Source organism: Microbacterium sp. EG9 (genome assembly GCF_059759475.1).
Genome location: NZ_CM186217.1, coordinates 1862094 through 1917406 on the forward strand (window position 1 = coordinate 1862094; position 55313 = coordinate 1917406).

At 71.0% G+C, this 55313-nt stretch carries 55 protein-coding genes and 1 tRNA gene (2 of these 56 cut by a window edge); 30 read left to right on the top strand and 26 right to left on the bottom strand.

The genetic code is table 11. The annotated features are described in order from the left end of the window. Positions 1-394, top strand: partial view of an NYN domain-containing protein gene (locus AC6CQV_RS08780; RefSeq protein WP_101305977.1) — the 3' end only. It extends 500 nt beyond the left edge of the window; 394 of the gene's 894 nt are visible here — the last part of the coding sequence; its start codon lies beyond the left edge, outside the window; it ends in the stop codon at positions 392-394. A gap of 31 nt (positions 395-425) precedes the next feature. On the opposite strand, the gene citH is transcribed toward AC6CQV_RS08780, so the two are convergent. Next, positions 426-1964 carry a citrate transporter CitH gene (citH, locus tag AC6CQV_RS08785; RefSeq protein WP_498259254.1) on the bottom strand — a complete coding sequence of 513 codons (1539 nt, stop codon included), beginning with the start codon at positions 1962-1964 and terminating at the stop codon, positions 426-428. A 139-nt stretch (positions 1965-2103) separates the two neighbouring features. Between citH and AC6CQV_RS08790 the strand changes: the two genes are divergently transcribed. The 5 genes from AC6CQV_RS08790 to AC6CQV_RS08810 all read left to right on the top strand — a co-directional run bounded on the left by AC6CQV_RS08790 (position 2104) and on the right by AC6CQV_RS08810 (position 8540). Then, positions 2104-3774, top strand: a complete 1671-nt coding sequence (locus AC6CQV_RS08790) for a sensor histidine kinase (RefSeq protein WP_498259255.1) — start codon at positions 2104-2106, stop codon at positions 3772-3774. After that, positions 3771-4427: a response regulator gene (locus AC6CQV_RS08795; RefSeq protein ID WP_101305974.1), complete on the top strand. Its 657-nt coding sequence runs from the start codon at positions 3771-3773 to the stop codon at positions 4425-4427. The genes AC6CQV_RS08790 and AC6CQV_RS08795 overlap by 4 nt, the downstream gene beginning before the upstream one ends. A gap of 110 nt (positions 4428-4537) precedes the next feature. Further along, the gene (locus AC6CQV_RS08800) at positions 4538-5920 is read left to right on the top strand and encodes an MFS transporter (protein WP_060959413.1); all 1383 of its coding nucleotides are present in this window, start codon (positions 4538-4540) and stop codon (positions 5918-5920) included. 203 nt (positions 5921-6123) lie between these two features. Continuing rightward, on the top strand, positions 6124-7416 hold the full coding sequence (locus AC6CQV_RS08805; protein WP_205282618.1) for a DUF4921 family protein: 1293 nt from the start codon (positions 6124-6126) through the stop codon (positions 7414-7416). Continuing rightward, on the top strand, positions 7413-8540 hold the full coding sequence (locus AC6CQV_RS08810) for a class I SAM-dependent methyltransferase (RefSeq protein WP_498259256.1): 1128 nt from the start codon (positions 7413-7415) through the stop codon (positions 8538-8540). The genes AC6CQV_RS08805 and AC6CQV_RS08810 overlap by 4 nt, the downstream gene beginning before the upstream one ends. Positions 8541-8570: 30 nt before the next feature. On the opposite strand, the gene AC6CQV_RS08815 is transcribed toward AC6CQV_RS08810, so the two are convergent. The 6 genes from AC6CQV_RS08815 to nrdH form a co-directional block, all read right to left on the bottom strand. Beyond that, a complete protein-coding gene (locus AC6CQV_RS08815) occupies positions 8571-8981 on the bottom strand; it encodes a MarR family winged helix-turn-helix transcriptional regulator (RefSeq protein ID WP_060959411.1) in 411 nt (136 codons plus the stop codon). A gap of 97 nt (positions 8982-9078) precedes the next feature. Then, positions 9079-9546, bottom strand: a complete 468-nt coding sequence (locus AC6CQV_RS08820; RefSeq protein ID WP_498259257.1) for a DUF3817 domain-containing protein — start codon at positions 9544-9546, stop codon at positions 9079-9081. 165 nt (positions 9547-9711) lie between these two features. Further along, positions 9712-10692, bottom strand: coding sequence for a class 1b ribonucleoside-diphosphate reductase subunit beta (gene nrdF / locus AC6CQV_RS08825; protein ID WP_005052315.1), 981 nt, complete (start codon positions 10690-10692; stop codon positions 9712-9714). Positions 10693-10723: 31 nt separating this feature from the next. Next, positions 10724-12880, bottom strand: a complete 2157-nt coding sequence (gene nrdE / locus AC6CQV_RS08830) for a class 1b ribonucleoside-diphosphate reductase subunit alpha (protein WP_498259258.1) — start codon at positions 12878-12880, stop codon at positions 10724-10726. Continuing rightward, positions 12862-13293, bottom strand: coding sequence for a class Ib ribonucleoside-diphosphate reductase assembly flavoprotein NrdI (gene nrdI / locus AC6CQV_RS08835; protein ID WP_060959403.1), 432 nt, complete (start codon positions 13291-13293; stop codon positions 12862-12864). The genes nrdE and nrdI overlap by 19 nt, the downstream gene beginning before the upstream one ends. A 1-nt stretch (position 13294) precedes the next feature. Then, positions 13295-13528: a glutaredoxin-like protein NrdH gene (gene nrdH / locus AC6CQV_RS08840; RefSeq protein WP_005052310.1), complete on the bottom strand. Its 234-nt coding sequence runs from the start codon at positions 13526-13528 to the stop codon at positions 13295-13297. A gap of 403 nt (positions 13529-13931) precedes the next feature. Between nrdH and AC6CQV_RS08845 the strand changes: the two genes are divergently transcribed. Then, entirely contained in the window at positions 13932-15155 is a 1224-nt protein-coding gene (locus AC6CQV_RS08845) for an MFS transporter (protein WP_205282614.1), read from the top strand. A 179-nt stretch (positions 15156-15334) separates the two neighbouring features. Here the strand turns inward: AC6CQV_RS08845 and AC6CQV_RS08850 are convergent, their stop codons facing one another. Beyond that, on the bottom strand, positions 15335-15739 hold the full coding sequence (locus AC6CQV_RS08850; protein ID WP_060959401.1) for a hypothetical protein: 405 nt from the start codon (positions 15737-15739) through the stop codon (positions 15335-15337). 218 nt (positions 15740-15957) lie between these two features. Here AC6CQV_RS08850 and AC6CQV_RS08855 point away from each other — a divergent pair, with 218 nt between their 5' ends. Then, positions 15958-17118: an acyl-CoA dehydrogenase family protein gene (locus AC6CQV_RS08855; RefSeq protein WP_498259259.1), complete on the top strand. Its 1161-nt coding sequence runs from the start codon at positions 15958-15960 to the stop codon at positions 17116-17118. Positions 17119-17298: 180 nt separating this feature from the next. Here AC6CQV_RS08855 and AC6CQV_RS08860 read toward each other — a convergent pair whose 3' ends face one another. Then, on the bottom strand, positions 17299-17571 hold the full coding sequence (locus AC6CQV_RS08860; protein WP_060959399.1) for a metal-sensitive transcriptional regulator: 273 nt from the start codon (positions 17569-17571) through the stop codon (positions 17299-17301). A 34-nt stretch (positions 17572-17605) separates the two neighbouring features. On the opposite strand from AC6CQV_RS08860, the gene AC6CQV_RS08865 reads away from it, so the two are divergent. The 4 genes from AC6CQV_RS08865 (at position 17606) to AC6CQV_RS08880 (ending at position 20669) form a co-directional block, all read left to right on the top strand. Continuing rightward, complete coding sequence (locus tag AC6CQV_RS08865) at positions 17606-18877, top strand: DUF445 domain-containing protein (protein WP_498259260.1); 1272 nt, start codon at positions 17606-17608, stop codon at positions 18875-18877. A 75-nt stretch (positions 18878-18952) separates the two neighbouring features. Next, positions 18953-19297, top strand: coding sequence for a gamma-glutamylcyclotransferase family protein (locus AC6CQV_RS08870; protein ID WP_060959397.1), 345 nt, complete (start codon positions 18953-18955; stop codon positions 19295-19297). After that, positions 19297-20205, top strand: coding sequence for an agmatinase family protein (locus tag AC6CQV_RS08875; RefSeq protein WP_498259261.1), 909 nt, complete (start codon positions 19297-19299; stop codon positions 20203-20205). Before AC6CQV_RS08870 ends, AC6CQV_RS08875 begins: the two co-directional genes overlap by 1 nt. Next, positions 20202-20669 carry a SixA phosphatase family protein gene (locus AC6CQV_RS08880; protein WP_061782155.1) on the top strand — a complete coding sequence of 156 codons (468 nt, stop codon included), beginning with the start codon at positions 20202-20204 and terminating at the stop codon, positions 20667-20669. Before AC6CQV_RS08875 ends, AC6CQV_RS08880 begins: the two co-directional genes overlap by 4 nt. Before the next feature lie 284 nt (positions 20670-20953). On the opposite strand, the gene hutI is transcribed toward AC6CQV_RS08880, so the two are convergent. From hutI to hutH, 3 genes are read right to left on the bottom strand one after another with little or no spacing between them, the layout of a single operon-like run. After that, positions 20954-22162 (bottom strand): imidazolonepropionase, encoded by a 1209-nt coding sequence (gene hutI, locus AC6CQV_RS08885; protein ID WP_498259262.1) that lies wholly within the window; start codon positions 22160-22162, stop codon positions 20954-20956. Further along, entirely contained in the window at positions 22159-23886 is a 1728-nt protein-coding gene (gene hutU, locus AC6CQV_RS08890; RefSeq protein WP_498259263.1) for a urocanate hydratase, read from the bottom strand. Before hutU ends, hutI begins: the two co-directional genes overlap by 4 nt. Positions 23887-23902: 16 nt before the next feature. Then, positions 23903-25507 carry a histidine ammonia-lyase gene (hutH, locus tag AC6CQV_RS08895; RefSeq protein WP_498259264.1) on the bottom strand — a complete coding sequence of 535 codons (1605 nt, stop codon included), beginning with the start codon at positions 25505-25507 and terminating at the stop codon, positions 23903-23905. 91 nt (positions 25508-25598) lie between these two features. Between hutH and AC6CQV_RS08900 the strand changes: the two genes are divergently transcribed. Next, entirely contained in the window at positions 25599-26339 is a 741-nt protein-coding gene (locus AC6CQV_RS08900) for an IclR family transcriptional regulator (RefSeq protein ID WP_223849023.1), read from the top strand. A gap of 29 nt (positions 26340-26368) precedes the next feature. On the opposite strand, the gene AC6CQV_RS08905 is transcribed toward AC6CQV_RS08900, so the two are convergent. Then, positions 26369-27385, bottom strand: a complete 1017-nt coding sequence (locus AC6CQV_RS08905) for a LacI family DNA-binding transcriptional regulator (RefSeq protein WP_240191224.1) — start codon at positions 27383-27385, stop codon at positions 26369-26371. A 168-nt stretch (positions 27386-27553) separates the two neighbouring features. On the opposite strand from AC6CQV_RS08905, the gene AC6CQV_RS08910 reads away from it, so the two are divergent. The 4 genes from AC6CQV_RS08910 to AC6CQV_RS08925 are packed head-to-tail and all read left to right on the top strand — an operon-like array spanning position 27554 to position 32794. Then, on the top strand, positions 27554-28813 hold the full coding sequence (locus AC6CQV_RS08910) for an extracellular solute-binding protein (protein ID WP_498259265.1): 1260 nt from the start codon (positions 27554-27556) through the stop codon (positions 28811-28813). Between the two features lie 2 nt (positions 28814-28815). Continuing rightward, entirely contained in the window at positions 28816-30000 is a 1185-nt protein-coding gene (locus tag AC6CQV_RS08915) for a carbohydrate ABC transporter permease (protein ID WP_498259266.1), read from the top strand. Beyond that, on the top strand, positions 29997-30902 hold the full coding sequence (locus tag AC6CQV_RS08920; protein WP_060960020.1) for a carbohydrate ABC transporter permease: 906 nt from the start codon (positions 29997-29999) through the stop codon (positions 30900-30902). The genes AC6CQV_RS08915 and AC6CQV_RS08920 overlap by 4 nt, the downstream gene beginning before the upstream one ends. Continuing rightward, complete coding sequence (locus tag AC6CQV_RS08925; RefSeq protein WP_498259267.1) at positions 30899-32794, top strand: glycogen debranching N-terminal domain-containing protein; 1896 nt, start codon at positions 30899-30901, stop codon at positions 32792-32794. The genes AC6CQV_RS08920 and AC6CQV_RS08925 overlap by 4 nt, the downstream gene beginning before the upstream one ends. 6 nt (positions 32795-32800) lie before the next feature. On the opposite strand, the gene AC6CQV_RS08930 is transcribed toward AC6CQV_RS08925, so the two are convergent. Both AC6CQV_RS08930 and AC6CQV_RS08935 read right to left on the bottom strand, forming a co-directional pair. Beyond that, positions 32801-33277, bottom strand: coding sequence for a YbaK/EbsC family protein (locus tag AC6CQV_RS08930; protein ID WP_498259268.1), 477 nt, complete (start codon positions 33275-33277; stop codon positions 32801-32803). A gap of 172 nt (positions 33278-33449) precedes the next feature. Further along, positions 33450-34301, bottom strand: coding sequence for an endonuclease domain-containing protein (locus AC6CQV_RS08935; protein WP_498259269.1), 852 nt, complete (start codon positions 34299-34301; stop codon positions 33450-33452). Positions 34302-34659: 358 nt separating this feature from the next. Here AC6CQV_RS08935 and AC6CQV_RS08940 point away from each other — a divergent pair, with 358 nt between their 5' ends. Beyond that, positions 34660-35742 (top strand): Glu/Leu/Phe/Val dehydrogenase family protein, encoded by a 1083-nt coding sequence (locus AC6CQV_RS08940; RefSeq protein WP_498259270.1) that lies wholly within the window; start codon positions 34660-34662, stop codon positions 35740-35742. A gap of 197 nt (positions 35743-35939) precedes the next feature. Further along, entirely contained in the window at positions 35940-37529 is a 1590-nt protein-coding gene (locus AC6CQV_RS08945) for an AMP-binding protein (protein WP_101307188.1), read from the top strand. A gap of 38 nt (positions 37530-37567) precedes the next feature. On the opposite strand, the gene AC6CQV_RS08950 is transcribed toward AC6CQV_RS08945, so the two are convergent. The 4 genes from AC6CQV_RS08950 to AC6CQV_RS08965 form a co-directional block, all read right to left on the bottom strand. Then, positions 37568-37876 carry a DUF6510 family protein gene (locus tag AC6CQV_RS08950; RefSeq protein WP_498259271.1) on the bottom strand — a complete coding sequence of 103 codons (309 nt, stop codon included), beginning with the start codon at positions 37874-37876 and terminating at the stop codon, positions 37568-37570. Continuing rightward, positions 37873-38598, bottom strand: a complete 726-nt coding sequence (locus tag AC6CQV_RS08955; RefSeq protein ID WP_060960025.1) for an FAD-binding oxidoreductase — start codon at positions 38596-38598, stop codon at positions 37873-37875. Before AC6CQV_RS08955 ends, AC6CQV_RS08950 begins: the two co-directional genes overlap by 4 nt. After that, positions 38595-39188 carry a sulfite oxidase-like oxidoreductase gene (locus AC6CQV_RS08960; protein ID WP_060960026.1) on the bottom strand — a complete coding sequence of 198 codons (594 nt, stop codon included), beginning with the start codon at positions 39186-39188 and terminating at the stop codon, positions 38595-38597. Before AC6CQV_RS08960 ends, AC6CQV_RS08955 begins: the two co-directional genes overlap by 4 nt. 181 nt (positions 39189-39369) lie before the next feature. Continuing rightward, a complete protein-coding gene (locus AC6CQV_RS08965) occupies positions 39370-39936 on the bottom strand; it encodes an NADPH-dependent FMN reductase (RefSeq protein ID WP_060960027.1) in 567 nt (188 codons plus the stop codon). A 167-nt stretch (positions 39937-40103) separates the two neighbouring features. Between AC6CQV_RS08965 and AC6CQV_RS08970 the strand changes: the two genes are divergently transcribed. The 6 genes from AC6CQV_RS08970 to AC6CQV_RS08995 all read left to right on the top strand — a co-directional run bounded on the left by AC6CQV_RS08970 (position 40104) and on the right by AC6CQV_RS08995 (position 44399). Beyond that, positions 40104-40436 carry a DUF6907 domain-containing protein gene (locus tag AC6CQV_RS08970; RefSeq protein ID WP_498259272.1) on the top strand — a complete coding sequence of 111 codons (333 nt, stop codon included), beginning with the start codon at positions 40104-40106 and terminating at the stop codon, positions 40434-40436. An 84-nt stretch (positions 40437-40520) separates the two neighbouring features. Further along, on the top strand, positions 40521-40802 hold the full coding sequence (locus AC6CQV_RS08975) for a helix-turn-helix domain-containing protein (protein ID WP_060960029.1): 282 nt from the start codon (positions 40521-40523) through the stop codon (positions 40800-40802). A 40-nt stretch (positions 40803-40842) separates the two neighbouring features. After that, positions 40843-41388, top strand: a complete 546-nt coding sequence (locus AC6CQV_RS08980) for a DEAD/DEAH box helicase family protein (protein WP_498259273.1) — start codon at positions 40843-40845, stop codon at positions 41386-41388. 500 nt (positions 41389-41888) lie between these two features. Next, entirely contained in the window at positions 41889-42242 is a 354-nt protein-coding gene (locus AC6CQV_RS08985) for a histone-like nucleoid-structuring protein Lsr2 (RefSeq protein WP_498259274.1), read from the top strand. A gap of 250 nt (positions 42243-42492) precedes the next feature. Continuing rightward, positions 42493-42933, top strand: coding sequence for a hypothetical protein (locus tag AC6CQV_RS08990; protein WP_498259275.1), 441 nt, complete (start codon positions 42493-42495; stop codon positions 42931-42933). Between the two features lie 353 nt (positions 42934-43286). Further along, a complete protein-coding gene (locus AC6CQV_RS08995; protein WP_498259276.1) occupies positions 43287-44399 on the top strand; it encodes an MFS transporter in 1113 nt (370 codons plus the stop codon). A 262-nt stretch (positions 44400-44661) separates the two neighbouring features. Here the strand turns inward: AC6CQV_RS08995 and AC6CQV_RS09000 are convergent, their stop codons facing one another. Together AC6CQV_RS09000 and AC6CQV_RS09005 are read right to left on the bottom strand one after the other, a co-directional pair. After that, positions 44662-45156, bottom strand: a complete 495-nt coding sequence (locus tag AC6CQV_RS09000) for a hypothetical protein (protein WP_498259277.1) — start codon at positions 45154-45156, stop codon at positions 44662-44664. A 359-nt stretch (positions 45157-45515) separates the two neighbouring features. Further along, a tRNA-Ala gene (locus AC6CQV_RS09005) sits at positions 45516-45591 on the bottom strand. A 60-nt stretch (positions 45592-45651) separates the two neighbouring features. Here AC6CQV_RS09005 and AC6CQV_RS09010 point away from each other — a divergent pair. Continuing rightward, entirely contained in the window at positions 45652-46839 is a 1188-nt protein-coding gene (locus tag AC6CQV_RS09010) for an amidohydrolase family protein (RefSeq protein ID WP_498259278.1), read from the top strand. 29 nt (positions 46840-46868) lie between these two features. On the opposite strand, the gene AC6CQV_RS09015 is transcribed toward AC6CQV_RS09010, so the two are convergent. The 3 genes from AC6CQV_RS09015 to galU form a co-directional block, all read right to left on the bottom strand. Beyond that, positions 46869-47789 (bottom strand): large exoprotein, encoded by a 921-nt coding sequence (locus AC6CQV_RS09015; RefSeq protein ID WP_498259279.1) that lies wholly within the window; start codon positions 47787-47789, stop codon positions 46869-46871. 105 nt (positions 47790-47894) lie between these two features. Beyond that, positions 47895-48524: a GNAT family N-acetyltransferase gene (locus AC6CQV_RS09020; RefSeq protein WP_492492926.1), complete on the bottom strand. Its 630-nt coding sequence runs from the start codon at positions 48522-48524 to the stop codon at positions 47895-47897. Positions 48525-48560: 36 nt separating this feature from the next. Further along, a complete protein-coding gene (gene galU / locus AC6CQV_RS09025) occupies positions 48561-49439 on the bottom strand; it encodes a UTP--glucose-1-phosphate uridylyltransferase GalU (protein ID WP_060960052.1) in 879 nt (292 codons plus the stop codon). A gap of 81 nt (positions 49440-49520) precedes the next feature. On the opposite strand from galU, the gene AC6CQV_RS09030 reads away from it, so the two are divergent. The 3 genes from AC6CQV_RS09030 to mscL are packed head-to-tail and all read left to right on the top strand — an operon-like array spanning position 49521 to position 50849. After that, positions 49521-50117: a 5-formyltetrahydrofolate cyclo-ligase gene (locus AC6CQV_RS09030; protein ID WP_060960053.1), complete on the top strand. Its 597-nt coding sequence runs from the start codon at positions 49521-49523 to the stop codon at positions 50115-50117. A 19-nt stretch (positions 50118-50136) separates the two neighbouring features. Continuing rightward, a complete protein-coding gene (locus AC6CQV_RS09035; protein ID WP_060960054.1) occupies positions 50137-50406 on the top strand; it encodes an FmdB family zinc ribbon protein in 270 nt (89 codons plus the stop codon). 29 nt (positions 50407-50435) lie between these two features. Next, entirely contained in the window at positions 50436-50849 is a 414-nt protein-coding gene (gene mscL / locus AC6CQV_RS09040; protein ID WP_191008273.1) for a large conductance mechanosensitive channel protein MscL, read from the top strand. Positions 50850-50931: 82 nt separating this feature from the next. Here mscL and AC6CQV_RS09045 read toward each other — a convergent pair whose 3' ends face one another. Both AC6CQV_RS09045 and AC6CQV_RS09050 read right to left on the bottom strand, forming a co-directional pair. Beyond that, entirely contained in the window at positions 50932-51123 is a 192-nt protein-coding gene (locus tag AC6CQV_RS09045) for a hypothetical protein (RefSeq protein ID WP_498259280.1), read from the bottom strand. 5 nt (positions 51124-51128) lie between these two features. Next, entirely contained in the window at positions 51129-54821 is a 3693-nt protein-coding gene (locus tag AC6CQV_RS09050) for an AAA family ATPase (RefSeq protein WP_498259281.1), read from the bottom strand. Between the two features lie 222 nt (positions 54822-55043). Here AC6CQV_RS09050 and AC6CQV_RS09055 point away from each other — a divergent pair, with 222 nt between their 5' ends. After that, positions 55044-55313, top strand: partial view of a methylated-DNA--[protein]-cysteine S-methyltransferase gene (locus AC6CQV_RS09055; RefSeq protein WP_498259282.1) — the start only. It continues 288 nt past the right edge of the window; 270 of the gene's 558 nt are visible here — the first part of the coding sequence; the start codon lies at positions 55044-55046; its stop codon lies off the right edge, out of view.

Consider the following 55313-nt stretch of genomic DNA (forward strand, 5'->3'; position numbering starts at 1 on the left):
CGCGAAGTCGCTCGCCGCGGCATGCGACCAGTTCGACGCCTACGACTCGTTGCCCGGCGTCGTTCCGCCGGCGGCGGCCGCCACCGCACAGAAGAAGACGGATGCCGCGGCCACGACGTCTTCCCGCCGCCGCAAGAAGGCGGAGGACCCGACGGCCGAGCTCCTGGGCCGCGCCCTGCGGCTGGAGCAGGAGCGCACCGACGACGAATGGGTGCATCTGTCGGCCGTGAAGAACCTCCTCAAGCGGATGGACCCCTCGTTCAGCGAGAAGGCTCTCGGCCACCGGTCGTTCTCCGACTTCGTCAAGGCGCACCCGACCGTCGCGGACATCGACGAGACCACCAACATCGTCCGCGTGCGCCCGCACACGACCGACGCGGCCGACGAGGGCTGACCCCCGCCGGCCGCGCCGGACGGACGAGCGGTCAGCCGGCGAAGGGGATCGCCCCGACCAGGACGCCGACCGCGAGCATCGCGAGCGAGACGAGCGTCGCCCGCCACAGCACCTTCTTGTGGTGGTCGCCGAGGTTGACGTTCGCGAGGGACACGAGCAGCAGGATCGCCGGCACGAGCGGGCTCTGCAGGTGCACCGGCTGGCCGGTGATCGAGGCCCGCGCCATCTCGACGGGCGCGATCCCGAAGTGCGACGCGCTCTCGGCGAGCACCGGCAGGATGCCGAAGTAGAAGGCGTCGTTCGACATGAAGAACGTGAACGGGATCGACAGCACTCCCGTGATCACGGCGAGGAACGGGCCCAGCTCGGCGGGGATGACCGAGGTGATCCACGAGGCCATCGCGGTCACCATGCCCGTGCCGTTGAGCACGCCCACGAGCACGCCCGCAGCGAGCACCATCGACACCACGCCCACGATCGACGGGGCGTGGGCGACGATCTCGTCGGCCTGGCTCTTCAGCTTCGGAAAGTTCACGATCAGCGCGATCGCCGCTCCCACCATGAAGACGAACGCCAGCGGGAACAGGTCCAGGATCAGCAGCACCATCACCGCGACCGTCAGCACGAGGTTGAACCAGATGAGCCGCGGGCGCAGCGTGGGCCGGTTCGGATCGAGCATCGTGTCGGCCATGGCGGTGTCGGCGGCATCCACGAGGGCGGTCGCCGCGACGGCCTCGCGGGCGCCGCGCACGGTGACGATGTTCCCGGTGCGCAGCGTCGCCGCGGCTCCCGGCTTGGGCTCGGCCCCGCGGAACAGACGCGGCGCGCCGAAGATGCCGTCGCCGCGGGTCGCCTCGATCCGCGTGGTGTCGACCACGCCGGCGAGGCGGCGGCGCTCGCTCAGGCCGAGGAACCACGCGAAGGCGAGCGAGATCACGAGACCCGTCGCGAGCGAGGGCAGCATCGGCACGAAGATGTCGGTGGGCTCCAGCGAGAGAGCGGATGCCGCGCGCACCGTCGGCCCGCCCCACGGCACGATGTTCAGGGTGCCGTTCATCAGCCCCGCCACGCAGGTGAGCACGACCGGGCTCATCCCCAGCCGGAGATAGATCGGCAGCATCGCGGAGGTGGTGATGATGAAGGTCGTCGATCCGTCGCCGTCCAGCGACACGGCCCCGGCGAGCAGCGCCGTGCCGAGCACGACCTTCGCGGGGTCGTCCCCCAGCACCCGCGTGATGACGCGGATGAGGGGGTCGAACAGCCCGACGTCGATCATGATGCCGAAGTACATGATCGCGAACATCAGCAGCGCCGCCGTCGGCGCCATCGATTTGATCGCGTCGATGATCATGTCGCCGAGGCCGAGACCGGCACCGGCGAACAGGCCGAAGATCGTCGGCACCACGATGAGCGCGACCATCGGCGTCAGGCGGCGCGTCATGATCAGCGCCATGAAGGTCAGCACCATCGTGAACCCGAGCACGACGAGCACACCGTCCGAGGGCGTGAACGCCAGATCGTAGCCGTCGTCGGCGGCGGCCGCGACGAGACCGAGGGGAACAGGGGGCATCTCGACTCCTTCGTCAGCGGCCGACGTTCGTCGTCGACCGGATGCCGCGAATCTAGGGACCGCGCCGCGGCGGCGCGCGCTATCTCTCATTCCCGCGACTTCTGCGCGAAGCGCGAGTTCAGCGCATTATGCTCACCAGATGAGATTCGCGACGCGCGCGGCGCTGCTGCTGCTGGCGACGGTGGTCGCCGTCGTCGCGGTGTGCGTCGTGGTCTTCGTGATCCTCGGCGTCCAGCTGCTGCGCGCCGAGGCGGAGACCTCCGCGCTCAACATCGCCCGTACGATCGCCGTCGATCCGCAGGTGCGCGCCGAGGTCGCCGCGATCAGCGCCGATCCGGGCACGCCCGACGGTGCCGAGCTCCGCGACGGAGAGCTGCAGCGCCTGGCCGACGCCGTGACGGCGCGCACCGGGACGCTGTTCGTCGTCATCGCCGACGACCACGGCATCCGTCTCGCCCACCCCGACCCCGACCAGCTGGGCCGGCCGGTCAGCACGGACTACCGTCAGGTGCTCGCCGGCAACGAGGTCGTGACGTGGGAGGAAGGGACCCTCGGCGTCTCGGCGCGCGCGAAGGTGCCGATCCTCCCGCCCGACGGCGAGGGCACCGCCCCCGTCGGCGAAGTGAGCGTCGGATTCGAGCCCTCGAGCGTGTTCGACGACCTCCCGGCGCTGCTGGGCGGCATCGCCGCCGCGGCCGGCGCGGGGATCCTGGTGGCCGCGCTCGCCGGACTGGTGCTGCGACGGCGGTGGGAACGCGTGACGCTGGGCTTGCAGCCGGAGGAACTGGTCGCCCTGGTGCAGAACCAGGCCGCGGTGCTCGACGGTGTGGGCGACGGCGTCGTCGCGCTCGACGGGGAGGGGACGGTGCGCCTGTGCAACGAGACCGCCCGCCGGCTCCTCGATCTCGACGCCCCCGAGGGGCGCACGCTGGAGGAACTCGGGGTCGCACCGGCCATCCTCGTCGCCGTGCGCGAAGGGACCGCGGGCGACGGGATCGTGGTGGGCGATCGGGTGCTCTACGTCGACGCCCAGCCGGTCCGTCGCGAGGGGCGCGACCTCGGGGCCGTCCTGATCGTGCGCGACCGCACCGACATCGTGGCCCTCACGGAGCGGCTCGACACCGTGCGCGCGATGACCGGCGCGCTGCGCGTCCAGCGACACGAGTTCGCCAACCGCCTGCACGTCGCGGCCGGCCTGCTCGACGCGGGGCGCGACCGCGAGGCGCGCGAGTTCCTGGGCGATCAGCTGCAGCGCGGCCCGGTGGACTATCCGGTCGAGAACCTCGATCTGATCGGCGATGCCCTCCTGCATGCGCTCATCGGCGCCCACGCGCTCGAAGCCGGCGAGCGCGGCGTCCGCGTGTCGATCGATCCCGACTCCCTGCTGCTGTCGCCGCTGCGCGACGTCGAGGACGTCGCCGCCGTGCTCGGCAATCTCGTCGACAACGCCGTGCGGGCGGCGGTCGCCGGTCCCGAGCCGCGGGAGGTGCGGATCGGCTGCTTCGGCGACGGCCCGGACCTCGTCCTCACGGTCGCCGACTCGGGCGCGGGCGTCCCCGACGACGCCGACCTCTTCCGTCGCTCCGCACGGCCCGCCTCCGATCTCGACCGCGTGCACGGGCTCGGCGTCGGCCTTCCGCTGTCGCGGGAGCTCGCCCGGCGCCGCGGCGGCGAGGTCTGGCTGATCGATCCCGGCGGACGCGGCCCCGCGGGCTCGGGCACGGGGGCCGTGTTCGGCGCGCGTCTCGTGGACGTGCTGGACACCGGCACCGCCGCGGACCCCACCTCCGGAAAGGACTCCGCCCGATGAGCTCACCCGTCCGCGTCCTCGTGGTCGACGACGACTTCCGGGTCGCCGGCCTGCACCGCGACATCGTCGCGGAGCGTCCCGGCTACACCGCGCTGGAGCCGGTGCGCACCCTCGCCGCGGCGAGCGCCGCCGTGCGGGCCGACCGGCCCGACCTCATGCTCGTCGACGCGTACCTCCCGGACGGCGACGGCATCGGCTTCGTGCAGGCCTGCGGCGTCGACGCCGTCGTCCTGTCCGCCGCCGCGGACGCCGCGACGGTCCGCCGCGCGCTGCGCGCGGGGGCGCTGGGCTACCTCGTCAAGCCGTTCGAGCGCCGCGCGCTGACCGACCTGCTGGATCGCTATCTGCGCTTCCGGAACCTGCTCGACGAGTCGCGCACCGTCTCGCAGGAGGAGATCGACCGCGCGCTGGCGCTCCTGCGCGCCGGCGGCGAGACCCCGTCGGTGTCGCGGTCGGCGACCGAGCAGGTGATCCTCGAGGCGCTCGGCGACGACGAGTCGTCGGCGTCGGAGATCGCCGACCGCGCTGGCGTCTCGCGCGCCACCGCGCAGCGGCATCTGTCGGCGATGGCGGCCCGCGGAGTCGTGGACGTACGCCTGCGCTACGGCACCACCGGACGCCCGGAGCACCGCTACCTGCGCGTGCGTGCGTGAGCGCACAGGAGCTGTGCGGCACTGAACCTTGTACCTGAATCACTTTTCAGGTAGCGTCCACGTCGCGGCATCCCCCCGCCGCACCGCGCTCTACAAGGAGGTATCAGCGCATGGCTTCAGCCACCCCGCCAGACACCACGCAGCCGTCGTCCGGGCTCCGCCGGGTCGTCAGCGCCTCGATGGCCGGCACGATCGTCGAGTGGTACGAGTTCTTCCTCTACGCCACGGCCGCGACGCTCGTGTTCAACCTGATCATGTTCCCCCCGTCGGACGATCCGTACGCGGGCATCATCGCCGCCTTCGTCACGTACGCCGTCGGGTTCGTCGCGCGCCCTCTCGGCGGCATCGTCTTCGGCCACTTCGGCGACAAGTACGGACGCAAGAAGCTGCTGCAGCTCGCGATCATCCTCGTCGGCGTCGCCACCTTCCTGATGGGGTGCCTGCCCACCTTCCAGCAGGTCGGCTACTGGGCTCCGGCGCTGCTCGTGCTGCTGCGCTTCGCCCAGGGCTTCGCCGTCGGCGGAGAGTGGGGCGGCGGTGTGCTCCTCGTGGCCGAGCACTCCCCCGACAAGACCCGCGGCTTCTGGGCCTCGTTCCCCCAGGCGGCCGTCCCCATCGGCAACCTCGTCGCCACGATCGTCCTGCTCGTGCTCAGCCGCACGCTCTCCCCCGAGGCCTTCCTGGCGTGGGGCTGGCGCGTGGGCTTCTGGCTCTCGGTGGTCATCGTCGCGATCGGCTACTACATCCGCACGAAGATCACCGACGCGCCGATCTTCCTCGAGGCGCAGAAGGAGGTCGAGGAGCAGAAGCACGTGCGCTACGGCGTCTTCGAGGTGCTGCGCCGCTACCCGCGCGGCGTGCTGACCGCGATGGGCCTGCGCTTCGCCGAGAACATCATGTACTACCTCGTCGTGACGTTCTCCATCACCTACCTGAAGATCGCGCTCGGCGTCGACACGGCCGAGATCCTCGGGATGCTCGTGATCGCCCACATCGTGCACATGATCGTGATCCCCCTCGTGGGCGGCCTCGCCGACCGGATCGGCCGCAAGCCCGTCTACGCGATCGGCACCGTCGGCGCCGCCGCCTGGGGCTTCATCGCCTTCCCCATGTTCAACACGACGCAGCCGCTCATCATCATCCTGGCGATCTGCCTGGGCCTGGTCATCCACTCGTTCATGTACGCCCCGCAGCCGGCGATCATGTCGGAGATGTTCCCGACCCGCATGCGCTACTCGGGCGTCTCGCTCGGGTACCAGGTCACCTCGATCGTCGCCGGCTCGCTCGCCCCGATCATCGCGACCGCACTCCTGTCGGCCTACGGCACCTACATCCCGGTCGCGCTGTACCTCGCCGTCGCCGCCGCCATCACGCTCGTCGCGGTGGTCTCGATGCGCGAGACGAAGGGCAGCTCGCTCCACGAGCTCGACCGCGTCGACCGCGAGCGCCTGGTGGCCGAGACCGGCACGGTCCGCGTTCAGGCCGGCCGCTGACCGCGGACGGCGAGGGGGCGGATGCCGCGGCCTCCGCCCCCTCGCCGCCCGATCAGTCGCGCGTGGCGAGCAGCGCCCACTCGGCCAGGAGCGGCGGGACGGCGAGCCGCACGAGGCGGGCGGCGTCGCCGTCCCGTCGCGCGAACGTCTTCATCCGGCCAGTACGCCCCGGCGGGTGTCGGCCGCGTCGGTAGGCTGAAGGGATGAGCGACGGTGCGGCACGAGCGATCCGACGCCTCCCCGACGGCACGGTCAAGCAGATCGGCCCGCTGACCGGGACGCGGGTGTGGACGGTCCCGGGCCGGGCGAGCCGCCCTCTGGCGCTCGCCCGCGACGACACCCGCCGGCTCGGCCCGGGCGAGGATCGGCGGCTCTGCGCCTTCTGCGTCGACCGCTACTTCGAGACCACGCCGGAGAAGGCCCGCCTGGTGGGACCGCGCTTCGAGGAGCTGCGACGCGTCCCCGCCTCCGCACTGAACGACACGGTCGCCGAGTTCCGGCGCTTCGCGAACCTCTTCGAGATCGTCTCGGCGGAGTACTGGCGCGAGAACCACGGCTTCCGTCAGCCCGCGCACGTCTTCCGGTGGGCCGAGGAGTACCTGTCCGACCCCGTCGGGCGCGTCCACCTCGAGAAGCTCGCCGAGATCCGCGCGCAGGCCGCGGGCACCGAGACCAGCCTCGAAGAGGCGGCTCTGGATCTGCTCGGCGGCTCCCACGACGTCGTGGTGGCGCGACGCCATGTCGTCGACGGCGCGACCACCGACGCCGAGCTGGCCTCCTCGGGCACCCTCACGCCCGACGAGCACGCCGCGTACGTCGCCTTCACGGTGCGGGCCCTCGCGGAGATCCAGGCCGCGCAGCCGCACGCCGCCTACGTCAGCGTGTTCCAGAACTGGCTGCGCCCCGCCGGTGCCTCCTTCGAGCACCTCCACAAGCAGCTCGTCGCGATCGACGAGCACGGGCCGCAGGTCGACCACGAGCTGCGGCTGCTGTCCCACGATCGCGACCTCTACCAGCACGAGATCGCCGACCTCGCCGTGGCCGAACGCCTCGTCGTCGCCGCGAACGACGGCGCCGTCGCGTTCGCCGGCGTCGGCCACCGCTATCCCGCCTTCGAGATCTTCTCGACCTCCGACGCCAATCTGCCGCAGGACCACACGGATGCCGGCATCCGCGCCGTGTCCGACCTGCTGCACGCTCTGCACGCCGCCACCGGCGTCCACGTCCCGACCAACGAGGAATGGCACTACCGACCGCCGGGTGCACCGTGGCCCATGCCGTGGCGGGTCGTGCTGAAGTGGCGCATCTCGACGCCCGCCGGATTCGAGGGCGGCACGAAGATCTACGTCAACACGATCGATCCGTGGGAGCTGCGCCGCCGCGCGGTCGCGACGCTGCACGGGCTGCGCGACGCGGGCGCCCTGGCCACCGGCATCCGCATCGGCGATGAGTGCACGCCGGACGACGCCGTGCTGCACTATGCGGACCCGGCGTGAGCTTCCCGTTCGAGCGCCTGCGTCGCGCGCCCGACATCGAGGGTGAGGGTCTGGTCGCCGCGGATGCCGCGGACCGGCTCATCCTCGACGAGTCGGCGGCGTTGCGCACCGCGGCGGGGCCGGGTGAGATCGTCGTCATCGGGGACGGCTACGGCGCCCTCGCACTCGGCGCGGCCTTCGCCGGCGCGCGTGACGTGCGGGTGCACCAGGACGCGCTTTCGGGCGAACGCGCGCTCGGCGCGAACGCGCAGACGCTCGGCCTGGACGACCGGGTGTCGTCGGGTGCTCTGGACGCGGCGCTGGTGTCGGGGGCGCGCGTCGTGCTGCTGCGACTGCCGCGCGCGCTCGATGCGCTGCGCGACATCGCCGGGCTGATCGCTGCACACGCGGCATCCGATGTCGTCGTGGTCGCCGGCGGGCGGCTCAAGCACATGACCGTCGCGATGAACGACGTGCTGCGCAGCGCGTTCGACACTCTCGACGTCACGCATGCGCGGCAGAAGTCGCGGGTGCTGATCGCCCGCGACCCGCGCGGCGGCGGCGATCCCGTGCCGGCCGCGGCGCGCATCGACGGGCTGGAGGTGCGGGCGTTCGGCGGCGCGTTCGCCGGCGCGCGACTGGACATCGGCACGCGCGCGCTGCTGGCGGCGCTGGACGCGGCGCCCGCCGCCCCGGCGGGCGGCACCCCCGACGATCCCTGGATCGACCTCGCGTGCGGCACCGGGATCATCGGCGCCTGGCTCGCCCGGCGGCATCCGGCGGCCCACGTGTACGCGAGCGACCCGTCGGCCGTCGCCGTGGCATCCGCCCGGGCGACGGCGGCCGCCAACGGCCTCGCCGACCGCGTGATGGTCGCTCGTGCCGACGGTCTGGAGCAGCGCGCGGACGCGTCCGCGTCGTTCATCGCCCTGAACCCGCCCTTCCATTCCGGCGCCGCGCTGACCGCGGGCATCGCCGAACGCCTGTTCGCCGACGCGGGACGGGTGCTGCGCCCCGGCGGCGAGCTGTGGTGCGTGTGGAACTCGCCCCTGCGATACCGACCCGCACTGGATCGGCTGGTCGGTCCGACCCGTCAGATCGCGCGCGACGCGAAGTTCACGGTGACGGTGTCGACGAGGCGCTGATCCCGCCGGAGCGAGCGACGGGCCGCCCGCTCAGACGATGCCGGCGCGGATGCCGTCCAGCGAGTCGGCGACCTTGGGGAGGCGCTGAGCGAGCACGCCGTCGAGCTCGAACAGGCGCTCCCGGGCGTCCTGCAGGACGCGGGCGCCCTTGGAGGTGACGTGGAGGTCGCTGGCCGCTCCGGCGTGGGCCGTCGCATCCTGGACGAGGCCGTCGTCGACGAGCGTGCGGACGGCGGTGTGCGCCGACTGCACCGTGATGTGAGAGCGGCGGGCGAGCTCGGAGAAGGAGATCCCCGGCTCGGCGTAGATGTGCCCGAGGAGGCCGAACTTGCGGGTGCTGATGCCGAGGTCCTTCAGGATCGCCGCCAGCTGCTCCTCCCACATCGCCGAGACCGCGAGCAGCGCGATGACCGGACTGAAGCGGGGGCTCTCTTGGGTCATGGCCCCATGCTAGCGAGCCACCGGCGTGCCAGAGGGTCGCCGTACCGTGACTGTTCCCGACCGATCCTCGCCGTTCGCGACTCACCCCTCCGGATCGTCAGCCCTTCGCGCCGCCCGGAGGGCCGAGGATCAGGAGCACCGCGAAGATCGCGACGACCGCGACGAGGATGCCGACGAACAGCAGCCAGGGCCGGCGCAGGAACCACGCCAGCGGCGCGTCGTACCAGCGCGCATCGGCCGCGTCAGCGGCCTGCTCGACACGCCAGGCGCCCGCGAGCAGGCCACGACGGTGCACCCACAGCTCCGTCGGGACCGTCGCGTAGGGGATGATCGCGGAGATCAGGGCGACGGCCGTCGGAGCCGCCGGCCAGCGGTTGTTCAGCGCGACGAGCACGACGGTCGCGCCGTAGGAGAGGAACACGAATCCGTGGATGCCGCCGCCGATGGTGACCGCCGGCGCCCAGCCGGTGGTCGCGCGGACGATGAGCCCCGCGATGAGCAGCGTCCACGACACGGCTTCGGCGAACGCGAGCGTGCGGAACAGGGACAGGGGTGTGCGGAGCATTCCTTCAGCATAACTGAAGGAAGGATCGATGCCTGAGCACTCCCTGTGAGGCCCGGCCGGACGCCACCGAGTCGTGACACCGCGCGCGCCCCCTGCCGAGATGCTCAGGGAGCAGGTCGGCAGGGGGCGCGCGCGGGGCTCGGCATCCACCTCACGGTGACGCGATCAGAAGTCCCAGTCGTCGTCCTCGGTCGCGACGGCCTTGCCGATGACGTACGACGAGCCCGACCCGCTGAAGAAGTCGTGGTTCTCGTCGGCGTTCGGCGACAGGGCCGACAGGATGGCGGGGTTCACGTTCGTCAGCTGCGACGGGAACATCGCCTCGTAGCCGAGGTTCATCAGCGCCTTGTTGGCGTTGTAGTGCAGGAACTTCTTGACGTCCTCGGTCAGGCCGATGCCGTCGTAGAGGTCCTGCGTGTACTGCACCTCGTTGTCGTACAGCTCGTACAGCAGCGAGAAGGTGTAGTCCTTGATCTCGTCGCGCTCGGGCTGGGTGAGCTTCTCGAGCCCCTTCTGGAACTTGTAGCCGATGTAATAGCCGTGCACGGCCTCGTCGCGGATGATGAGGCGGATGATGTCGGCGGTGTTCGTCAGCTTCGCCTTGCTCGACCAGTACAGCGGCAGGTAGAAGCCCGAGTAGAACAGGAACGACTCCAGCAGGGTCGAGGCGACCTTGCGCTTGAGCGGCTCGTCACCACGGTAGTAGTCCATGACGATGTGGGCCTTCTTCTGGAGGTTCGGGTTCTCCACCGACCACCGGAACGCGTCGTCGATCTCCGGCGTCGAGCACAGCGTCGAGAAGATCGACGAGTAGCTCTTCGCGTGCACCGACTCCATGAACGCGATGTTGGTGTACACCGCCTCCTCGTGCGGCGTGATCGCGTCGGGGATGAGCGACACGGCGCCGACGGTGCCCTGGATGGTGTCCAGGAGCGTCAGCCCGGTGAACACCCGCATCGTGGTGGTCTGCTCGTCGGGGGTGAGCGTCGCCCACGACTGGATGTCGTTGGACAGCGGCACCTTCTCGGGCAGCCAGAAGTTGTTCACGAGGCGGTTCCAGACCTCGAGGTCCTTGTCGTCCTGGATGCGGTTCCAGTTGATCGCCTGGACGTGATCGATGAGCTTGAGCGGCTCAGAGGGGGTCATGATTTTCCTTCAGCGGTCGTTGAACGCAGCGTCACAGCATGCAGCTGACGCACTCGGACAGGTTCGTGCCCTCGAGTGCCATCTGACGCAGGCGGATGTAGTAGATCGTCTTGATGCCCTTGCGCCACGCGTAGATCTGCGCCTTGTTGATGTCGCGCGTGGTGGCGGTGTCCTTGAAGAACAGCGTCAGCGACAGGCCCTGGTCGACGTGCTGCGTGGCCGCGGCGTACGTGTCGATGACCTTCTCGTAGCCGATCTCGTACGCGTCCTGGTAGTACTCCAGGTTCTCGTTCGTCATGAACGGCGCCGGGTAGTAGACGCGGCCGATCTTGCCTTCCTTGCGGATCTCGATCTTCGACGCGATCGGATGGATCGAGCTCGTCGAGTTGTTGATGTACGAGATCGAGCCGGTCGGCGGCACCGCCTGCAGGTTCTGGTTGTAGATGCCGTGCGCCTGGATCGACGCCTTCAGCTCACGCCAGTCGTCCTGGGTCGGGATGTGGATGTCCGCGAACAGCTCGGCGACCCGATCGGTCTGCGGCACCCACTCCTGCTCGAGGTACTTGTCGAAGAACTCCCCCGACGCGTACGTCGAGTCGGCGAAGCCGTCGAAGGCCGTGCCGCGCTCGATCGCGATGCGGTTCGAGGCGCGCAGGGCGTGGAACAGCACCGTGTAGAAGTAGATGTTCGTGAAGTCGATGCCCTCTTCCGACCCGTAGTGCACGTGCTCGCGCGCGAGGTAGCCGTGGAGGTTCATCTGACCCAGGCCGATCGCGTGCGAGCGGTCGTTGCCGTCCTCGATCGAGCGGACCGAGCGGATGTGGCTCTGGTCGCTGACCGCCGTGAGCGCACGGATCGAGGTCTCGACCGTTCCCGCGAGGTCCTTCCCGTCCATCGCGAGGGCGATGTTCATCGAGCCCAGGTTGCAGGAGATGTCCTTGCCGATCTGGTCGTAGGACAGGTCCTCGTTGTACGAGGTCGGCGTGTTCACCTGCAGGATCTCGCTGCACAGGTTGGACATGTTGATCCGACCCTTGATCGGGTTGGCCTTGTTCACCGTGTCCTCGAACATGATGTACGGGTAGCCCGACTCGAACTGGATCTCGGCGAGGGTCTGGAAGAACTCGCGCGCGTTGATCTTCGTCTTCTTGATGCGCGCGTCGTCGACCATCTCGCGGTACTTCTCGGTGACCGAGATGTCGCCGAACGGCACCCCGTAGACCTTCTCGACGTCGTACGGCGAGAAGAGGTACATGTCCTCGCCGTTGCGGGCGAGTTCGAACGTGATGTCGGGGATCACGACGCCGAGCGAGAGCGTCTTGATGCGGATCTTCTCGTCGGCGTTCTCGCGCTTGGTGTCGAGGAAGCGCAGGATGTCGGGGTGGTGCGCCGAGAGGTAGACGGCGCCGGCGCCCTGACGCGCACCGAGCTGGTTGGCGTAGCTGAAGCTGTCTTCGAGCAGCTTCATCACGGGGATGATGCCGCTGGACTGGTTCTCGATCTGCTTGATCGGCGCGCCCGCCTCGCGGATGTTGCTCAGCAGCAGCGCCACGCCGCCGCCGCGCTTGGACAGCTGCAGTGCGGAGTTGATGCCGCGGGCGATCGACTCCATGTTGTCCTCGATGCGCAGCAGGAAGCAGCTGACGAGCTCGCCGCGCTGGGCCTTGCCGGTGTTGAGGAACGTGGGGGTCGCCGGCTGGAAGCGGCCGGAGATGATCTCGTCGACGAGCTTCTCGGCGAGCTGCTGGTCGCCGTCGGCGAGCCCGAGGGCGGTCATGACGACACGGTCCTCGAAGCGCTCGAGGTAGCGCTTGCCGTCGAAGGTCTTCAGCGTGTAGCTCGTGTAGTACTTGAAGGCGCCGAGGAACGTCTCGAAGCGGAACTTCGCGCCGTACGCCCGGTCGTTCAGGCGCTGGATGAACGCGAACGGGTACTTCTCCAGCACCGCGCCCTCGTAGTACTCCTTCTCGACGAGGTAGTCGAGGCGCTCCTGCAGCGAGTGGAAGAACACGGTGTTCTGGTTGACGTGCTGCAGGAAGTACTCCCGCGCGGCGCGCTTGTCGGCGTCGAACTGGATCTGGCCGTTCTCGCCGTAGAGGTTGAGCATCGCGTTGAGGGCGTGGTAGTCCATCCCCTCGAAGCGCGCGTCGGTCTTGAATGTCGCCGGGCTCACTGCAGCTTCCACCATCGTTCCAATCCGTCGCTCACACGAACGACGTCGTCAGGCGTGCCGAAAAGTTCGAGCCGATACAAGTGCGGCACGGTGCACTTGCGGCTGATGATGTCACCGGCGCGACAGAACGACTCGCCGAAGTTGGTGTTGCCCGCGGAGATCACTCCGCGGATGAGGTGACGATGGTGCTCGACGTTGAGGAACCGGATCACCTGTCTGGGGACGGCCCCCTTCTCCTCGCCACGCCCCTGGCCGCCCCCGTAGGTCGGTGTCACGAGCACGAACGGCTCGTCGACCTCGAGGGGGGCGTCGCCAGGGGTGAGCGGGATGCGGGCGGCCGGCAGGCCGAGCTTCTCGATGAAACGCGCCGTGTTGCCCGACACACTCGAGAAGTAGACGAGCAGCGGGGCGCTCGTCAGCGTCGGCATCTCAGGCCAGACGGCTCGCGAGCTCGTCGATCTTGTCGGGACGGAAGCCCGACCAGTGGTCCTCGTCCGTGACGACGACCGGCGCCTGCAGGTAGCCGAGCGACTTCACGTGCTCGAGGGCCGCCGGGTCTTCGGAGAGGTCGAGGACCTCGTAGTCGATGCCCTTGGAGTCCAGCGCGCGGTAGGTCGCGTTGCACTGCACGCAGGAGGGCTTGGTGTACACCGTGATTGCCATGTCGTTCTTTCTCTCCCTTGATCCCAGCGGATCGATCTCTGCGGTTGTCGTCGTCTTGTCGCCTGTGGTCCCGGCCCTACCCCCGCCGGGAGTCCAATACTACATATGGGTACGGACGTTGGATAGCACCACAAGGGCTAGTAGTTACATCCGTGTAGTTTTGCACCGTTCTCCCCATGTACAACACAGGTTGTCCACCGTTTCATCCACAGGAGGCCGAGCGATCCGGCGTCGGGAAAAAGCCTGAATCACGGGCATTTCCCCCGGGCCGCGCCCGCTCATCCACAGTTCGGACGCTAGCCGCCGCCTCCGACACTCCCGGGCCCGTGGAATGGGGTCGTCGGCGTGTCGCGGCATCCCTCGGGCGTGTCGCGATGTCGCCCCCGACGGGTAGCGTGGAGGGGTGGCGGGATACCGGGAATTGCTGCGCACGCAGGGCGTGGCTCGCATCATCGCGGCTCAGCTGACGGCGCGGTTCCCGAACGGCATGACGAGCCTCGCGATCCTGCTGCACGTCGAGCAGATGACCGGGTCGTACGGAGCCGCCGGTCTCGTGCTGGCGGCGGCATCCGTGGGTCAGGCGACGGCCGGCCCCGTGACGAGCCGGTGGATGGGCCGATGGGGCATGCGCCGGGTGCTCACCCTCACGACGACCGTCTGCGCCGCCGCTCTGCTCGCCCTCGCCCTGATCCCCATGGGCGTCGTGGGTTACATGGTGTTCGGCCTCATCGCGGGCCTGTCCACGCCGCCCGTGCAGTCCGCGGTGCGCACGATCTACCCCAAGCTCGTCAACGCACGGCAGCTGACCGCCCTGTTCTCGCTCGATGCGAGCCTGCAGGAGATCATCTGGATCCTGGCGCCCGTCGTCATCACGGTCGTCGCCACGCAGGTCGGCACGGTGCCGGCGCTCCTGCTCATCGTCACGATCCTCGCTGCCGGCGGCGCGTGGTTCATCCTCTCCCCCGAGGTCGGCCGGGTGCGCATCCCGCGCAGCCGCCGCGCGTTCGGGAAGGTGCTCGGCAAGCCCGTCGTGCTGCTCGCCACCGTCATCGGCTTCCTCCTCATCGGCGCCTGCGCCGCGGTCGAGGCGGCCGTCGTCGCGACATTCGGACACGGCGGCCTCGAAGCCGGTCTCGTGCTCGCCGTCTTCTCCGTCGGCAGCCTCGCCGGCGGCCTGGCGTTCGGCCACATCCCCATGGGGCCGTGGGCGATGGCGCGCCGCATGAGCGTCGTCGCGGTCGGACTCGTCGCGGCGGTCTTCGTCGTGGGCGGCATCGGCGCCTCCACGCCGTGGTGGATCGGGGCGTGCCTCGTGATCGCGGGCGTCGGCATCGCGCCGGCGCTGGCCGTCATGTTCGCGATGACCTCGGCATCCGTGAAGTTCAGCGAGACCGCCGAGGCCTACGGATGGATCGGCACCGGACAGCTCATCGGCGCCGCGCTCGGCTCCGCCATCGCCGGGTTCCTCATCGACGGCACCGGCCATGCCGGGGCGTACGCGGCGGCCGCCGCCTTCGCGATCGTCGGGGCGCTGGTCGCGACCGCCTTCGTCCGCGGCTTCCCCGACCTGCGCGGCCGCGACGCGAGCCCCATCCCCGACACCGAGCCGGTCCCCGTCATCACCTGACGCCCCGCCCTGCTCGCGCGTACGAGGGTGCGGCGCCCCGCGCGTGCGGGGTGCGGGCACACGCCCGAACTGCAAGGGATGCTGCGAGACACGCCGCATCCGTGCGCGCGGAGTCGGCGTGTCGCCCGCGGGGCCTTGCCGTTCGGTCGGCGCGACCCGGGTGCCGAGGCGCCCGCGGCTCAGGCGATGCGTCGGAGGATGTGCAGGAGCGCGAGGGCGTACGCGTCCTCGGGCTGCGGATGCTCGAACACGTGGCGCTCGCCCGCGAACTCGATCTCGACGCGATGGGTGTCGGTCAGCCGCTCCAGGCGGCGGAACGCGCCGCGCAGCAGCTCGCGCAGCTGATCCTCGCGCGGCAGCCACAGCGCGTCGGTCTGCGCGACCGAATCCAGCGCCCACTCCGTCGTCCCGTTGAACGCGAGGATCGCACCCGTCGCGTACTGGCGGGGTTCGATCGTCATCTCACTGACGGTGAACACGTCCGCTTCGAACTCCGGCTCGTCGAGCTGGAAGCGGTCACCGGATGCCGGGCGCCACACGAGCCCCGCATCGCGGAGCGCGACGGCCAACTCGGTCGAGATCATGCCCCCATCCTCCCCCGCCCGCGGCGCGGCCGGGCCATCCCGCGACGCCCCGGCCGCGCCGGGCATCGCGGCACGCCGGACCGAACTCCTCCAATCTCGCACGCCCCGGCCGCCTCACCGGCTCTGAGGCCCCGACCCGGCTCCAGGCGGAGGAGTTCGGGACACGCGACCTCGACGCCGAACGGCCCGACTCCCTCGGCGAGGGGCAGGATGGAAGGGTGAGTGACTTCGATCCGACCCCGTACCTCCCCGACGACCTGCTCGAGCGCATCCGCTCGCGCGCCGCGGCGGTGGATGCCGAGAACCGGTTCCCCGACGAGGACCTCGCCGAGCTGAGGGACGCCGGGTATCTCGCGATCCTCGTCCCGACGGCGCTCGGCGGCGCGGGACTGGGCCTCGCCGAAGCGGCGGTGCTGCAGCAGCGACTCGCGAGCGCCGCGCCGGCCACCGCGCTCGCGATCAACATGCACCTCGTGTGGACGGGCGTGGCGAAGGTCATGTCCGATCGCGGCATCGACGACCTGCGGTTCGTGCAGACCGGCGCGGTCGCCGGCGAGGTCTTCGCCTTCGGTATCAGCGAGGCGGGCAACGACCTCGTGCTCTTCGGCAGCGACACCGCCGCCGTCCCCGGACCCGACGGTTCTTATACGTTCACGGGGACGAAGATCTTCACCTCGCTCGGCCCGGTCTGGACCCAGCTGGGACTGCACGGACTCGACACGACCGACCCGGCGAACCCGAAGATGGTCTACGCCTTCGTCCCCCGCACCGACGCCGTCGACACCCGCGACGACTGGGACACCCTCGGCATGCGCGGCACCCAGTCGCGGACGACGGTGCTGAGCGGCGTCGTCGCCCCCGCCGACCGGGTCGTGCGCCGTGTCGACCCGGGCCCGAACCCCGATCCCATCGTGTTCGGCATCTTCAGCGTGTTCGAGGTGCTCCTGGCATCCGTCTATACCGGCGTCGCGCGTCGGGCGCTCGATCTGGCCGTCACCGCCGCCAAGACGCGGAGCTCGAAGAAGACCGGCCGTCCCTACAGCGACGACCCCGACATCCGGTGGCGGATCGCCGAGATGGCGCTCGCCTACGACGGCCTGCTCCCCCAGGTCGCGGCGATCGCGCACGACGTCGACGCGCTCGTCGACCACGGCGGACTCTGGTTCCCGAAGCTCTCGGGCCTGAAGCATCGGGCGGTGGTGGCCGCCAAGCAGATCGTCGACGAGGCGATGCTCGTCGCGGGCGGCTCGTCCTACTTCACCCGCAACGAGCTCAGCCGCCTGTACCGCGACGTGCTGGCCGGCATGTTCCACCCGTCCGACCCCGAGTCGGCGCACGCGACCGTCTCCGCGGCCTGGCTCGGTCCGGTCGGCGCCTAGCCTCCCCGACCGCGCGCGCCGCCGCATCCACCCCGCCGCGCCCACCCCGCCGCGCCCCGACCGAACTGCAAGGGATGCCGCGCGACGCGCCGTGGGCGGCGCGCCGGACCCCGCGTGTCACACCAACGGCCTTGCAGTTACGGCGCCCGGCCCGGCCCGACAGCCCCGCCGACGACGCGGTCAGCGGGTCTCGAGGTCGTACGCCTTGAGCAGTTCGGCGACGGCGAGGTCGCGCTGATCGCCGCCCTCGGCGAACATGTGGGCGACGTGCGTGCGCAGGTGGTTCTCGATCAGGAGCTTGTCGAGCGAGGCCAGCGCCTTCTGGATCGCCCGGGACTGGGCGATGATGTCCATGCAATACTCCTCGCCCTCGATCATCCGCGCGAGCCCGCGCACCTGTCCTTCGAGGATGCTGGTGCGGTGCAGGGCGCGCTTCTGGATGTCTTCGATCACGCGGCCAGGATACGCCGCGTGCGAGACTACGGGGATGGCGCCCACTCCCACGCAGCTGCTCAGCCCGGCCGATCAGGAGCGCCGGCGAGCTCTGCGGGTGATGAAGGGCGTCGCACTGGGCGCGCTCGTGCTGATGGCGGTCGTGTTCGTCGTCGCCTTCATCCTCCAGGAACGCTATCCCTGGCTGGAATACGTCCGCGCGGCGGCGGAGGGCGGCATGGTCGGCGCCCTGGCGGACTGGTTCGCGGTGACGGCGCTGTTCCGCCACCCGCTCGGCATCCCCATTCCGCACACCGCGATCATCCCGCGGCGCAAGGACGAGATCGGCCGCACCCTCGGAGAGTTCGTCGAGACCAACTTCCTCGAGGCCGAGGTCGTGCGATCGAAGCTCGAGTCGACCCCCATCGCCCGCACCGCCGGCACGTGGCTGAGCGAGCCCGCCCACGCCGAGACGGTGGCGGGCGAGGCGTCGGCGGTGGCCTCCGGCATCCTGCGCGCCCTCAGCGACGACGAGGTGCAGGACCTCATCAGCGACCTGGCGCGCGAGCACCTGCTGAGCCCCGAATGGGGTCCGACCGTCGGCGCGTGGCTCGGGCGGGTCGTCGCGGCCGACGCGCATCGCGGCGCCGTCGACCTCGGCGTCGACAGCATCGCGGCGTGGCTGCGGGCGAACCACGAGGCCTTCAGCGGGCTCGTCTCCCGGCGCCTCCCCTCGTGGGTGCCGTCGGTGGCCATGCGCCTCGTCGACGACACCGTCTACAACGAGGCGGTCAAGTTCGTCGCGGCCATCCAGGCCGACCCCGATCACCCGGCGCGGCGCGCCGTCGACGGCTACCTGACCCGTCTCGCCGAGAACCTGCAGAGCGATCCGACGACCATCGCACGCCTCGAAGACGCGAAGACCGCGGTGTTCGACAGCCCGCGCGTGCGCGAGCTCGCCGCCGACGCATGGAACACCGCGAAGACGGGACTGCTCGCGGCGCTGGCCGACCCCGAGAGCGGTCTGCGCCGGCGCGTGACGGCGGCGCTGGTCGAGATCGGCGAGCGTCTGGCCACGGATGCCGCGCTGCAGCACCGTGTCGACGACCGGATCGCGGACGCGGCCGTCTTCGTCGTCGACCGCTACCGCCACGACATCGCCTCGATCATCACCGACACCGTCGAGAAGTGGGATCCGGCCGAGACGACCGAGAAGATCGAGCTGATGGTCGGCCGCGACCTGCAGTACATCCGTCTCAACGGCACGATCGTCGGCGCCCTGGCCGGCCTCGCGATCTTCGCGGTCGCCCACGCGCTGCTCGGCTGAGCACCCCTTTTCGACGGCGCCGACGTCGGCGGTGCCATCTGGATGCGGGCACCCGGCGCGCAGTAGCCTGACGGCATGGACGATCCGGCCGACGATCTTCTCTTCACCTACGGCACCCTGCAGTACGCCGAGGTGCAGCTGGACACGTTCGGACGCCTCATCGCCGGCGAGCCCGACGTGCTCCCCGGCTACACGATCGACTACGTCGAGATCGAAGACCAGCGCGTGGTCGACCTCTCCGGAGCCTCCGTGCATCCCGTGCTCCGCGAGACGGGCAACGCCGTCGACAAGGTCGTCGGACGGGTGCTGCACCTCACGGCCGACGAGATCGACGCCGCCGACGAGTACGAGGTGTCGCTGTACCGCCGCGTCCGGGTGAGGCTCGGCAGCGGCCGGACCGCGTGGGTGTACGTCGGCTGATGGCGCTCTCCCACGATCCGCTCTGGCCTCGCGCGGGCGACTGGCCCGCGATCAGCGACCTCGCCGCCGGTGATCGCCTCGACGCCGCGCTGCTCGGCGCCCCCGCCTTCCGCACCTCGCTGTCGCCCACCGGGGCGCACGCGACGCCCGCGGCCGTGCGTGACGCGCTCCGCCGCTTCAGCCCGACGCTCATGGGTCCCCCGCCCGTCGACCTCGCCGATGCGCTCCGGCTCGCCGACGCGGGCGACGTCGCCGACCCCGACGGTCCCGACGGAGAGGCACTGCTGCGTGCGCGCGTCGGCGAGCTGCGGGAGCGCAGCGAGCTGGTGATCGCGATCGGCGGCGACAACTCGATCACCTACGCGGCGGCCCAGGGCGCGGATGCCGCCGGTCTCATCACCCTCGACGCCCATTTCGACCTGCGCGACGGCGCGTCCAACGGCTCTCCCGTGCGGCGGCTGGTCGACGACGGGCTCGATCCGCGCCGCGTCGTCCAGGTCGGCATCGCCGACTTCGCCAACTCCGCCGCCTACGCCCGGCGCGCCGCCGACCTCGGCATCCGGGTGATCACCCTCGACGAGGTGCGGCGCCGCGGGATCGACGACGTGGTGGCGGAGGCGCGCGAGATAGCGGGACGCGGGGGCGGCGGCATCCACCTCGATGTCGACGTCGACGTGTGCGACCGCGCGGTGGCGCCCGGGTGCCCGGCCTCCGTGCCTGGCGGGCTGCAGGCGTGGGAGCTGCGGGCGCTCGTGCGCGGGATCGCCGCCGCCCCCGCGGTGCGCAGCGCCGATATCGTCGAAGTGGATGCCACGGCCGACGCCCCCGACGGGCGTACGGTGCGGCTGGCCGCCCTGTGCGTGCTGGAACTGCTGACGGGCCTCCACACACGAAAGGTGTCTGCATGACGACGCTCGTCCTCGTCCGCCACGCGAAGAGCGACTGGGGAGATCCCGGCCTCGACGACCACGACCGCCCCCTCAACGCCCGCGGCCTGCGCGATGCGCCCGCCCTGGCGGCGCGGCTGGCCGGCACCGGCATCCGGCTCGAGGCCATCCTGTCGTCGACGGCGCTGCGTGCCCGCACGACGGCATCCTTCTTCGCCGAAGCGTTCGGCCTCGACGCGGAGCTGGACGGCGACCTGTACGGGGCTGCGGCGGCCACGCTCCTGCGGGCGGCCGCCGACCGCGGCGTTCCGGCCGTCATGGTCGTCGCGCACGACCCGGGGATGACCGCGCTCGCGGAGCGGCTCTCCGGCGGCGGGATCGGTCATATGCCGACCTGCGCCGTCGCGACGTTCGTGTGGGCCACCGACGACTGGGATGTCGCGACGGCGACGGATCCGGAGCAGTGGAGCTTCGACCGCCCCTGACGCCGCGGGGCGCAGGGCGTTTCGACTCGCGGCGCAGCCGCTCGCTCAACGACCAGGGGGGCGAGACGGGGCGCAGGGCGTTTCGACTCGCGGCGACGCCGCTCGCTCAACGACCGGGGCGAGACGGGGCAGGGCGTTTCGACTCGCGGCGGCGCCGCTCGCTCAACGACCGGGAGCGAGACGGCGCGGGGCGTTTCGACTCGCGGCGGCGCCGCTCGCTCAACGACCGGAAGTGAGGTGGGACCCGGACGTTGAGCGAGGCGCGCAGCGCCGAGTCGAAACGCCTAAACGATCAGCTCCCCGCCGCGGTAGACGGCGCGCACGAGCGGCACCCCCGGGCGGTACGCGAGGTGGGTCCGCGTCGGCGCGTGCAGCATCACCAGGTCGGCCCGCGTCCCGAGGGCCAGGGTGCCGACGTCATCGCGGTCGAGGGCCCGGGCACCGCCCGCCGTCGCCGCCCATACGGCCTCGGCGACCGTCATCCCCATCTCGCGCACGGCCAGCGCGATCATGAGCGGCATCGAGCTCGTGAAGCTCGTGCCCGGGTTGCAGTCACTCGCGAGCGCGACGGTGACTCCCGCATCGATGAGCCGGCGCGCATCGGGGTACGGATGCCGGGTCGAGAACTCCACACCGGGCAGCAGGGTCGTGACGACCCCGGTCTCGGCCAGCCGGGCGACGTCGTCGGGGTGGAGGTAGGTCGCGTGGTCGAGCGAGAACACGCCCAGCTCCGCCGCGATCCGCGCCCCCGGACCGTGTCCGAGCTGGTTGCCGTGCAGCCGGGTGCCGAGACCCGCGGCCGCGCCGTCGCGCAGGATGCGGCGGGTCTCTTCCGCGGTGAACGCGCCGCGCTCGCAGAACACGTCGATCCACCGGACGTACGGGCCTACGGCGGCGAGCATCGGTCCGCAGACGAGGTCGACGTACGCCGCGCGGTCGTCGACGAACTCGGCCGGCACGACATGCGCGCCGAGAAAGGTGACCTCGTCCGTCACCTCCCGGGCCAGGCGAGCGAGCCGCGCCTCGCCCTCCACCGTGAGGTCGTAGCCCGTCTTCACCTCGAACGTGGTCGTCCCCTGCGCGTACAGCTCCGCCGCGAGGCCGGCCAGTCGCGCCCGCAGCTCGTCGTCGGATGCCGCCCGGGTCGCCGCCACCGTCCGTCGTATGCCACCTGCGGCATAAGGTTGTCCGGACATCCGTGCCTCGAACTCGTCCGCCCGGTCGCCGGCGAACACGAGGTGCGTGTGGCTGTCGACGAAGCCCGGGAGGATCGCGCGGCCGCCGGCGTCCACGACCTCGACCTCCGGCGTCGCCCCTGTCTGCGGCGCATCGAGACGCGGCTCTTCGGTGCCGCGGCCGACCCAGGCGACGCGCCCGTCGACGACGGCGAGGGCGGCGCCGCGGATCAGTCCCGTGGGGTCGTGGGGGTCGTCGCCGAGCCCGGCGACGTTCGTCGTCAGCTCGCCGATGCCGGTGATCAGCAGCGTGCTCACGGGGCGGCATCCCCGAGCATCGGAACGATCAGCCCCCGCTCGCGGGCGACCTCCCGCGCCCGGTCGTAGCCGGCGTCGACGTGGCGCATGACACCGGTGCCGGGATCGTTCGTCAGCACCCGCGCGAGCTTCTCCGCCGCCAGGGCGGTACCGTCGGCGACCGTGACCTGGCCGGCGTGGATCGAGCGGCCGATGCCGACACCGCCGCCGTGGTGGATCGACACCCACGACGCCCCCGACGCCGTGTTCAGCAGCGCGTTCAGCAGCGGCCAGTCGGCGATCGCGTCGGAGCCGTCGGCCATCGCCTCCGTCTCGCGGTACGGGGAGGCCACCGAGCCGGCGTCGAGGTGATCGCGGCCGATCACGATCGGGCCGGCGAGCTCACCCGAGGCGACCATCTCGTTGAACCTCAGTCCGGCGAGGTGGCGCTCCTGGTAGCCGAGCCAGCAGATCCGGGCGGGAAGCCCCTCGAAGTGCACGGTCTGGCCCGCCTTGTCCAGCCAGCGGCGCAGCGCCGCGTCCTGCGGGAACAGCTCCGCGACCGCGCGGTCGGTCTTGGCGATGTCCTCCGGATCGCCCGACAGCGCCACCCAGCGGAACGGTCCCCGACCCTCCGCGAACAGCGGGCGGATGTAGGCGGGCACGAAACCGGGGAAGGCGAAGGCCCGGTCGTAGCCGCCCAGCTCGGCCTCCCGGCGGATCGAGTTGCCGTAGTCGAACACGGCGGCCCCGGCATCCTGGAACCCGACCATCGCCGCCACCTGCGCAGCCATCGCGGCGCGGGCGCGCACGGTGAAGCCCTCGGGGTCGGATGCCGCGGCGTCCTTCCAGGCGGCCACGCTCACCCCGATCGGCAGGTAGGCGAGCGGGTCGTGGGCGCTGGTCTGGTCGGTGACGATGTCGATCGGCGCGCCGCCCGCGTGGCGGCGTCGCAGGAGCTCCGGGAAGACTTCGGCGGCGTTGCCGACGAGACCGACCGAGAGCGCCTGCCCCGCCGTGCGGGCCGCGACGACGCGCGCCAGGGCCGCGTCGAGGTCGTCGGTGTACTCGTCGAGGTAGCCGTGTGCGACCCGGCGCTCCAGCCGCGACGCGTCGACGTCGACGATCAGCACCGCTCCCCCGTTGAGGGTCACCGCGAGGGGCTGCGCCCCGCCCATGCCGCCGGCACCGCCCGTGAGGGTCAGGGTGCCGGCGAGGGAATCTCGCCCCAGCGAGCGGGCCACCGCGGCGAACGTCTCGTACGTGCCCTGCAGGATTCCCTGGGTGCCGATGTAGATCCACGATCCGGCGGTCATCTGCCCGTACATCGTGAGCCCGAGCTCCTCGAGCCGGCGGAACTCGGGCCACGTCGCCCAGTCGCCGACGAGGTTCGAGTTCGCGATGAGCACGCGCGGTGCCCACTCGTGCGTGCGGAAGACGCCGACCGGCTTCCCCGACTGCACGAGCAGCGTCTCGTCGGGCTCCAGCTCGTCGAGGGTGCGGACGATCGCGTCGTAGGCTTCCCACGACCGGGCGGCGCGCCCCGTGCCGCCGTAGACGACCAGGTCCTCCGGATGCTCCGCGACCTCGGGGTCGAGGTTGTTCATGAGCATCCGCTTCGCGGCCTCCGCTCCCCAGCTCTTCGCCGTGCGCTGCGCTCCGCGCGGGGCACGGATCGGGCCGCGCGGCGAGGCTGCCGCGCCGGTGTCGGCGGCGGAGTCGGGGGTCTCGGCATGGGATGTCATCGTGGATCTCCTTCGATCAGGCCGGGTGGGCGGAAGTGGCGAACGCGGCCGCGGCGACCTCGCCGGAGAGCACGAGTGCCGTCGCGGTCTCGAGGTCGGGGCTGACGAACCGGTCGGGTCCGGGGCCGGCGACACCCGCCGCGCGCACCCGGTCGCGCACCGCGGCGGTCGCCGGCCCCGGGCGCAGCGGGGCGCGCAGGTCGAGGGCGCGGCATCCGGTGACGAGCTCGATCGCGAGCACCCGCGCGAGCCCGTCGATCCCCCGGCGGAGCTTGCGGGCCGCCGACCACCCCATCGACACGTGGTCCTCCTGCATCGCCGACGAGGGGATCGAGTCGACGGATGCCGGGACGGCCAGGCGCTTGAGCTCCGAGACGATGCCCGCCGCGGCGTACTGGGCGATCATGAGGCCGGAGTCGACGCCCACCTCGTCGGCGAGGAACGGGGGCAGGCCGTGGCTGCGCGTGCGGTCGAGAGCGCGGTCGGTGCGCCGCTCGGCGATGGAGGCGAGGTCGGCGACGGCGATCGCGAGGAAGTCGAGCACGTACGCCACCGGCGCACCGTGGAAGTTCCCGTTCGACTCGACGCGGCCGTCGGACGTGACGACGGGGTTGTCGATCGCCGAGGCGAGCTCGCGGGCGGCGATCGCCCGCGCGTGCTCGACGGTGTCGCGGGCCGCACCGTGCACCTGCGGTGAGCACCGGAGGGAGTAGGCGTCCTGTACCCGGGTGCAGACGGCGGGGTCGCGGTGGCTCGCGACGATCGGCGAGTCGGCGAGGAGCGCGCGGAGATTGGCGGCGGAGGCCGCCTGCCCGTGCTGCGGACGCAACGCCATGAGGTCGGCGGCGAAGACGGCGTCGGTGCCGAGCTGGCTCTCGATCGAGATCGCCGCGGTGACATCGGCCACCGCGAGCAGGTTGTCGAGATCGGCGAGCGCGAGCGCGAGCATCCCCAGCATCCCGTCGGTGCCGTTGATGAGCGCGAGTCCTTCCTTCTCCTCGAGCACGAGCGGGGCGATGCCCGCGGCGTCCAGGGCGTCGGATGCCGGGACGAGGGCGCCCGCGGCATCGCGCACCTCGCCTTCGCCCAGGGCGGCGAGGGCGATGTGCGACAGCGGGGCGAGGTCGCCGGAGCAGCCGAGCGAGCCGTACTCGCGCACCACGGGGGCGATGCCGGCGTTCAGCATCGCGACGTAGGTGTCCACGACGACCTCGCGCACGCCGGTGTGTCCGGTCGCGAGGGTCTGCAGCCGCAGGAGCTGCAACGCGCGGACGACCTCGCGCTCCACCTCGGCGCCGGTGCCGGCGGCGTGGGAGCGGATGAGGCCGGCCTGCAGCTGACGACGCCGCTCGGGCGCGATGAACGTCGTGGCCAGCGCGCCGAACCCGGTCGAGATGCCGTAGTGCGGCTCGGGGTCGCCCGCCAGCCGCTCGACGAGCCGGCGCGCGTCGCGGATGCGCGCGGCGGCGGCGGGCGCGAGCTCGACGCGTGCGCCGTGGCGCGCCACGGCGACCACCTCGGACACCTGCAGGGGGCGCTGCCCGACGACGACGGAGCCCGCCTCGGCCGGGCCGTCGTGGGGGCGGAGGGGCAGGGCGGTCGCGTCGGGCGGTGTCGTCATGCCCCGATTCCATCGCGGTGACGGCGCGCCGACCAGGGGGCTGTGGCAATCTGTGTCTGTGATCCCAGACATATCGGTGAGCGCGCCGCAGGTGCCGGCCGCCGATCAGACGTTGCGCATCCTGTCGTACCTCGGGCGCCAGCGCGGACCGGTGGCGGCGCGGACGATCGCCGAGACGCTCGGCATCGCACGCTCGAGCGTCTACCACCTGCTCGCGGCGATGGCCGAGCACGGCTTCGTCGTGCACCTTCCCGACGAGCGGCGCTGGGGCCTGGGCACGGCCGCGTTCGAGCTGGCCGGCGGCTACGCGCGCCAACAGCCGCTCGCCCGGCTCGGCCGTCCGCTGGTCGCCGCCCTGGCCGACCGCTGGGGCGAGAGCGCCCATCTCGCCGTCATGACGGGACGCGACGTGCTGTACATCGTGGAGGAGCGCGCGCCGCGACGGCCGGCGCTCATCACCGATGTCGGGGTGCGTCTTCCGGCCCACCTGACCGCGACGGGACGCGCGATGCTCGCCGCTCTCCCCCGCGAGCAGGTGCGAGCCCTCTACCCGGATGCCGCGGCTTTCGCCGACCGCACCGGGCGCGGCCCGCGCCGGCCCGGCGAGCTGCGCGACGTGCTGCGGCGGACGCGCCGGCAGGGGTTCGCCGACGAGGACGGCGAGGTGACGCTCGGCTTCCGCTCCGTCGCGGTCGCCGTGCACGATCACGCCGAGTGGCCCGTCGCCGCGATCGCGATCACGTGGCCCGCCGATTCGGCACACGACGCGGCATCCCTCGCTCCCGCCGTGGCCGTCGCGGCGGGCGAGCTGCGGCGCCGCCTCTACGGCTGAGCGCGGCGCGCGGGATCGCGGGGCGGGCCTCAGCGCACGACGAGGCGCGGCTCGACCAGCACGTGCGCGCGGCCCGGCTCGGCGTCGCGCGGGTCGATCGAGGACGCACCGCCCAGGAGCAGGTCGAGCGCACCGACCGCGACCTCTTCGGGCAGCTGCTCGACGCTCGACAGCCCGAGGGCCTCGACCGCGGGGGTGTTGTCGAAGCCGATGATCGGCAGCCGCGGGCGCCCGGCGGCGACGGCGGCCAGGTGCGCGCCGACGGCGAGCGAGTCGCTGACGCAGACGAGCGCGTCGATGTCGTCGCGGGCGACGACCGGGGCGGCGATGTCGCGCGCCCGCGCGACGTTCTCCTCGCTGGTCAGGCGTACGGGCGCCCAGGTGCTGCCCGCGTCGGCGGCGGCGAGGGCGCGGCGCCAGCCGCTCTCCCGATCGTCGCCCGTCGCCGACCCGGCCGGCCAGCCGAAGAACGCGACCCGCGCCCCCGCCGTCGCGAGGGCGTGCGTCGTGGCCTGGGCGGTGCCGGCGGCCCCGTCGACGTCCACCCAGTGATGCGTCGGCGCGCCGACGTCGTCGCGCCCCCAGGGCCTGCCGAAGGAGACGAACGGCACGCCGCGGGCGAGGAGCCACTCGGCGCGCGGATCGCCGGGGAAGGTGCCCGTGATCACGACCGCGTCGATCTCGCCGCCCTCCCGCAGATCGCCCATGCGGCGGATCTCCTCGTCGGGCGTCCGGGCGGCGTAGAGCATGACGCGGAGCCCGCGCTCGCCCGCCTGCTCGGTGAGCGCGTGCACGAAGCGGTCGAGCACCACGCCGGAGATGCCGCCCGCGTAGGGGTCGAGGTGGATGCCGATCGTCGAACTGCGTCGGGTGCGCAGCCGGCGCGCCGAGGCGTGGGGGGCGTAGTTCAGTCGCGAGATGGCATCGGTGACGCGCGCCCGCGTCTCCTCCCGCACGATCTGGGGCGAGTTGATGACGTTGCTGACGGTCTGTCGCGAGACGCCGGCGGCGCGCGCGACGTCCTCGATCGTCGCCGATCTGTTCACGCGGACCTCCCTTGACGCTCTCGGCATCCTCGTCTATCTTTTCAAGCATCCCACAATTTGAACGATCAAATGATCGATCCAACGGCGGACCGTTTCGACGTTCCGACACCGGGATGGCACCATGAGGCCGCGCCGGCAGGCGCAGGCCACGCGATCGAAGGAGATGCGATGAAGCGACAGACAGCACGGACGCTGCTCGCGGCGGGAGGCCTGGCCGTTGCCACGAGCCTGCTGCTGACCGGCTGCGGCCAGGGATTCAGCGGCTCGGGATCGGCCGGCTCGGCGAGCGCGGGCGACCTGACCTCGTCCGACAAGCCCTTGACCATCATGATCGGCTCGTCCGGCGACGCCGAGACCACGGCGGTGCAGGATGCCGTGGCCGCCTGGTCGTCGTCGTCCGGCGTGTCCGCGTCGGTGGTGGCCGCCACCGACCTCGCCCAGCAGCTGTCCCAGGGCTTCGCCGCCGGCTCGCCGCCGGACCTCTTCTACCTCAGCACCGACCAGCTCGCGGGCTTCGCGAGCAACGGGTCGCTCAAGGCCTACGGCGACCAGCTGAGCAACAAGGACGACTTCTACCCGTCGCTCGTGAAGAACTTCACCGTCGACGACACGTTCTACTGCGCCCCCAAGGACTTCTCCACGCTACAGCTCGTCATCAACGAGAACCTGTGGACGCAGGCGGGACTGACCGACGCCGACATCCCGACCACGTGGGACCAGCTCGCAGAGGTCGCCGCGAAGCTCACGAACGGCACCACGAAGGGACTCGTCTTCGGCGGCGAGTACGCCCGCCTCGGCGCCTTCATGGCCCAGGCCGGCGGACGGCTCGTCTCGGAGGACGGCACGACCGCCGAGGCGAACAGCGACGCCAACGTGGCCGCGCTCACCTACGTGCAGCAGCACCTGCAGGACGGCACCTTCGCGTACGCCTCCGACGTGGGCGCGGGCTGGGGCGGTGAGGCGTTCGGCAAGCAGCTGGGCGCCATGACGATCGAGGGCAACTGGATCACCGGTGCCCTCGGCGACTACCCCGACGTGAAGGCCAAGGTCGTGGAGCTGCCCGCCGGCAGCGCCGGCAAGGGCACCCTGCAGTTCACCAACTGCTGGGGCATGGCCGCCGACAGCCCCAACCAGAAGGCCGCGCTCGACCTCGTCGAGTACCTGACGAGCGCCGAGCAGCAGCTCGCGTTCTCGAAGGCGTTCGGCCCGATGCCGTCGGTGCAGTCCGCCGCCGAGACCTGGAAGAGCGACAACCCCTCGCTCGTCGCGTTCCTCGACGGCGCCGACTATGCGCAGGGCGTTCCCACCAACAAGGGCGCCGCCGACGTCATCAAGGACTTCAACGCGCAGCTCGAGTCGCTGAAGACGGGCGACCCGAAGAAGATCCTCGACTCGGTGCAGTCCAACCTCGAGGCCGTCGTCGGCTGATCATGTCCGCCGCTCCCGTCGCTCCGGTCGCGACGCCCCCGCGTCCGGTCTCGCCCCGGCATCCGCGCTCGCGCGGAATCCGCCGCGGCGAGGCCGGCGCGGGCTGGCTGTTCGTGTCGCCCGTCATCCTGATCCTCGGCGTCTTCCTGCTCGTCCCCGTGCTGATGGCGCTCTGGGTCAGCTTCTCGGACTGGTCGGGACGCGGCAGCCCCCTCTCCCCCTCGGTCGGCTTCGTCGGCCTGGACAACTACGCCGCCATCACCACCGGCGGCGGGCTCGCCGAACGCGACTTCGGCACGGCGCTGCGCAACAACGCGTGGTACGTGCTGCTCGTCGTCCCGCTCCAGACCGTGCTGTCGCTCTTCCTGGCCGTTCTGGTCAGCCGCCGGATCCTGCGCGGTCGCGGCTTCTTCCGCACCGCGTTCTACTTCCCGTCGGTGACGAGCTCGGTCGCCATCACCGTGCTGTGGCTGTTCCTCTTCTCGTTCGCGGGTCCCGTCAACCAGATCCTGTCGGCGATCGGGCTCGCCGCCCCCAACTGGTTCAACGACCCGCGCGGCATCGTCCACGTCGCCCTCGGCGCGCTGGGCGTGTCGAACGGACCCGACGCGCTCACCGGCAGCGGCCTCCTCGGCGTCTCGTGGTGGGACTGGCTGTCCGGCCCGTCCGTCGCGATGTCCGCGTTCGTCCTCATGGCGGTGTTCACGACCAGCGGCACCTTCATGCTGCTGTTCATCGCGGCGCTGCAGAACATCGGATTCGAGCTCACCGAGGCCGGCATGATGGACGGCGCGAACGGCTGGCAGCGCTTCTGGCACATCACGCTCCCGCAGCTGCGCCCGACGCTGTTCACCGTGATCACGCTCGGCCTGATCGGATGCTGGCAGGTGTTCGACCAGATCTACACCGGAACCCAGGGCGGCCCCGCCAAGACGACCGTGACGCCCGCCTACCTCTCGTACACCTCGGCCTTCCAGAACCAGGACTGGGGCGTGGGCGCCGCGATCGCGTTCATCCTCTTCCTGATCATCATCGCCTTCACGCTCCTCCAGCGCTGGGTGCTGCGGGACCGGCCCGTCTCGAAGCGGCGCATCCGCGCCTACCAGTCGCGCGCAGCCTCGGCATCCGGTGCGGCCTCGGCCTCGTCCTCATCCTCATCCTCATCCTCGAAGGAGGCCCGATCATGACCACCACGCTGACCACCGTGGAGGTGCAGGCCGCGGCATCCGCACCGCCGCCGCGCCGACGCCGACGGCTGACGCCGCGCAGCGTGACGGGGCAGGTGCTGCTCTACGGCATGCTCGCCGCGCTGGCGATCGTGTACATCTACCCGTTCCTCGTGCAGGTCGCCACCTCGTTCAAGACCGAGCCGGATGCCGCGGCGGACCCGATCTCGCTCATCCCCGCCACCTTCTCGACGGCGGCGTACGAGCGGCTGTTCCTGCACAGCGACTTCCCGCTCTGGTTCGCGAACTCGGCCGTGGTCACCGTCTGCGTGACGGTCGGGCGCGTGTTCTTCGTCTCGCTGGCGGGCTACGCACTGGCCCGCCTGCGCTTCCGGGGACGCGGGGTCGTGTTCGCGCTCGTCGTGGCCGTGATGGCGGTGCCGACGGTCGTGCTCCTCATCCCCAAGTTCCTCGTGCTCAACCAGCTCGGCCTCTACGACTCGTACGCGGGCATGATCCTGCCGCTGCTCGTCGACGCGGCAGGCGTGTTCATCATGAAGAACTTCTTCGAGTCGATCCCCGACTCGGTCGAGGAGCAGGCGCGCATCGACGGCGCCGGCACCTTCCGCGTGTTCTGGTCGATCGTGCTCCCGATGGCACGACCCGCCCTGATCACGATCGTGATCCTGTCGTTCCAGGGATCGTGGAACGAGCTGAGCCACTTCATCGTGTCGACCCAGTCGCCCGAGCTGACCACGCTGACCAAGGGCGTCGCCTCGCTCGCGTCGGGCCAGCTCAGTCAGGGCACGCAGTACCCCCTCAAACTCGCGGCCGCGGCGATCATGACGATCCCCGTCGCCGTGATCTTCTTCCTCTTCCAGAAGAAGATCATGAACACCAGCGAAGGAGCAGTGAAGGGATGACGGCCGGCTTGCAGCCATTCCTCTCCGACCGGATCGTGGCGCTGACGGCGCCCACGCAGGCCTGGTCGGGCCGTGACGGCGACATGGGATCCGCCGTCATCGACGGGATCTACCACGGCGACACGCGTTTCGTCCGGACGCTCCGCGTCGACTACGCCGCCGCGGACGGGACCTATCTCGCCCCGGAGCACGTCGCGACCGACATCGTCGGCGCCGGGCACGTCCGCATCGACGCGCTCCTCCGCGGCGTCGACGACCCCAGCCCCGACCCGAAGGTGCGCCTCGTGCGCGAGCGTCGGGTGGCCGACGGCACGATGTCCGAGACGCTGACCGTGCGCACCCACCTCGAGAAGCCCGTGCGCGTCCGCCTGCGCGTGCGCATCCGTATCGACATCGGCGCGCTGCAGGAGGTCAAGGCGGGCACGCCGACGGGCGATCCCGGCGACCCCACCGTCACCGAGGCCGGTGTCACCGCCCGGCGGGGCGGAGCGACGCTCGAGATCGACGCTCCGGAGGCGGCGATCGACCTCGCCGACGGCGGAGAGATCACGCTGGTCTGGGACCTCGACGGCGATGGACGCGACGCGGCGAGCGTGTCGTGGACCGCGCGCCTCGACGACCGCTCACTCGTGGTCCGCGGCGCCCGGACTCCCGCGCCGTGGCCGCGTCCGATGGCCCCCGAGGGAGCCGACCCCCGGCTCCAGCGCTGGCTCGACCGCGCACTCGACGATCTCCGTGCCCTCCGCCTCGCGCTCCCCGACGCCCCCGACGACGAGTTCTTCGCGGCCGGCGCACCCTGGTTCTTCACCCTGTTCGGCCGGGACTCGCTGTGGGCGGCGCGCCTCATGCTGCCCGTGGATGCGACCGTCGCGGCCTCCACGCTGCGCGTCCTGGCGCGACTGCAGGGCACGCGGGACGACCCCGCCACCGCGCAGCAGCCCGGGAAGATCATGCACGAGCTGCGCGCGTCCACGCTGTCGATGCCCGGGGAGGGCATCGTGCTGCCGCCGCTGTACTACGGCACCGTCGACGCGACGGCGCTCTGGGTCACTCTCCTGGCCGATGCGGCCGAGCAGCTGCCGGCCGCCGAGGTCGAGAGCCTGCTGCCCGCCCTGGAGAGCGCGCTCGGCTGGATCGTCGCGTCCGCGGAGCGATCGGGCTTCCTCGAATACGTCGACGAGACGGGCCACGGACTGTCGAACCAGGGCTGGAAGGATTCCGGCGACTCCATCCAGTGGCAGGACGGCACGCTCGCGAACGGCCCGATCGCGCTGTGCGAGGTGCAGGGCTACGCCTACGAGGCGGCGCTCGGCGGGGCCGCACTCCTCGACCGGTTCGGGCGTCCGGGCGGCGGGGAGCTGCGGGACTGGGCCGCGGGGCTCAAGCGCCGCTTCGCCGCACGCTTCTGGGTGACGACGCCGTCCGGACGCTTCCCCGCGATCGCCCTCGACCGCGACGGCCGACCGGTCGACACGCTGACCTCGAACATCGGCCACCTCCTCGGCACCGGCATCCTCGACCCCGACGAGGAGAAGGCCGTCGCCGACCTGCTCGTCGACCCGCGGATGTCGTCCGGTTTCGGCATCCGCACGCTGTCGACCGATGCCGGCGGCTACTGGCCGCTCAGCTATCACGGCGGAAGCGTGTGGATCCACGACACGGCGATCGTCGCGCGCGGCATGGCGCGCGCGGGTCTGCACGGCCACGCGCGCCGGGTCGTGGCCGAGATGCTCGCCGGCGCGGAGGCCTTCTCCTACCGCGTGCCCGAGCTGTATGCCGGCGACGGGGCGGACGAGGTGTCGGCGCCCGCACCGTACCCTGCCGCGTGCCGCCCGCAGGCATGGACGGCGGCGGCGGCCGTCACGGCGTGGGAGGTGCTCCGCGCGGACTGAGCGCGCTCAGTCGACGGCGCTGACCGTGCCACCGGTGAGGCGGACGAGCTCGTCGAAGGTCAGGGGGAAGACGGTGTGGGGCGTTCCGCCCGCGGCCCAGATCTCGTCGAAGGCGGCGAGCGCCTCGTCGACGACGGTGGGCAGCGGCGCGGGGTGGCCGGTCGGCGCGACGCCGCCGATGGCCTGGCCCGTGGCCGCGCGCACCTGCTCCGGCGTCGCTCGCACGATGCCCCGGCGCCCGAGGCGCGCCGCGAGCGCCGCGGTGTCGACGCGGTGGGCGCCGCTGGTCATCACCAGGAGCGGCTCGCCGTCGGACCAGAACACCAGGCTGTTGGCGATGGCTCCGACCTCGATGCCGAGGGCGGCGGCGGCGAGCGCGGCGGTGGACGCGGCATCCGGGAGCGTGATGATCTCGCCCGAGACGCCGGCGGCGCGGAGGGCGTCGTGGACGATGCGGCTGCGCGGTGAGAGGTTCTCCGTCATGGCACGAGCGTAGCGGCGGCGGGCCGGCGGTCGCCGCCCACTGCCGTCGGCCGGGCGTGACGAGCGTCGGAGTTCTGCGCGGCCGGTCGCGCGACGACGGGGGCGCGCCGCCGCTCGCCCGGCTTCTCCGACGATCGTCACCGCCGCGATCACCCGCGCACCGTCGCCCGCCTCATCCGTGCCGGCGCGCGGCGCGCGTCGAGCCGCGGAGCCCCCGCACCGCCGCCAGCACGCGGTCGCGGTGCCAGAAGATGTCCTCGGCGATCGGCCGGTAGGTGACGTACCCGAGGGCCGCGGCGGCCTGATCCCGGCGGCGGTCCTCCTTCTGCTGCGCCCAGCTCGCGTGGTGCGCCTCGCTGTCGCACTCGACGATCAGCCAGCCGTCGACGAGCAGATCGACCCGCCCGACGCCGTCGATCTGAACCTGGCATTCGACGCGGCACCCCATCTTGCGCAGCAGGATGCGCACGATGCTCTCGCTGCCCGCCTCCGCCGATCGGTCGACAAACGCCCGGAGCGCGCGGTAGCGACGGGGCAGCATCCGGAAGATCTCGGCCAGGTCCTCCTCGTCGATGAGACGGCGATGAAGCGCCGAGTCCAGCGAGGCGATCGTCTCCATCGGTCCCTGGCACCGCGCGGCCGCCGCCAGGGCCTCCACGAGAGGCGCATTCGCCGTGCGCCGCAGACCGTCGCCCGACCAGTGCACGCGCGCACTGGGGTGCACCGGCCGGCGCCGTCCCCGCCGCGGATGCACGCGGACGTGCAGCCCGCCGGTGGCGAGCACGAAGACCCCGCGGCGGGCGAGCTCGGACAGGCAGGTCAGCTGACCGCCGACCTCGGCGGCGGCACGCGTCTGCGCGTCGACCTCCCCGGGCAGGTACGCGTCCCTCCGGGCGCGGCAGAGCGACCCCGCGGCGACGGCCTGCTCGATCCGGCGCCACGTCCACCCCTCCGCGTACAGCTCGGCCCGCGACACCACGGGCCACGACACCGGACCCGCGCCCGCGTTCGCCTCTTCTTCCATCCGCCGATCGTGGCGGCTCGCCGTCGTGGGGTGGACCGCGGGCGGCGGAGCCCGTGGAGAGCCCGACTCAGGACCGCTCTGGGGAGGAGCCCTCGCCGTCGCGGGTCGGATCGTCCGCCCGTCCGCCCGTGACGAACGCCGGATTCTCGGACCGCGAGCCCGGCTGCCACGCCCTGGCGCGGCCCACCGCCGCGCGGATCCGACGTACGTCACGGCGCGGGCCGCGCCCTCCGGCACGCGGCCGCGGCGGCCCGCGACCGCACGGAACGGCGCGGCTCGGGGCACAATAGGAGACGGATGCCGTAACGCCGCGGCATCCGCAGAGCACAGCCCACAAGGCCAGCCGAAAGAGGATGCGATGACGCACACCCTGCCCCTGCCCGACTTCTCCCACGAGCGCGTGGAGGTGACGACGGGCCCGCGCAGCGGTCTGGTCATCACCGTCGCGCTGCACTCCTCGGTCCTCGGTTCCGCCCTCGGCGGGGCCCGGATGTGGACCTACCCCCACTGGAGCGACGCCGTCGGCGACGCCCTCCGCCTCTCCGCCGCGATGACGCTCAAGAACGCGGCGGCGGGCTTGGATGCCGGGGGCGGGAAGTCCGTGATCTGCGTGCCGCCCGGCACGGTGCTCGATGCGGGTCGCCGCCGCGCCGCCTACCTCGACCTCGGCGACGCCGTCGAGCGCTTCGACGGCCGCTACCGCACCGCGGAGGATGTCGGTTCGACGACCGACGACATGCTGGTCGTCAGCGAACGCACCTCCCACGTCGTCGGATTGCCCGACGCGGTGGGCGGCTCCGGCGAGCCGGCCGGTCCGACGAGCCTGGGCGTCTACGAATCGCTGCGCGCCACCCTCGAACAGGTCGCGGGCTCCCCCGATGTCGCCGGACGCCGCATCACCGTCTCCGGGCTCGGGCAGGTCGGCAGCCGTCTGGCCGTGCGCCTGAGCGCCGAGGGCGCGCAGCTCACGGTGACCGACGTCAACCCCGCCAAACGCGACCTGGCGACCGAGCTGGGCGCCCGCTGGGTCGAGCCCGGTACGGAGCACCTCATCGAGGCCGACGTCTTCGTCCCCGCCGGCATCGGCGGCCTCCTCGACGACGAGGTCATCGATCGGCTGTCGGCCCGCGCCGTCTGCGGCCCGGCGAACAACCCCCTCGCGGATCGCTCCGGGGCGGATCGACTGGCCGCTCGCGGCATCCTCTACGCTCCCGACTTCGTCGTCAACGCGGGCGGCGTCGTCTATCTCGACCTGGAGGCCAAGCGGCTCGGCTCCCGCGCCGAGATCATGGACCGGGTGAGCGCCATCGGCGACACCGTGCGGGCGATCTTCGCGGATGCCGCGGCGCGCGGCATCACGCCGCTGGATGCCGCGGAGGAGCGGGCCGCGGAGCGTCTCGCCGCCGGCCGCAACGCCCAGCGCGCGGACGTCTTCGCCTGACGGCCGCCGTCCGGGCGCCGCTCCGCACGAGGGGCACCCGGGCACCCCTGTCACCCGGGCACGCCTGCCACGCGGACACGACTGGCACGCGGTCTCTTCCTCCGAGAGACCGCGTGTCGGATCCGCCCCCTCCAGTGGCATGATGGACGCACCCGGCAGCGTCGCCGGGGATCGCCGTGCCGTCGAAGGAGACCGCCGTGTTCACCAGCCCCTTTCCCGACGTCGAGATCCCGGACGTCAGCATCTACGACGACCTGTTCGCCGGACTCACCGACGAGGATGCCGCGCGCATCGCGCTGATCGATCCCGCCGGCGGGGCCGAGACGACGTACGGCGCCCTCAAGGCGCAGGTGGACGCCTTCGCCGGCGCGCTGGCGGCGCGCGGCGTGGACGCCTCCACGGTCGTGGGGCTGCTCTGCCCGAACGTCCCGGCGTTCGCGACGGTCTTCCACGGCGCTCTCCGCGCCGGCGCGACCGTGACGACGATCAACTCGCTGTACACGGCCGGCGAGATCGAGAAGCAGCTGCGCGACGCGGGCGCGACGTGGCTGTTCACGGTCTCCCCGCTGCTGCCTGCGGCGCAGCAGGCCGCGGAGGCCACCGGCATCCCCGTCGAGCGCGTCGTGGTGCTGGACGGCGCCGAGGGCCACCCCGACCTTCGCCAGCTGCTGGGCGAGGGACGTCCGGCGCCGCAGATCGAGATCGACCCGGCGACGCACGTCGCGGTCCTCCCCTACTCGTCGGGAACCACCGGCATCCCCAAAGGGGTGATGCTCAGCCACCGCAACCTCGTCGCGAACGTCGCGCAATGCCGCATCAACATCGATCTGAAGAACACCGACCGCGTGCTCGCGGTGCTGCCGTTCTTCCACATCTACGGCATGACGGTGCTGTTGAACCTCGCGCTGAAGCAGCGCGCGACGCTGGTCACCATGCCGCGGTTCGACCTCGTGCAGTTCCTCACCAACATCCAGACCTACGGCTGCACCTACCTCTACATCGCCCCGCCGATCGCGGTCGCGCTGGCCAAACACCCGATCGTCGACGAGTTCGACATCTCGACGGTGCACACGGTGTTCTCCGGCGCGGCTCCGCTCGACGGCGAGACGGCCGAGATCGCGGGGCGCCGCCTCCACGCGCGCATGATGCAGGGCTACGGCATGAGCGAGCTGAGCCCGGTCTCACACGCGATGCCGTACACGCGCGACGACATCCCGGTGAGCTCGGTGGGCACGATCCTGCCCAACATCGTGTGCAAGCTGGTCGACACCGAGACCGGCGAGGAGATCACGGCGATCGAGGAGGACGGGCGCACGCGTCCGGGCGAGCTGTGGGTGAAGGGGCCCAACGTGATGCTCGGCTACCTCAACCAGCCCCAGGCCACGGCGGAGACGCTCGACGCCGAGGGCTTCCTGCACACGGGCGATGTCGCGGTCTACCACGAAGGCGGCTACTTCTCGATCGTCGACCGGGTGAAGGAGCTGATCAAGTACAAGGGCTATCAGATCGCCCCCGCCGAGCTGGAGGCGCTGCTGCTGGGGCACCCGAAGATCATGGATGCCGCGGTCATCGGAGTGCTCGACGACGACAAGCAGGAGATCCCGAAGGCGTTCATCGTCTCGGCGCCCGACTCCGGACTGACGGCGGAGGAGGTCATGGCCTTCGTCGCGGAGAACGTCGCACCGCACAAGAAGGTCCGCCGCGTGGAGTTCGTGGAGGCGATCCCGAAGTCGACGTCGGGCAAGATCCTGCGCAAAGACCTGCGCTCGCGCGAGCGGGCGGCCTGAGCCGCACCGGATGCCGCGCCGCGCCCGTGACGGCGCGGCTACGCCGACGGTGCCGTCCGGATCGCGGCGAGCGCCGCGAGGCGGATCTGGACGGCGCCGCCGGCCGTCGAGACCGACATCAGGGTGTGCGTGCAGCCGCGGCAGCGCACGATCGCGACCTCCGCGTCGCGCTCCACCCGGGCCTGCGCCAACGGACGCGCGTCTGCGCAGTGTCCGCACTCGAGGGTGAGCACCGTGGCGTCGTCGGCGAAGACGGCCGAGAGCACGCCCGCGAGCGCGTTGCCGTCGACCATCGTGGCGGTCCGGTGGGCGTCCCTCGACGTGGCGTCGTGGTCGTGCGTGGTCATGCTGCGCCTCCGAATCGCTCGGTCCGCACGCGTTGCGGAGCGTGCCCGATCTGCACGAGGGCGTCTGCGACCGTCTCGACGAAGGCGGTCGGGCCGCAGACGTAGACCAGTGGGCGCTGCTCCGGCGGCACGCACCGTTGCGCGAGCTCGTCGAGGCGGACCCTTCCGGCGGGCCGGGGCCAGCCGTCGGGCGTCGCACGGGTGTAAACCCAGTCGATCGCGAGGAGAGGGCCGCTCAACCGCAGGAGATCGTCGGCGTACATCGCGTCGGCCGGGCTCCTCGTCGAGTAGAGCAGTCGGAACGGTGCCTCGTTCGCGGATGCCGCGTGCGCGCGCACCATCGCCAGTAGGGGGACGATGCCGGATCCTCCCGCGATGAGCTGCACGGGTGCGGGCTCGTCGCCGCGCCAGACGAAGTAGGCGCCGAGCGGCCCCTTGACCTCCAGGAAATCGCCGGGGCGTATGTCGCGGACCAGGTACGGCGAGACCTCGCCGTCGACGATCTCGTCGACCGCGAGCTCCACCGTGGTGCCGGTCCCGACGCTCGCCACGGAGTAGGAGCGCTCCGCCTGGTACCCGTCTTCGGCGGTCAGCCGCACGTCCAGGTGCTGGCCGGCGAGGTTCCCGGGCCATCCGGGCACGTCGAGCAGGAGCGAACGCGAATGCGCGGTGAGCGGGGCGACCGCGGCGACGTGTGCGGCGAGCCAGCCGGGGGCGCTCACCAGTACCGTTCCTCCCGCCAGGGGTCGCCGTGGAGGTTGTAGCCGTTCTGCTCCCAGAATCCGGGATCGTCGTGCTCCTGGAGGACGAGTCCGCGCACCCATTTCGCGCTCTTCCAGAAGTAGAGGTGCGGCACGAGCAGCCGGGCCGGCCCGCCGTGCTCGGGGGCGAGCTGCTCGCCCTCGAACTCGACGGCGACCCACGCCTTTCCTCCGCGAAGCTCGTCGAGCGGCACGTTCGTGGTGTAGCCGCCGTAGGAGTGGGCCATCGCCGAGGGTGCTGTCGTCTCGATGCCGGAGAGGAGGGTGTCGAGCGAGACGCCGCGCCAGTGGGTGCCGAGCTTGGACCAGCGGGTGACGCAGTGGATGTCGGTGCGGATGTCCTCCACCGGCAGCGCCATCAACTCCTGCCACGACCACGACGTCCGCTCCCCGGACTCGGTCACGATGCTGAACTCCCACTCCTGGGTGCTCACCCGCGGCGTCGGGCCCGCCGAGAGCACGGGGAAATCGTCGGTCAGGTACTGCCCGGGTGGAAGCTGCGGCTCCGATGCGCGACGGCGTGCCCCGAAGCCTCTGCTGAACTCTGCCATGATGACCTCCCGGGGGCAATCTACTCCGGCGGCGGCGCCCACGGCATCGACATCTGTCGTCGATCCGCCGCTGCGCGGCCGCGGGCGGGACGGCGCGTGTCGACGGCGCGAGACGGCGAACGGCGCCCGCCGGGTGGGCGGGCGCCGTTCGTCACGTCGCGCGGTGGGCGCGACCGTCAGATCACTCGACGGGGCTGAGCGACTTCGCGATGTGCGTGTGCACGGCCTTCAGCCACGACACGAGGAACTCGGCGGTCGACTCGTCGGTGACCTCGCCCTCGTCGGTGATCAGGCCGTCGCGCAGGTGGATGTACGCCTCGGGCTGCGACAGCTCGGGCGAGGCGAGGAACGAGAGGATCGAGCGCAGGTGCTGCTGCGCGACGGCGGTGCCGATCGCCCCGATCGAGGCGCCGATGACGGCGGACGGCTTGCCGGCGAAGCTGTTCTGGCCCCACGGGCGGCTGGCCGTGTCGAGCGCGTTCTTCAGGACACCGGGCACCGAGCGGTTGTACTCGGGCGTCACGATGATGACGGCGTCCGAACCCTCGATCGACGTCTTGAACTCCGCGGCCGCGGCGGGGATGGCCGCGTCGTTGTCCGCCGAGTAGAACGGCAGGCCCGCGATGGGAAGCTCCGTGAGCGACAGGCCGGCCTGGGGGGCGAGGCGCACGAGCGCGTTCGCGAGGCGGCGGTTGATCGAGGTCGACGAGATGCTGCCGATGATGATGCCGACGTTGTAGGTGGTCATGGCGAGAGTGCCCTTCCGGATTGAATTCAACTGAATGAATCCTATCGACTCTTGCCGCATGCGGACGCCACGGCGGTGCCGTCGGGACGAGCGCGACCCCGCATGTCGGAGGCATGTCGTTCAATGGACCCGACGGCCTGTGCCCTGCCGGAACCGAAAGGGGCGCCATGACGACCGAGCGACCGGAGCCGACCGCGGAGGCCTGCCCGCCGTGGTGCGTGGAAGACCACGCCCTCCACGACCTGCCCGACGACCGTCGACACCAGTCGGAGCCGCGGTGGATGCCGGTGACGACCCTCCGGCGCCGCTTCCTCCCCGGAGGTGAGCTGCGGCGGGATGCGATCTCCGAGGAGGCCTGCGTCCTCGCGGTGCGCTACCTGGCAGACCGCGAGACCTGGGTCGCGATCGCCACCGAGACGCGCCAGATCGAGCTCACCCCGGAGAGCGCTGCACGGCTTCACGCGGAGCTCGGCGCCCTCTTGGCGCGACTGGCGCCCTGACGACGGAAGGCGCCCTAGGGTATCCCAGAATTTCACCGATTTAAATTGGTTCACACCAACTCTTATCCCTTCCACGCTTGAGGAATGAGTTCCGGCCTCGCCTCGTCCCCCGAGTGGGCGACGTTCGCGCGAGACCTGGGAATGCAGTTGCGTCGCCTCCGCGCCCTCCGAGGACTGACGCAGGATCAGATGGCCGAACGCGCCGAGATCTCCCTCTACGCCTACCAGCAGTACGAGCGCGGGAGCACGACGAAGGGCGGGCCTGCGACGAATCCTCGACTGGCGACGATCGTGGCTCTCTGCCATGCGCTCGAGGTCGACATGCAGGAACTGCTCCCGCCGCTGCCCGCGCAGCCCACTCGCTAGCGCCCGCCCCGGGGCTGCGGCGACGCGGTACTCTGCCCCCGTGCGAATCGTCGTCTCTGGGACCCATGCCAGCGGCAAGAGCACGGTGATCTCGGATTTCGCGCGGCGGCATCCGGAGTTCACGGTCCTCCCCGATCCGTTCGAGCTGATCGACGAGATGAGCGACACGCCCTCGGCCGCCTCCTTCGCCGCACAGCTGCGTGTCGCGGCCGACCGGCTGACGGACCGGCCGCACCGGGGACCGCTCATCGCCGAGCGCGGACCGCTCGACTTCCTCGCCTACCTGCTGGCCCTCGCCGAGATCGGTGAAGCGCGGATCGACCGCGGGACGCTCGAGAGGGCGACGCAGCTCACGTCGGAGGCGCTCGAGACCGTCGACCTGGTCGCCGTGATCCCGCTGGCCGCGAGCGCTCCGATCCACGTCGGGCCCGACGAGCACCTCGAGCTGCGCCAGGTCACGGACGACATCCTGATGGAGCTCATCGACGATCCCGACCTCGTGGGCGACCGCCTTCGCATCACCGAGCTGTCCGGCACGCCCGCCGCGCGCCTCGCGGCCCTGGAGTCCGCCGCCGCCATCCGCTGAGCGGCGGGACAGCGCCGCCCAGGGAAGATGAGGCCTGGGTGGTGGGTCCGCGAGCGGCGCCCACCCCGAGTGCGACGCACGGGGCTGTGCCCGGCGACGGTTCGGGCGACGCATCCCCCAGGATTCGTCGGCACCCAGGCTGCGGCAGGCAGGCTCAACCACCGCCGCAGTGTTCGAGCAAAACAGACCGACGGTCGGGATGCGAGGCGCACAGCCGATTCGGGGCCGGATTTACGCGCTTCCACCTAGTGCGGCGCCCGAAAGGAAAGAAAGCAAGGCCCATCCAATGGGGCTCGCCCCGCGGTGTCTGCACGTGGCATTCACCCGACCGCGATGTCACCGCGCACCGAATCGGGAACGCTCGCCGCGGCGCCGGGAAAAAGTTGTCAAGGGGCAGGGGAATGAACCACTTTCACTCAAATGAGTGAGTAGGCTTTTCCGCAGACGGGTCGATAACCCGACTGCCCAGCGCCCCATACAACCTGAGAGAAGCCCCACTCATGGCACAGAAAGTCATCGTCGAGCTCGTCGACGACCTCGATGGCACCCCGATCGCACACGGTAAGGGCGGCAGCGTGAGCTTCGCGCTCGGCAAGAAGTCCTACGAGATCGACCTTTCCGACGAGAATCTCGCGAAGCTCGAGGACGCACTCGCGCCTTTCATCAGCGCTGCACGCGCATCCTCGCCCGCGACGAACGGCGGCGCACGTCGAACCGGCGCCCGCTTATCGCGAAAGGCCTCCGGCAAGGACCTCGGCGTCGTTCGTGAATGGGCGCGTGCCAATGGTCACACCGTCAGCGAGCGCGGACGCGTTCCCGCCGCCGTGCTCGAGGCGTACACCGCGGCGCACTGATCGGATTCACGCGCACGACACCGTGGGCACCGCTGGGAACGATCGTTCTCATCGGTGCCCACAGTCGTTCCTCGCCGAACGGGACGATATCCGCCAGGATTCTCCTCACGACGCGGAGACGCGAGAACGGAGTGAGCCGTTGAGCTCTGAGCACGCCACACCGCACCGCGCGCGAGACGGGAGCCGGGCGCAGGAGACCGGTCGTGGCTCGTCGACGACAACGCAGCGGGGTGCCTCCCGGCGTGGAGTCGTGTGGATCGCTTGGGCTGTCGCCGCGATCGCCGGAGCGGCGGGAACCCTCGCCACACTGCCTGACTGTGCATTCTCGGCCGAACTCGCGGCATCCATGGCACGACCGGCGACGATTCTGGCGTGGGTGATGCTATTCACTGCCTCGTTCGGCTCCACCGGCCTGATCGCGCATCTCCTCGGTCGCCCCCACCGCGGGGGCGCGCCGCGGACGATCCTCGTGTGCGTGCTCGCAGCCGGGTGCGGCGCCTCGGCGATTGTCATCCCTGCGGGCGTGCTGGGGTTCGCGATCTCGGAGCATTCCCCGAGCTGTGCACTCAGTCCCACGCCCGTGGCGCTTGTGGTCTTCTTCCTCGCCGGCGTTCTGCTGCTTGTCGCGGCACTCGTGTGGCTCGTCGTGGCTTTCCTCGCCCGCGCATTCCATTCGCCGGCATCGCTCTAGAACAGAGGCATCGCGTGACCCCGGGCGACGGGTCATCACCCGGCCGGCGTTCCGCAGCCCTTCAGCATCATCACATCGTCCTCTCACCGGAGAGGACGACGTGCTCGAAATGCTCGACCAGAGTGTGGGATTTCGGCGGGGACGTTGACGCCGTATTCGGGCGGCAATAGCCTGCCTCCCACGGCACACCGGCGACACGGGCGAGGAACTCGAGAATTGACGGCAATCGCCACAAATGTCAGGCACTCGGGTCGGAGGAGCCCGTGATTTCCGACGTCACACGATTTCGCGCGGGGCGGGTCTTCACCTCCGCTAGTGGGGCCGCGACCGAGGTCCTCGCGCCTCTCATCCTCGTGTCGACACTCGGCGGGACGCCTGCCCACGTCGCGGCCCTGTTGGCCGTGATGCTCGCGACGAGCATGCTTCTACGGATTCCGCTCGCGGTCTGGGCCGACCGCAGCCGCAGACACGTGAGGCTGATGATCCTGACCGCGACACTGTCAGGACTGTGGTCGACGGTGGTACCGATCATGTGGTCGGTCGGAGCACTGTCCCCCGTCACCCTGATCGCCTGGCTCGCGGTGAACGTCCTGCTTCTCACTGCGCTGTCGGTTCTGGGTCACGGTGTCTTGAACCACCTGACCGAACCCGAAGACCGCGTGCGACAAGTCGGCCTGTTGAGCTCGGCGACCAGTACCGGCGAAATCGTCGGCCAGTCGGGAGCCCCCCTTCTCATCGCCTTCATGCCGGCACCCCTTGCGCTGTTGATCGACACCGTGGCCTCGTGGATCGCAGCATTGTCGTGGACGAGGATCCCCGATGTCGACGCGGATCCGGCGGAGGAGCCGCGGCCCTCTCTGAGGCTCATCGCCCGGCAGTTGTCGCGCAACCCGACGCTGTGGATCGCCGCCGCGGCCGGCCTGTTCTCCTCGCTCACCGCCCCCTTGAGCGTCTACTACTTCGTGAACACGCTGGGCGTAGACCCTCCGCTGCTCGGTCTTGTCGTGGCGACGGGCGCACTGGGCGGCATCACAGGGGGCGTCGCGCTCGGTCGCCTCTACGCCCGCTGGAGCACGGCGACGGTCGTCGTGATCGGACTCCTGACGATGGGACTCGCCACCATCGGTGTGGCCCTCGCTCCTGCGAACAGTCCGTGGACATACGTCGCACTGGTGGCGATCGAGTTCTCGACCGCCTTCGGCGGAACGCTCGTGATGGCCACCCTCTACGGCGAGCTGCAATCGGGAGCGGGAAGCCACGACGTCGCACGCACGATGTCGTCGGCCAGTTTCCTCGTCGAAGGGAGCGGCCTCGCAGGCCTCGGCGCTGGAGCACTGCTCGCTGCATGGCTCCCGATCCCCGCGGCGTACGCGATCGCGGGCGCACTGACCGTGATGCTGGTCCTCCCCGCCGTGACGGGGCAACGGCGCGTCTCGCGCGAGGACACGCCGCGATCGTCACGATGACCGAAAGCGAAGAGGCGACGCGTGCCCCGAAAGGGATGCGTCGCCTCGACTGGTCTTACGAGGTCACTTGTTCTCGAGCGACCGATATGGTGGCCCCACGTGAAGCACTCGCGAGTAGTATGCCACCCCTGTTAGCCCCGCAAGGAGCACTCCGTAGCGGCAAGATCGCCGAAGTGCTCAGATACTCCCATCCTTCACATCCTCGACGTCGCGGGGGTGATTAGCCCTGCCTCCGGTCGCAGCCGCAGCCGCCGCATTGCGTTCACGAGAGGAACAGGGCCGCCACGAAGATCGCGACCACGATCGTGATTGATATGCCGTATTCGAGAACGACGAGGCCACGCGAACGCCACCGCTCCGAGTGATCGGTTCTCACCGTCGCTGACGGATGCTCGTTCTTGGCTGCCGCTGGGAATCTACGGTCGATACGTCGTTTTCCGATGACCAAGCGGATCATCGCCACAAGAAACAACGTGCCCCCAAGTAGTGAGCACGCGAGCGATGCCGGGCTGAGCGTAAGCCCCGACGCACATGATGAGTACCAGCTCATCGCAGTAACTACTGCCGCGACCACTAAGGAGATGGCCAGCGTGGGGCCCGCCCAGTACGCCACCTGCCGAGCGTATGTCGCTCGCCATCCCCCATCCTCCGCGTTGACCTTTTTCACGTAGTCGACCCCCCATCGTGAAGCGACAATGGCGATTCCTGCCAGGCCAATCGCTAGAGCGGCCGACAGGAACTGAGGAATACAGCTCACGTGTGGAATCCGATCTCTGAATAAGGTCAAACAATCTCAAAGTCACGCCTAGTAAAAGTTGATCATAGCGGCGCAACCCAATCCGAATCCGTTTGTCACGCCGAAGCCGTGAGTCGTCTCAGGCGTGAAGCCGGGTGCAGGAGAGTCGTAAGAACCGCTGGATAACCGACTGCACGAGACGCGCAGGAACGCATCATCCGAGCCATGTCTGCTGTCAGCGGCCGACTGGATGCGCTCCAAGCCGAGTTTCAGGCACTTGAGCAGAACCACTGCGAAAACCAAGAGCGGCGCATCTCCTCGGGGAGACACGCCGCTATCAACTGGCTCTTACGAGGTCACTTGTTCCAAAGCGACCGATGTGGTGGACCTAAGGAGATTCGAACTCCTGACCTCCTCGATGCGAACGAGGCGCGCTACCAACTGCGCCATAGGCCCATGAACAGGATCTAGGTTATCACGCGTCTCGGGTGCTCGATGCACGGGCAGGATGGAGTGATGAGTTCCGCCCCCGACTCCCCCGCGATCGTCCGCAACGTCCGGCTCTCGACATCCGCCTCGTCCGAGGCCGTCGACATCTCGATCGAAAAGGGCGTCATCTCCGCGGTCACGCCGGCGCGGGCGGATGCGACGGAAGGCTACGACGGGCGCGGCCTGCTGGCACTGCCGGGGCTCGTCAACGCGCACGCGCACATCGACAAGTCGTGGTGGGGACTGCCCTGGCAGTCGTACGGCGGCGAGGGGACGACCGAGGGACGGATCCGTCACGAACGCGCGCACCGCGACGAGATCGGGATGCCGTCGGCCCGCATCACGGGCAACGTGCTCGAGCAGCTCGTCGCGCACAGCACCACCGCGATCCGCACACATGTCGACGTCGACCTGGGACTGGATCTGCGCGGGATCGACGCCGTCCGTGAAGCCGTGGCCGCCTACGGCGACGCGCTCACCGTGCAGATCGTCGCCTTCCCGCAGGACGGCGTGCTCCGCCGCCCGGGCGTGCTGGCGCTGCTCGATCGGGCGGCCCGCGACGGCGTCGAGCACATCGGCGGCCTCGACCCCGCGACGATCGACCGTGACCCTGTCGGGCAGGTCGACGCCCTGCTCGCGCTGTCGGCGGAGCACGGGGTGGCACTCGACATCCACCTGCACGACCCCGCCGAGCTCGGCGCGTTCCAGATCGAGCTGATCCTCGACGGCGTGGAGCGATACGGGCTCCAGCAGCGCGTCAACATCGCCCACGGGTTCGCGGTCGCGCAGCTGGATCCGAGTCGTCGGCGCGACCTGCTCGCCCGCATGGGGGCGCTCGGCGTGACGATGACGACGGTCGCGCCGCTGCGGCTCCCCCAGCTTCCGCTTCACGAGCTCGACGCTGCCGGGGTCGCGTTCGGTTTCGGCACCGACGGCATCCGCGACCTGTGGAGCCCCTACGGCACGGGCGACCTGCTCGGCATCGCCTGGCAGTACGCGCGGGCGTCGAGCATCGTCCGCGACGACGACCTCCGGCGCGTCGTGGAGATCGCGACGGGCGGCTCTGCACCCTTCGTGGGGTTGCCGGTGAACCGTCTCGAGGTCGGGGATCGCGCCGACATCGTCCTCGTGGATGCCGAGAACAGCATGGACGCCCTCGTGCGCACTCCGCGCCGCGAGGCGGTCATCGGCAACGGGCGGCTGCTGGTCGGCTGATCGCCGCCGTCACCGGCTCCGGTGACGGGTCACTGACCGGAAGCGCGGCGTTCCAGCAGACGGCGCACGTGGGCTTCGATCGCGGCGTCGCCGGCGGCGGCTCCGCCCACCAGCTCCTCCTCGCGCGCGGCCTGCCGCTGCGGCAGCGCGACCGGGCGCTGGCTCTCGGCACGCTGACGCATCGCCTCTTCGAGCGCGCCGCGACGCAGCGCCTCGCGGGCGTCGACCTCGTCGAGCACCGCGGCGGCGCGCGAGCCGGCGGAGGCCGTGAGCGGACGGGGCAGTTCGCGGGGCACCCAGGACGCCCGCTCGGAGCCGACGGCCAGATCCTGCACCTCGCGTGCGACACGCGCGACCGGGACGACGGTCTCGCGCACGACGGCCCGACGCCGCACCCGCGACATCCGCTGCAGCAGCACGAGACAGGTGACCAGGAGAGCGCCGGCGGCCCACAGGATCAGCGGGGAGCCCGTCGTGGCGAGCCGGACACCGCCCCATGCACCCAGGGCCAGCGCGACGATCGCGGTGGCACTGATGACGAGGCGGGCCCGTCGACGGGCCTGCGCGCGACGGATCTCGGGCCGTGCCCGCTCACGGGCGGCGGCGAGCGCGGCGGCCTCACGGGCCGCGGCGGCCTCGGCGCGGGCCTGGAGCTTGGTGACCTCGAGCTCGGCGCGCACGCGGGCCAGCTCGGCCTGCTCGCGTTCGGCCTGCGCCTGACGCGCCAACCGCTGCTGGGCCATCGCCGTACGCGCGTTCAGTTCGAGGCGGACCTCTTCGGGCGTCTCGCTCGTCTCGGCGAGGATGCGCAGGGCCTGGTTGAGGCGCACGGCGTTGCGCTCCGCGGCGTTGAACTGATGACGGCCGTGCCACGACGGCAGCAGGTAGATCATCCACAGTGCGACGGCGACGAGGACGACCACCCCACCGCCGAGAACCTGACCACCCATGGTGACCACGGTAAGGGCGACGGGCACCGGTGCCGCGACATCCGACCGCGTGTCTGACCTTCATGTGGAACCTGAGGGTTTTCGACGCCGCGGCGAGAGGTCGATTCAGCCCGTCGGACGATCCGTCGCAGGGATGGTGGCGGCATCCTGGGGCGCGCGCCCCTGCAGCCAGCGCTGGAGCACGCCGTCGGGAACCTCTTCGCGTACGAGGGCGAACGCGTAGTGATCGCGCCAGTCGCCGGCGATGTGGATGAAGCGCCGCCGCAGCCCCTCGTAGCGGAAACCGAGCTTCTCGACGACCCGCAGGCTCGCCCGGTTCTCCGGACGGATGCAGATCTCCATGCGATGCAGACCGAGCTCGCGGAAGCAGACGTCCGTCGCCAGCGCGACGGCGGTCGGCGTGATGCCGCGCCCGGCGAACCGCTCGCTCACCCAGTAGCCGATCGTCGCCGACGAGAGCGAGCCGCGGGCGATCCCCCACACGTTCAGCTGACCGGCGATCTCACCGTCGTACTCCATGACGAAGGGCACGCCGCCGCCGTCGCGGTACTGCTGCAGCAGCCGCCGGATGCCCAGACGCATGTCGAACGAGACGGGGCCGTCGGGGCTCGTGGCCTCCCACGGCCGCAGCCAGGCGCGGTTGCCGAGCAGTTCCGACTGCAGGACGCGGGCATCGCGCTGCTTGATGAGTCGGATCGAGATCGGACCGTGCTCGCGCGGTGCCGTCAACTCCACCGGCTCCCCCTCGTGTGCGCCGCGTCGGGAGCAGCGCTAGAGCTTCTCCGCAAAGTCCTTCAACCAAGGTCGCAGTTCGGGGCCGAGATCGTCGCGATCGGCCGCCAGCTGGACGATGGCCTTGATGTAGTCCACCCTATCGCCGGTGTCGTAGCGACGACCGCGGAAGATCACTCCCAACACGCCGTCGGTGACCGCCAGCTCCTGCAGCGCGTCGGTGAGCTGGATCTCGCCGCCCTTGCCCGGCTCGGTGCGCTCGAGGATGTCGAAGACGCCCGGGGTGAGCACGTAGCGGCCGATCACGGCGAAGTGGGACGGGGCGTCCTCCTTCTTCGGCTTCTCGACGAGTCCCGTCACCCGCACGACCCCCGGGTCGTCGGTGGGCTCGACCGCGGCTGCGCCGTACATGTGGATGTGGTCGGGGTCGACCTCCATGAGCGCGATGACGGTGAGCCCGGATGCCGCGTTCACCGAGATCATCGTGGAGAGCAGTTCGTCGCGCTCATCGATGAGGTCGTCGCCGAGCATCACCGCGAACGTCGCCTCTCCGACGTGATGACGCGCGCGGAGCACGGCGTGGCCCAGCCCCTTCGGCTCGCCCTGGCGGACGAAGTGGATGTCGGCGAGCTCGGTGGACTGCTGGACGGCGCGAAGCTTCTCGTGGGCGCCCTTGGTCAGCAGGTTGGACTCGAGCTCGGGGACGGAGTCGAAGTGGTTGGAGATGTTGTTCTTGTTGCGCCCGAGGATGATGAGCACGTCGTCGATGCCCGCCTTCACCGCTTCCTCGACCACGTACTGGATCGCCGGCTTGTCGACGACGGGCAGCATCTCCTTCGGCATCGCCTTGGTGGCGGGAAGGAATCTCGTGCCCAGTCCTGCGGCGGGGATGACGGCCTTGATGGCGGGGGAAGACATGGCGACACCCTATCGGGGCCCGCTGACGCTTCCGTGCCGTCTGCGGGGCGCCCCGCTCGCCGCGCCGCCTACAATCGGACCATGACCGACGGGATCGACGACGCCAAGCGCGCACTGCGCGCCGACCTGCGCGAGCGTCGTCAGCAGCGGTCGGAGGCGATGCGGACCGCCGACGCGTCCGGGGTCAAGCAGCAGCTGGACGCCCTCGTCGACCGCCTCGGGGCCCGCTCGATCTCGTGCTTCCTCTCCGCTCCCACCGAGCCCGGCACGCACGAGTTCGTCGCGGATGCCGTGGCGCGCGGCATCCGCGTGCTGCTGCCCGTCACGCGCGCCGACGGGCTCCTCGACTGGGTCGTGGCCGAGCCGGGCGCCGACATCGCGGAAGGTCTGTTCGGCATGCCCGAGCCCGTCGGCGAGGTGCTCAGCCCCCTCGCCGTCAACGACGTCGACCTGCTGATCATCCCCGCCGCCGCGGTCGATCGCACGGGGATGCGACTCGGGTGGGGACGCGGCTACTTCGACAAGACCCTCGGGTCGATGGAGCACTGCCCTCCCGTCTACGCGGTCGTCTTCGACGCCGAGATCCTCGACGAGGTGCCGCGCGATCTCCACGATCAGCCGGTCACCGGCGTCGTCACCCCCACCCGCACCGTCGCGCTCGCGGCACCGCGACGCTGAGCCGTTCCCCGGAGGACACATGCCCACCTACGCCTATGCCTGCACCCAGTGCGGCCACCGTTTCGATGCCGTCCAGTCCTTCGCCGACGCGGCGCTCACGGTCTGCCCGGAATGCGGCGGTGCGCTGCGCAAGCAGTACGGCTCGGTCGGCGTGACCTTCAACGGGTCGGGCTTCTACCGCACCGACTCGCGTGCGTCCACCTCCGGCGCGGCACCTGGCGCCGGCGGATCGACTTCGACATCATCGAAGTCCGAGGCGAAGTCCTCGCCCGCACCGTCGGGGTCGTGACCGGCGGGAGCCGGAGAATCGGAGGAACCGTGATCAAGGGCTTCAAGGACTTCATCATGCGCGGCAACGTCATCGACCTCGCCGTCGCCGTCGTCATCGGCGCGGCCTTCACCGCGCTCGTCAATGCGGTGGTGGAAGCCATCATCAACCCCCTGATCGCGCTCTTCTGGAAGGCGGATGCCAACGGCAACATCGGCATCCCCGTCAACGGGCTCTACGGCGAGGTGATCTTCCCGATCGGCACCCTCATCTCGGCGGTCATCAGCTTCCTCGCCGTCGCCGTCGTCGTCTACTTCGCCTTCGTGGTGCCGATGAACCACTTCAAGGAGCGGCAGGCCGCCAAGGCCGGCGTCGCGGAGGAGCCGGAGTCGAAGCTGCCCACCGAGCAGGAGCTCCTGATCCAGATCCGCGACCTCCTGGAGAAGAACGCCGCACAGCGCTGACGCGCCCGTCCCACCCCCGGTCGTCGAGCGAGCACCCGTCGCACCCCCGGTCGTTGAGCGAGCGCAGCGAGTCGAAACGCCCTCAGTAGTGCGGCGGGACGTCCCGCCGCATCCGATCGTCGTTCGGCCCCGACGCACCGCCGCCCGCCGGCTGCGGGGCGTCGGGCGCTTGCGCGGGCAGCTCCGGGGACGGGTCGGTGCCGGGTGCCGGCGTGAGCCGCGCGCGCCGCGAGCCGGGCACGCGTTCGACGCGCTGACGATCGACGTCCGACATCGCCGTCAGCGCAGGTCGAGCGGCTGGGTCGCCGTCTCGGCTTTCGGCGTCTCGGGCGACGCGCCCAGGATCGCCGCGATCCGTGCGGCCACGCCGGCGGGATCACTGTAGAGGTCGAACGCGTGCACGCGGACGTAGTGCCAGCCGAGCCGCCGCAGCACCTGGGGCCGCAGCCGCAGGCTCTCGCGCAGGGTCTCGCCGATGCTGTCGGAATCGCTCTCCACGACGACGGCCTTGCCGCGGTGCTGCGCGACGAGCGGCAGCAGTCCGCGGTAGTCGACGTCGACGGCGATGCCCAGGGCGCGAAGCTCACCGGCCAACGTCAGCGTGAGGGGGTCGGCGAGGTCTTCCAGACGCGACTCCCGCGCCCGTGCCGCGATGCCGCCGAGGATCGACATCAGCATCGCCGCGCCGGACTCCAGCCGTCCCTCGTCGAACGCCGACGGACGGATCGAGGAGACGATCACCATCGAGCGGCGCGCCCGTGTCATGCCGACGGTGAGCAGACGCTCTCCGTCCGCCCCGGAGAGGTCGCCGAAGTCGCTGAGGACGCGCCCGTGCTTGGTCAGTCCGAAGCCGAGGGAGAACACGACACGGTCGCGGCTCTCGGCGACCGATTCCTCCAGGCCCAGCACGGCGAACGGCTCGGCCGTGTCACGGCCGACGAACTCGGCGACATCCGAGCGACCCGCGAACGCCGCGGCGACGGCCGCGCGCACACGCTCGGCGTGGCGCACCGACGCGGTGACGACCATGAGCGTCTCGGTGGGCCGGTTGACCGCATGCTCGACGACGAGGGTGACGACCCGGGCGACCTCGGCGTCGGGGCTCTCGACGGCGCCCGTGATCGGATCGGGGGTGCCGGTGCCGCCCTCGACGTAGTCGACGCTGAGGCTTCCGCGTCCCAGGTACGAGCCCGCCCAGGGGAACGAGACGAGCCGGCCCCCGTAGAACGCGCCGTTGACGAGCTCTGCCAGGTCTTCGCCGCCCGCGCGGTAGCTGCGCGTGAGGGTCTCGACCGGCACGAGCTCGGACAGCCGCTCGAAGACGCTCACGTGGTCGAACGGCACCTCGGGCTCGTCGTCGGGCGTCGGGTGGCCCGCCCCGACCCGGAACGGCGTCGGGCGCTGGGTGACCGGGTCGCCGAACACGACGACCTGACGCGCACGCCGCAGCGCCGGGGCCGCCTCGGCCAGGCACAGGGCCGCGGCATCCGCGATGACGACCACGTCGAACAGGGGCGTCTCGGGGATCGCCGGCACCTCGTACGGGGATGCGAGCCAGACCGGCGCCAGCGTGCGCACGAGAGCCGGCGCCGCGGCGACGAGCTCCGCCGCGGTCGCTCCCGGGCCGCGCAGCACCTGCTTGAGCGCCGCGGCCTCGCCGGCCTCGTCGACGACCGCGATCTTCCAGGTGGTCGCCAGCTCTGCCGCCAGCAGCGGTCCGGCCGAGGCGGCGTGCGCCTCGTCGACGAGACGGTAGTCGCGCTCCAAACGGTCGACGACCGAGGTGTTGGCGCCGAGCAGTGCGCGATCCGAGCGCAGCATCGCCTCCAGCGCCGACTGCCACCAGGCGAACTCGAACTCCGCGGCGACGTGCTCTTCCGGCACGTGGCGCACCGACAGCTCGGTGAGGAGGTCTTCCAGCCCCATCTCGGCCAGCTCACCGCGCAGCGTCGCGCGCTCGACCAGATTGTCGAACACGTCGGAGCGGGCGGCGAGACCGGCGAGGGTCCGCAGGAGGTACGGGATGGGAAGCGACGACAGCGGCTCGGTGCGCCCGAGGGCGCGGTCGAGCGCGGCGAGGTCGGCCGACACCCGCTGCCACGCCATCGCGACGTCATCCAGCCCCAGGGGGATCTCGGGCATGACACCCGGGTCGACGAGCTGCTGCCACTGCGTGCGCTGCTGCTGCACCCGCACGAGCGACTCGTGCATGTCGGTGATGTGCATGCCGGGTCGCACGTACTCGCGGGAGAGGTTCTTCAACCGGCGGCGCTGCGGCGAGGTCATGGCTGGCGCGTCACGACGCGGGGCGTGCGCCTGGATGAGCTCTCCGAGCGGCCGTTCGAACACCGTCATGCTGAAACGGTCGAGAGACGCGCGGATGCCCTGCAGCAACTGGACGTAGCTGCCCAGTTCGGCGAGCGTCGAGAACGGACGCATGCGCGTCTGGGCGATGAGCTCGTAGCCGCGCTCGAGCATCGCCGGCACGTCGCTGCGGTGGAGGCGTCCGGCGAGCGCGTGGGCGTCGCGGGCCTCCTGGGTGGACGCGAACGCGACCCCGTACCACGGCGAGTCGTCGGGGCCGAAGCGGAACTCGCCGAGGCGGGCGGCGGTCGCCAGCTCCTGCGCGGCTTCGGCGCGGCGGGTGCCGAGCGACTGCAGCGTGGCGAGGTCGAAACGGGTGGATGCCGACGGCTGCGGCGTCATCGCCGCGATCGTGGTCAGGGTGCGCAGCGCCTCGAGCGGCGAGACCTCGACCCGCGGATGCCGTTGCGTGAGGGCGTCGCGATAGTCACGCAGCACGGTGCGCAGCCGCACGAGGGCGTCGTCGACGTCGGCCACCTTGGGCTGTTCGGCCTTCTCGTTGCGGGTGATCGCGCGGATCAGGTCGCGGTGCAGGTGGCGGGGTGAGACGGCGAGCCCGGGAAGCCCGATGCCGCCGAGGCGGTGCCGCACGCCCTCGAGCGTGGAACGCCGTGCGCTGACCACCAGCACGCGCTTTCCCGCGCGGACGAGCTCGCCGACGGCGTTGATGACGGTCTGGGTGCCGCCCGTGCCGGGCAGGGTGTGGACGGCGAGCGACTGGCCCGCGACGATGCGCGCCAGTACGGCCTCCTGCTCCGCGTCGGCGTCGAGGAGCAGGCGGTCGGCGGCGGGCGGACGCTCGTCGGAGCTCACGCTCGGCGGCGGGGTCCGCACGATCGTGAGATCCTCCCGATCGGACTCGTGGCCGGCCAGGGCGTTCAGGATCGGGTGGTCGAGGGTCTCGGCGTCGCGGCCCATCGGGGAGGAGACGTCGGCGAAGGTCGAGACCACCAGACGCGGCTGCACCGTGAACGTGTCGACGTGGGCGGTGAGCGCCCGCAGGTGGTCGATCACCGGCTGCGGCTTGAAGACGCCCGCGTCGTAGGCGAGTTCCGCGAGCGCGCGACCGTCGATGACGATGCCGAAATGCGTGCGTGCCGCGACGACGAGCTCGGGGTTGATCGTGAAGGCGCCGTGCAGTTTGAGGTCGAAGTCGGCATGGTGCCGGCGGATGGCGAGGGGGCGCAGCAGCACGGGCGCCGCATAGGCGACGCCGCCGATCCGCCAGGCCGCGACGCCGACGGCGAGGTGGACCGTGTCCAGTCCGCGCGTCGTGCGCAGCTCGACGTCCTTGGCGGCGATGCGCTCGGCGGCCAGGCGTGCGGTGCGCAGCGCGACCTCGTCGCGGAAGAGGTTGGACAGCAGCGTGGAGCGGCCGGTGATGAACTGCGGCAGGCTCCCGGGATGCGCTTTCGTGATGTCGATGCCGGCGTCACCGGCATCCGTGTAGTGCAGGAGCGTCGAGCGCCCGCCCAGCCAGCCCGACTCCTCGCGCAGCCGTGCGCGTTCGCCGGCCGCGACGTGCGCGACGACGACGCCCGGCTCCGACAGGTCGAGGTCGGCGGGGGTCACGGCGTACCCGTGGTCGGCGTCGTCCACGCCTCGCACGGCGCCATCGTCTGCTCTCCACACACTCGACACCTTAAAGTCCCGATCACGGCGTTCCCGGTTGGCGCGGCGGGTTTTGCCGGTATTGGGGCGGATGTGGCGGATGAGAATGCCGGATGCGGGCGGACCATCGCCTCCTCCCCACACCCGGAGACCTCCGGAGTGTCCACCGCCGACGGGGGAAGGGGCTCTCGCGTCCGCGGCCGACGCCATCATGGACGCATGACCTCGACTCCCGCATTCTCGGTGCACCCGACACCGATCGGCGAGGCCCTCATCGTCGTCGCCGATGGGGGCCTCGCCTTCCTCGACGTCCTCGAGGGGTCGCCCGGCCAGCTCGAACGACATCTGGAGGAGATCAGCGCCCGGCTCGGTGCCGTTCCGGTACCGGACGACGGCCCCGCCGCGGACGTCGTCGACCAGCTCGACGAGTACTTCGCCGGCCACCGGCGCACGTTCGCACTGCCGATCGACCTCGGCACCGTCGACGGC

Excerpts from the sequence above, each read along its gene's own strand:
- citH (WP_498259254.1), bottom strand. The coding sequence starts at position 1,964 with ATGCCCCCTGTTCCCCTCGGTCTCGTCGCGGCCGCCGCCGACGACGGC.
- AC6CQV_RS08790 (WP_498259255.1), top strand. The coding sequence starts at position 2,104 with ATGAGATTCGCGACGCGCGCGGCGCTGCTGCTGCTGGCGACGGTGGTC.
- AC6CQV_RS08795 (WP_101305974.1), top strand. The coding sequence starts at position 3,771 with ATGAGCTCACCCGTCCGCGTCCTCGTGGTCGACGACGACTTCCGGGTC.
- AC6CQV_RS08800 (WP_060959413.1), top strand. The coding sequence starts at position 4,538 with ATGGCTTCAGCCACCCCGCCAGACACCACGCAGCCGTCGTCCGGGCTC.
- AC6CQV_RS08805 (WP_205282618.1), top strand. The coding sequence starts at position 6,124 with ATGAGCGACGGTGCGGCACGAGCGATCCGACGCCTCCCCGACGGCACG.
- AC6CQV_RS08815 (WP_060959411.1), bottom strand. The coding sequence starts at position 8,981 with ATGACCCAAGAGAGCCCCCGCTTCAGTCCGGTCATCGCGCTGCTCGCG.
- AC6CQV_RS08820 (WP_498259257.1), bottom strand. The coding sequence starts at position 9,546 with ATGCTCCGCACACCCCTGTCCCTGTTCCGCACGCTCGCGTTCGCCGAA.
- nrdF (WP_005052315.1), bottom strand. The coding sequence starts at position 10,692 with ATGACCCCCTCTGAGCCGCTCAAGCTCATCGATCACGTCCAGGCGATC.
- nrdE (WP_498259258.1), bottom strand. The coding sequence starts at position 12,880 with ATGGTGGAAGCTGCAGTGAGCCCGGCGACATTCAAGACCGACGCGCGC.
- nrdI (WP_060959403.1), bottom strand. The coding sequence starts at position 13,293 with ATGCCGACGCTGACGAGCGCCCCGCTGCTCGTCTACTTCTCGAGTGTG.
- nrdH (WP_005052310.1), bottom strand. The coding sequence starts at position 13,528 with ATGGCAATCACGGTGTACACCAAGCCCTCCTGCGTGCAGTGCAACGCG.
- AC6CQV_RS08850 (WP_060959401.1), bottom strand. The coding sequence starts at position 15,739 with ATGATCTCGACCGAGTTGGCCGTCGCGCTCCGCGATGCGGGGCTCGTG.
- AC6CQV_RS08865 (WP_498259260.1), top strand. The coding sequence starts at position 17,606 with ATGGCGCCCACTCCCACGCAGCTGCTCAGCCCGGCCGATCAGGAGCGC.
- AC6CQV_RS08870 (WP_060959397.1), top strand. The coding sequence starts at position 18,953 with ATGGACGATCCGGCCGACGATCTTCTCTTCACCTACGGCACCCTGCAG.
- AC6CQV_RS08875 (WP_498259261.1), top strand. The coding sequence starts at position 19,297 with ATGGCGCTCTCCCACGATCCGCTCTGGCCTCGCGCGGGCGACTGGCCC.
- AC6CQV_RS08880 (WP_061782155.1), top strand. The coding sequence starts at position 20,202 with ATGACGACGCTCGTCCTCGTCCGCCACGCGAAGAGCGACTGGGGAGAT.
- hutU (WP_498259263.1), bottom strand. The coding sequence starts at position 23,886 with ATGACATCCCATGCCGAGACCCCCGACTCCGCCGCCGACACCGGCGCG.
- hutH (WP_498259264.1), bottom strand. The coding sequence starts at position 25,507 with ATGACGACACCGCCCGACGCGACCGCCCTGCCCCTCCGCCCCCACGAC.
- AC6CQV_RS08910 (WP_498259265.1), top strand. The coding sequence starts at position 27,554 with ATGAAGCGACAGACAGCACGGACGCTGCTCGCGGCGGGAGGCCTGGCC.
- AC6CQV_RS08915 (WP_498259266.1), top strand. The coding sequence starts at position 28,816 with ATGTCCGCCGCTCCCGTCGCTCCGGTCGCGACGCCCCCGCGTCCGGTC.
- AC6CQV_RS08920 (WP_060960020.1), top strand. The coding sequence starts at position 29,997 with ATGACCACCACGCTGACCACCGTGGAGGTGCAGGCCGCGGCATCCGCA.
- AC6CQV_RS08925 (WP_498259267.1), top strand. The coding sequence starts at position 30,899 with ATGACGGCCGGCTTGCAGCCATTCCTCTCCGACCGGATCGTGGCGCTG.
- AC6CQV_RS08930 (WP_498259268.1), bottom strand. The coding sequence starts at position 33,277 with ATGACGGAGAACCTCTCACCGCGCAGCCGCATCGTCCACGACGCCCTC.
- AC6CQV_RS08935 (WP_498259269.1), bottom strand. The coding sequence starts at position 34,301 with ATGGAAGAAGAGGCGAACGCGGGCGCGGGTCCGGTGTCGTGGCCCGTG.
- AC6CQV_RS08940 (WP_498259270.1), top strand. The coding sequence starts at position 34,660 with ATGACGCACACCCTGCCCCTGCCCGACTTCTCCCACGAGCGCGTGGAG.
- AC6CQV_RS08950 (WP_498259271.1), bottom strand. The coding sequence starts at position 37,876 with ATGACCACGCACGACCACGACGCCACGTCGAGGGACGCCCACCGGACC.
- AC6CQV_RS08960 (WP_060960026.1), bottom strand. The coding sequence starts at position 39,188 with ATGGCAGAGTTCAGCAGAGGCTTCGGGGCACGCCGTCGCGCATCGGAG.
- AC6CQV_RS08965 (WP_060960027.1), bottom strand. The coding sequence starts at position 39,936 with ATGACCACCTACAACGTCGGCATCATCATCGGCAGCATCTCGTCGACC.
- AC6CQV_RS08970 (WP_498259272.1), top strand. The coding sequence starts at position 40,104 with ATGACGACCGAGCGACCGGAGCCGACCGCGGAGGCCTGCCCGCCGTGG.
- AC6CQV_RS08975 (WP_060960029.1), top strand. The coding sequence starts at position 40,521 with ATGAGTTCCGGCCTCGCCTCGTCCCCCGAGTGGGCGACGTTCGCGCGA.
- AC6CQV_RS08985 (WP_498259274.1), top strand. The coding sequence starts at position 41,889 with ATGGCACAGAAAGTCATCGTCGAGCTCGTCGACGACCTCGATGGCACC.
- AC6CQV_RS09010 (WP_498259278.1), top strand. The coding sequence starts at position 45,652 with ATGAGTTCCGCCCCCGACTCCCCCGCGATCGTCCGCAACGTCCGGCTC.
- AC6CQV_RS09015 (WP_498259279.1), bottom strand. The coding sequence starts at position 47,789 with ATGGGTGGTCAGGTTCTCGGCGGTGGGGTGGTCGTCCTCGTCGCCGTC.
- galU (WP_060960052.1), bottom strand. The coding sequence starts at position 49,439 with ATGTCTTCCCCCGCCATCAAGGCCGTCATCCCCGCCGCAGGACTGGGC.
- AC6CQV_RS09030 (WP_060960053.1), top strand. The coding sequence starts at position 49,521 with ATGACCGACGGGATCGACGACGCCAAGCGCGCACTGCGCGCCGACCTG.
- AC6CQV_RS09035 (WP_060960054.1), top strand. The coding sequence starts at position 50,137 with ATGCCCACCTACGCCTATGCCTGCACCCAGTGCGGCCACCGTTTCGAT.
- AC6CQV_RS09045 (WP_498259280.1), bottom strand. The coding sequence starts at position 51,123 with ATGTCGGACGTCGATCGTCAGCGCGTCGAACGCGTGCCCGGCTCGCGG.